Origin of the sequence: Thauera butanivorans (assembly GCF_048398245.1) — a bacterium.
Lineage (GTDB): Bacteria > Pseudomonadota > Gammaproteobacteria > Burkholderiales > Rhodocyclaceae > Thauera > Thauera butanivorans.
The window spans coordinates 112,916-167,799 of record NZ_CP183038.1; the positions used below are offsets into that span (position 1 = coordinate 112,916).

The 54,884-nt window shown below is 66.8% G+C and carries 55 protein-coding genes (2 of these 55 running past the window's edge); 35 read left to right on the forward strand and 20 right to left on the reverse strand.

All coding sequences use genetic code 11. The features are described 5' to 3' along the window. From ACNQFN_RS00495 to ACNQFN_RS00505, 3 genes are all read right to left on the reverse strand, one after another. On the reverse strand, positions 1-95 hold the 5' end (the start) of the coding sequence (locus ACNQFN_RS00495; RefSeq protein ID WP_068637205.1) for a glycine zipper 2TM domain-containing protein. 124 nt of this gene lie to the left of the window's left edge; only the first 95 of its 219 coding nucleotides appear in the window; it begins with the start codon at positions 93-95; the stop codon falls past the left edge of the window. Between the two features lie 340 nt (positions 96-435). Beyond that, positions 436-1,836 (reverse strand): sensor histidine kinase, encoded by a 1,401-nt coding sequence (locus ACNQFN_RS00500; protein WP_418647686.1) that lies wholly within the window; start codon positions 1,834-1,836, stop codon positions 436-438. After that, positions 1,829-2,500, reverse strand: coding sequence for a response regulator (locus ACNQFN_RS00505; protein ID WP_068637202.1), 672 nt, complete (start codon positions 2,498-2,500; stop codon positions 1,829-1,831). Before ACNQFN_RS00505 ends, ACNQFN_RS00500 begins: the two co-directional genes overlap by 8 nt. A gap of 197 nt (positions 2,501-2,697) precedes the next feature. Here ACNQFN_RS00505 and ACNQFN_RS00510 point away from each other — a divergent pair, with 197 nt between their 5' ends. The 12 genes from ACNQFN_RS00510 to ACNQFN_RS00565 all read left to right on the forward strand — a co-directional run bounded on the left by ACNQFN_RS00510 (position 2,698) and on the right by ACNQFN_RS00565 (position 14,104). After that, positions 2,698-2,865: a hypothetical protein gene (locus ACNQFN_RS00510; protein ID WP_418647687.1), complete on the forward strand. Its 168-nt coding sequence runs from the start codon at positions 2,698-2,700 to the stop codon at positions 2,863-2,865. A 138-nt stretch (positions 2,866-3,003) separates the two neighbouring features. Further along, positions 3,004-3,984 carry a Bug family tripartite tricarboxylate transporter substrate binding protein gene (locus tag ACNQFN_RS00515; protein ID WP_418647688.1) on the forward strand — a complete coding sequence of 327 codons (981 nt, stop codon included), beginning with the start codon at positions 3,004-3,006 and terminating at the stop codon, positions 3,982-3,984. A gap of 137 nt (positions 3,985-4,121) precedes the next feature. Then, positions 4,122-4,586, forward strand: a complete 465-nt coding sequence (locus ACNQFN_RS00520; protein ID WP_418647689.1) for a tripartite tricarboxylate transporter TctB family protein — start codon at positions 4,122-4,124, stop codon at positions 4,584-4,586. A 3-nt stretch (positions 4,587-4,589) separates the two neighbouring features. Beyond that, the gene (locus tag ACNQFN_RS00525; protein WP_068637200.1) at positions 4,590-6,110 is read left to right on the forward strand and encodes a tripartite tricarboxylate transporter permease; all 1,521 of its coding nucleotides are present in this window, start codon (positions 4,590-4,592) and stop codon (positions 6,108-6,110) included. Between the two features lie 168 nt (positions 6,111-6,278). Further along, positions 6,279-7,436, forward strand: a complete 1,158-nt coding sequence (locus ACNQFN_RS00530) for a sugar diacid recognition domain-containing protein (protein ID WP_418647690.1) — start codon at positions 6,279-6,281, stop codon at positions 7,434-7,436. A gap of 188 nt (positions 7,437-7,624) precedes the next feature. After that, positions 7,625-8,533 (forward strand): hypothetical protein, encoded by a 909-nt coding sequence (locus ACNQFN_RS00535; RefSeq protein WP_418647691.1) that lies wholly within the window; start codon positions 7,625-7,627, stop codon positions 8,531-8,533. 1 nt (position 8,534) lies between these two features. Then, positions 8,535-9,251, forward strand: coding sequence for a hypothetical protein (locus ACNQFN_RS00540; protein WP_068637198.1), 717 nt, complete (start codon positions 8,535-8,537; stop codon positions 9,249-9,251). A 9-nt stretch (positions 9,252-9,260) separates the two neighbouring features. Further along, positions 9,261-9,977 (forward strand): hypothetical protein, encoded by a 717-nt coding sequence (locus tag ACNQFN_RS00545; RefSeq protein WP_068637197.1) that lies wholly within the window; start codon positions 9,261-9,263, stop codon positions 9,975-9,977. Between the two features lie 9 nt (positions 9,978-9,986). Continuing rightward, positions 9,987-10,709 carry a hypothetical protein gene (locus tag ACNQFN_RS00550; RefSeq protein ID WP_418647692.1) on the forward strand — a complete coding sequence of 241 codons (723 nt, stop codon included), beginning with the start codon at positions 9,987-9,989 and terminating at the stop codon, positions 10,707-10,709. A 244-nt stretch (positions 10,710-10,953) separates the two neighbouring features. Then, positions 10,954-12,108: a glycerate kinase gene (locus ACNQFN_RS00555; RefSeq protein WP_068637194.1), complete on the forward strand. Its 1,155-nt coding sequence runs from the start codon at positions 10,954-10,956 to the stop codon at positions 12,106-12,108. Positions 12,109-12,140: 32 nt separating this feature from the next. After that, positions 12,141-13,076 carry an AEC family transporter gene (locus ACNQFN_RS00560; protein WP_418647693.1) on the forward strand — a complete coding sequence of 312 codons (936 nt, stop codon included), beginning with the start codon at positions 12,141-12,143 and terminating at the stop codon, positions 13,074-13,076. Positions 13,077-13,153: 77 nt separating this feature from the next. Further along, positions 13,154-14,104 carry an AEC family transporter gene (locus ACNQFN_RS00565; protein WP_068637192.1) on the forward strand — a complete coding sequence of 317 codons (951 nt, stop codon included), beginning with the start codon at positions 13,154-13,156 and terminating at the stop codon, positions 14,102-14,104. Positions 14,105-14,119: 15 nt separating this feature from the next. Here ACNQFN_RS00565 and ACNQFN_RS00570 read toward each other — a convergent pair whose 3' ends face one another. Beyond that, positions 14,120-14,641 carry a hypothetical protein gene (locus ACNQFN_RS00570; protein WP_068637191.1) on the reverse strand — a complete coding sequence of 174 codons (522 nt, stop codon included), beginning with the start codon at positions 14,639-14,641 and terminating at the stop codon, positions 14,120-14,122. A 138-nt stretch (positions 14,642-14,779) separates the two neighbouring features. On the opposite strand from ACNQFN_RS00570, the gene ACNQFN_RS00575 reads away from it, so the two are divergent. The 3 genes from ACNQFN_RS00575 to tpx all read left to right on the forward strand — a co-directional run bounded on the left by ACNQFN_RS00575 (position 14,780) and on the right by tpx (position 17,479). After that, positions 14,780-16,384, forward strand: coding sequence for a glycoside hydrolase family 19 protein (locus tag ACNQFN_RS00575; RefSeq protein ID WP_418647694.1), 1,605 nt, complete (start codon positions 14,780-14,782; stop codon positions 16,382-16,384). A gap of 150 nt (positions 16,385-16,534) precedes the next feature. Further along, on the forward strand, positions 16,535-16,873 hold the full coding sequence (locus tag ACNQFN_RS00580; RefSeq protein WP_068637189.1) for a hypothetical protein: 339 nt from the start codon (positions 16,535-16,537) through the stop codon (positions 16,871-16,873). A 105-nt stretch (positions 16,874-16,978) separates the two neighbouring features. Then, positions 16,979-17,479: a thiol peroxidase gene (gene tpx / locus ACNQFN_RS00585; protein ID WP_418647695.1), complete on the forward strand. Its 501-nt coding sequence runs from the start codon at positions 16,979-16,981 to the stop codon at positions 17,477-17,479. A 97-nt stretch (positions 17,480-17,576) separates the two neighbouring features. On the opposite strand, the gene ACNQFN_RS00590 is transcribed toward tpx, so the two are convergent. The 7 genes from ACNQFN_RS00590 to ACNQFN_RS00620 all read right to left on the reverse strand — a co-directional run bounded on the left by ACNQFN_RS00590 (position 17,577) and on the right by ACNQFN_RS00620 (position 26,004). Continuing rightward, the gene (locus tag ACNQFN_RS00590; RefSeq protein ID WP_418647696.1) at positions 17,577-18,404 is read right to left on the reverse strand and encodes a hypothetical protein; all 828 of its coding nucleotides are present in this window, start codon (positions 18,402-18,404) and stop codon (positions 17,577-17,579) included. A 76-nt stretch (positions 18,405-18,480) separates the two neighbouring features. Continuing rightward, the gene (locus tag ACNQFN_RS00595; protein ID WP_418647697.1) at positions 18,481-19,098 is read right to left on the reverse strand and encodes a sel1 repeat family protein; all 618 of its coding nucleotides are present in this window, start codon (positions 19,096-19,098) and stop codon (positions 18,481-18,483) included. Between the two features lie 206 nt (positions 19,099-19,304). Continuing rightward, positions 19,305-20,642, reverse strand: coding sequence for a hemolysin family protein (locus tag ACNQFN_RS00600; protein ID WP_418647698.1), 1,338 nt, complete (start codon positions 20,640-20,642; stop codon positions 19,305-19,307). Positions 20,643-21,131: 489 nt separating this feature from the next. Continuing rightward, positions 21,132-22,628 carry an AMP nucleosidase gene (locus ACNQFN_RS00605; protein WP_418647699.1) on the reverse strand — a complete coding sequence of 499 codons (1,497 nt, stop codon included), beginning with the start codon at positions 22,626-22,628 and terminating at the stop codon, positions 21,132-21,134. 58 nt (positions 22,629-22,686) lie between these two features. Continuing rightward, a complete protein-coding gene (locus ACNQFN_RS00610; protein ID WP_418647700.1) occupies positions 22,687-23,184 on the reverse strand; it encodes an LEA type 2 family protein in 498 nt (165 codons plus the stop codon). Between the two features lie 210 nt (positions 23,185-23,394). Next, entirely contained in the window at positions 23,395-23,901 is a 507-nt protein-coding gene (locus ACNQFN_RS00615) for a DUF302 domain-containing protein (RefSeq protein WP_418647701.1), read from the reverse strand. A gap of 6 nt (positions 23,902-23,907) precedes the next feature. Next, positions 23,908-26,004: a TonB-dependent receptor family protein gene (locus tag ACNQFN_RS00620; RefSeq protein ID WP_418647702.1), complete on the reverse strand. Its 2,097-nt coding sequence runs from the start codon at positions 26,002-26,004 to the stop codon at positions 23,908-23,910. 209 nt (positions 26,005-26,213) lie between these two features. On the opposite strand from ACNQFN_RS00620, the gene ACNQFN_RS00625 reads away from it, so the two are divergent. Continuing rightward, positions 26,214-27,029: a DUF3750 domain-containing protein gene (locus tag ACNQFN_RS00625; RefSeq protein WP_418647703.1), complete on the forward strand. Its 816-nt coding sequence runs from the start codon at positions 26,214-26,216 to the stop codon at positions 27,027-27,029. A 197-nt stretch (positions 27,030-27,226) separates the two neighbouring features. Here the strand turns inward: ACNQFN_RS00625 and ACNQFN_RS00630 are convergent, their stop codons facing one another. The 6 genes from ACNQFN_RS00630 to ACNQFN_RS00655 form a co-directional block, all read right to left on the reverse strand. Further along, on the reverse strand, positions 27,227-27,523 hold the full coding sequence (locus ACNQFN_RS00630; protein ID WP_418647704.1) for a type II toxin-antitoxin system RelE/ParE family toxin: 297 nt from the start codon (positions 27,521-27,523) through the stop codon (positions 27,227-27,229). Beyond that, positions 27,511-27,783 (reverse strand): CopG family ribbon-helix-helix protein, encoded by a 273-nt coding sequence (locus tag ACNQFN_RS00635; protein WP_418647705.1) that lies wholly within the window; start codon positions 27,781-27,783, stop codon positions 27,511-27,513. Before ACNQFN_RS00635 ends, ACNQFN_RS00630 begins: the two co-directional genes overlap by 13 nt. A 494-nt stretch (positions 27,784-28,277) precedes the next feature. Further along, entirely contained in the window at positions 28,278-28,928 is a 651-nt protein-coding gene (locus tag ACNQFN_RS00640; protein ID WP_418647706.1) for a response regulator, read from the reverse strand. Then, entirely contained in the window at positions 28,928-30,349 is a 1,422-nt protein-coding gene (locus ACNQFN_RS00645; RefSeq protein WP_418647707.1) for an ATP-binding protein, read from the reverse strand. Before ACNQFN_RS00645 ends, ACNQFN_RS00640 begins: the two co-directional genes overlap by 1 nt. A gap of 29 nt (positions 30,350-30,378) precedes the next feature. Next, positions 30,379-31,149 carry a quinoprotein relay system zinc metallohydrolase 1 gene (locus ACNQFN_RS00650; RefSeq protein ID WP_418647708.1) on the reverse strand — a complete coding sequence of 257 codons (771 nt, stop codon included), beginning with the start codon at positions 31,147-31,149 and terminating at the stop codon, positions 30,379-30,381. A 338-nt stretch (positions 31,150-31,487) separates the two neighbouring features. After that, positions 31,488-33,104, reverse strand: a complete 1,617-nt coding sequence (locus tag ACNQFN_RS00655; RefSeq protein WP_418647709.1) for a sigma-54-dependent Fis family transcriptional regulator — start codon at positions 33,102-33,104, stop codon at positions 31,488-31,490. A 280-nt stretch (positions 33,105-33,384) separates the two neighbouring features. Between ACNQFN_RS00655 and adh the strand changes: the two genes are divergently transcribed. Then, positions 33,385-34,905, forward strand: coding sequence for an aldehyde dehydrogenase (gene adh, locus ACNQFN_RS00660; RefSeq protein WP_418647710.1), 1,521 nt, complete (start codon positions 33,385-33,387; stop codon positions 34,903-34,905). A gap of 313 nt (positions 34,906-35,218) precedes the next feature. On the opposite strand, the gene ACNQFN_RS00665 is transcribed toward adh, so the two are convergent. Then, on the reverse strand, positions 35,219-35,761 hold the full coding sequence (locus ACNQFN_RS00665; RefSeq protein ID WP_068636695.1) for a cytochrome b: 543 nt from the start codon (positions 35,759-35,761) through the stop codon (positions 35,219-35,221). A gap of 100 nt (positions 35,762-35,861) precedes the next feature. Beyond that, complete coding sequence (pedF, locus tag ACNQFN_RS00670; RefSeq protein WP_068636696.1) at positions 35,862-36,308, reverse strand: cytochrome c-550 PedF; 447 nt, start codon at positions 36,306-36,308, stop codon at positions 35,862-35,864. 241 nt (positions 36,309-36,549) lie between these two features. Between pedF and ACNQFN_RS00675 the strand changes: the two genes are divergently transcribed. Beyond that, entirely contained in the window at positions 36,550-38,586 is a 2,037-nt protein-coding gene (locus tag ACNQFN_RS00675) for a sigma-54-dependent Fis family transcriptional regulator (RefSeq protein ID WP_418647711.1), read from the forward strand. A gap of 75 nt (positions 38,587-38,661) precedes the next feature. Here the strand turns inward: ACNQFN_RS00675 and leuA are convergent, their stop codons facing one another. After that, positions 38,662-40,374, reverse strand: a complete 1,713-nt coding sequence (leuA, locus tag ACNQFN_RS00680) for a 2-isopropylmalate synthase (RefSeq protein WP_068636698.1) — start codon at positions 40,372-40,374, stop codon at positions 38,662-38,664. Positions 40,375-40,544: 170 nt separating this feature from the next. On the opposite strand from leuA, the gene ACNQFN_RS00685 reads away from it, so the two are divergent. The 17 genes from ACNQFN_RS00685 to atpG all read left to right on the forward strand — a co-directional run. Continuing rightward, the gene (locus tag ACNQFN_RS00685; protein ID WP_174524532.1) at positions 40,545-41,015 is read left to right on the forward strand and encodes an Lrp/AsnC family transcriptional regulator; all 471 of its coding nucleotides are present in this window, start codon (positions 40,545-40,547) and stop codon (positions 41,013-41,015) included. 83 nt (positions 41,016-41,098) lie between these two features. Then, the gene (gene modA, locus ACNQFN_RS00690; RefSeq protein WP_068636699.1) at positions 41,099-41,860 is read left to right on the forward strand and encodes a molybdate ABC transporter substrate-binding protein; all 762 of its coding nucleotides are present in this window, start codon (positions 41,099-41,101) and stop codon (positions 41,858-41,860) included. Between the two features lie 2 nt (positions 41,861-41,862). Continuing rightward, positions 41,863-42,549 carry a molybdate ABC transporter permease subunit gene (gene modB / locus ACNQFN_RS00695; protein WP_068636700.1) on the forward strand — a complete coding sequence of 229 codons (687 nt, stop codon included), beginning with the start codon at positions 41,863-41,865 and terminating at the stop codon, positions 42,547-42,549. An 8-nt stretch (positions 42,550-42,557) separates the two neighbouring features. After that, positions 42,558-43,652 carry a molybdenum ABC transporter ATP-binding protein gene (gene modC, locus ACNQFN_RS00700; RefSeq protein ID WP_245650900.1) on the forward strand — a complete coding sequence of 365 codons (1,095 nt, stop codon included), beginning with the start codon at positions 42,558-42,560 and terminating at the stop codon, positions 43,650-43,652. A 74-nt stretch (positions 43,653-43,726) separates the two neighbouring features. Next, positions 43,727-44,836 (forward strand): substrate-binding domain-containing protein, encoded by a 1,110-nt coding sequence (locus ACNQFN_RS00705; RefSeq protein ID WP_068636701.1) that lies wholly within the window; start codon positions 43,727-43,729, stop codon positions 44,834-44,836. 75 nt (positions 44,837-44,911) lie between these two features. After that, positions 44,912-45,709, forward strand: coding sequence for an enoyl-CoA hydratase-related protein (locus tag ACNQFN_RS00710; RefSeq protein ID WP_418647712.1), 798 nt, complete (start codon positions 44,912-44,914; stop codon positions 45,707-45,709). 141 nt (positions 45,710-45,850) lie between these two features. Continuing rightward, the gene (gene mnmG, locus ACNQFN_RS00715; protein WP_418647713.1) at positions 45,851-47,776 is read left to right on the forward strand and encodes a tRNA uridine-5-carboxymethylaminomethyl(34) synthesis enzyme MnmG; all 1,926 of its coding nucleotides are present in this window, start codon (positions 45,851-45,853) and stop codon (positions 47,774-47,776) included. Further along, positions 47,773-48,441: a 16S rRNA (guanine(527)-N(7))-methyltransferase RsmG gene (rsmG, locus tag ACNQFN_RS00720; RefSeq protein ID WP_068636703.1), complete on the forward strand. Its 669-nt coding sequence runs from the start codon at positions 47,773-47,775 to the stop codon at positions 48,439-48,441. The genes mnmG and rsmG overlap by 4 nt, the downstream gene beginning before the upstream one ends. A gap of 78 nt (positions 48,442-48,519) precedes the next feature. Continuing rightward, positions 48,520-49,290 (forward strand): ParA family protein, encoded by a 771-nt coding sequence (locus ACNQFN_RS00725; RefSeq protein WP_068636704.1) that lies wholly within the window; start codon positions 48,520-48,522, stop codon positions 49,288-49,290. A gap of 14 nt (positions 49,291-49,304) precedes the next feature. Continuing rightward, on the forward strand, positions 49,305-50,156 hold the full coding sequence (locus tag ACNQFN_RS00730) for a ParB/RepB/Spo0J family partition protein (protein ID WP_068636705.1): 852 nt from the start codon (positions 49,305-49,307) through the stop codon (positions 50,154-50,156). A gap of 382 nt (positions 50,157-50,538) precedes the next feature. Continuing rightward, positions 50,539-50,880 carry an ATP synthase subunit I gene (locus tag ACNQFN_RS00735; RefSeq protein WP_068636706.1) on the forward strand — a complete coding sequence of 114 codons (342 nt, stop codon included), beginning with the start codon at positions 50,539-50,541 and terminating at the stop codon, positions 50,878-50,880. A 1-nt stretch (position 50,881) separates the two neighbouring features. Further along, positions 50,882-51,727 (forward strand): F0F1 ATP synthase subunit A, encoded by an 846-nt coding sequence (gene atpB, locus ACNQFN_RS00740; RefSeq protein ID WP_068636707.1) that lies wholly within the window; start codon positions 50,882-50,884, stop codon positions 51,725-51,727. A gap of 71 nt (positions 51,728-51,798) precedes the next feature. Next, positions 51,799-52,044, forward strand: coding sequence for a F0F1 ATP synthase subunit C (atpE, locus tag ACNQFN_RS00745; protein WP_002925444.1), 246 nt, complete (start codon positions 51,799-51,801; stop codon positions 52,042-52,044). 47 nt (positions 52,045-52,091) lie between these two features. Beyond that, entirely contained in the window at positions 52,092-52,565 is a 474-nt protein-coding gene (locus ACNQFN_RS00750; protein WP_068636708.1) for a F0F1 ATP synthase subunit B, read from the forward strand. Positions 52,566-52,568: 3 nt separating this feature from the next. After that, positions 52,569-53,102 (forward strand): F0F1 ATP synthase subunit delta, encoded by a 534-nt coding sequence (locus tag ACNQFN_RS00755; protein WP_068636709.1) that lies wholly within the window; start codon positions 52,569-52,571, stop codon positions 53,100-53,102. A gap of 13 nt (positions 53,103-53,115) precedes the next feature. Continuing rightward, positions 53,116-54,654 carry a F0F1 ATP synthase subunit alpha gene (atpA, locus tag ACNQFN_RS00760; RefSeq protein ID WP_068636710.1) on the forward strand — a complete coding sequence of 513 codons (1,539 nt, stop codon included), beginning with the start codon at positions 53,116-53,118 and terminating at the stop codon, positions 54,652-54,654. Positions 54,655-54,675: 21 nt separating this feature from the next. Beyond that, on the forward strand, positions 54,676-54,884 hold the start of the coding sequence (gene atpG / locus ACNQFN_RS00765; protein ID WP_068636711.1) for a F0F1 ATP synthase subunit gamma. Its footprint extends 661 nt past the window's final position; only the first 209 of its 870 coding nucleotides appear in the window; the start codon lies at positions 54,676-54,678; the stop codon falls past the right edge of the window.

Here is a 54,884-nt window from a genome sequence, read left to right on the forward strand (position 1 = left end):
GCGCTCTTTTCACGCGAGGACATGTTGTCCCAGGTCGCACAACCCGTTGCGGCGATGGTGATCAGAATGGCGGGAATCAGGCTGTGGATCTTCATGCTGTACTCCTGTCTCGTGTCCGTTGGTCGGCGGGAACACCGCGTTCCCCCGATTGCTGAGTCCATGGATGGGAACACGGCGCGGGCGGAAAACTCCGCGCTCAGCGTGACGACTTGTTTCAGCCTCGAGGCCGTGCGGCAGGCCGTGCCGGCGGCGTTCCCGCGGACACTGGCGGCAGGCGCGGCGGCTTTCGCGCCCGGCCCGCGTCCGGCGCCTTAACATTTGGACGCAGCTTGGCGGCTGGCTGCGGCGTGCCGAAAGCGGGAGTTGCGTGTTTTCGGGATGCCGGGCGCGCCTGCATGCCGCGTTTCGCCGCCGTCGCCGGTGTCCCGGCGACGCTCAAGGCTGCTTGGCCGCCTGCGCGGGAAACTCCACCCGTACCCGCAACCCGTTCGGCGTCCCTTGATGCAGGCTGATCGTCGCGCCGTGCGCGCGGCAGATCTCGCCGACGATGGCCAGGCCCAGACCCGCGCCGCTTCCCCGCGTGCCGCGCCGGTAGAAGCGCTCGAACACCCGCTCGCGGTCCGCTTCGGGAATGCCGGGGCCGTCGTCCTCCACCTCCAGCACTGCCGGTGCCTGCACCCGCAGCACCAGGTTGCTGCCGGCCGGCGTGTGGGCCAGGGCATTGTCGATCAGGTTGTTGAGCAACTCGTTGAGCAGGACGGGCTCGCCGTCCACCCACACCGGCTGGTCGGCTTCCAGTGCCAGCGCGACGCCGCGCTCATGGGCCAGCGGCGCGAGCGCCAACGCCAGTTCGCGGCTCAGCAGGCTCAGGTCGATGCGCTGTGCTCCGCCTTCGCTGATCGCCCGCGCCCCGCTTTCGATGCGGCCGAGCGAAAGCAGCTGGTTGGCGAGGCGGGTCAGGTCGTCGCCGTGCTGCGCAGCTTGTTCCAGGGTTTGGCGCCATGCTTCCGGCTGCTCGGCGCGCAGGCCCAGCGTGATGCGCGCCTTGAGCGCGGCCAGCGGCGTGCGCAGTTCATGGGCGGCTTCGGTGATGAACTGCGACTGGCGCTCGAACAGGCCGCGCAGGCGGGCATTGAACTGGTTCAGCGCAGCCACCAGCGGGTGCAGTTCACGCGGCAGCCCGGCATCGGGCAGCGGCCGCAGGTCGTTGTTCGTGCGTTCCGCCAGCGCGGTGCGCAGGCGCTCCAGCGGCCGCAGGGCGGCGCTTACCGCCAGCCACACCAGGATCAGCGCGGTCACCGCCAGCAGGCCCATGCGCCACAGCGTGCCGATCAGCAGTTCGCGCGCCATGCGTTCGCGTGCGCCCCGGGTCTCGGCGACGCGGATTTCCGCCATGCCCTTGAAGCCCGGTTCGCTGACCGGCTGCAGCAGGCTCACCACGCGCACGCCCTGGCCGCGATAGACACCATCGTAGAAGCGCGCCAGGGCCGGGTAGTCGTCGGTGCGCGGCGTGCCCGGCGGCGGTGCGGGCAGATCCTCGTAGCCGGACACCAGTTCGCCGTCCGTGCCCAGCACCTGGTAATAGATGCGCCCGGCGCTGTCGTAGGCGAAAGTGTCCAGGGCCACGTAGGGCACGTTGGCCTGCAGCCGGCCGTCGTTGCTGTGCAGGCCGTCGCCCACCGCGCGCGCCGAGGCCAGCAGGGTGCGGTCGTAGGCGGTGTCGGCGGCGCGGCGGGCGCTCCAGTACGCACTCAGGCTGCTTGCCAGCAGGATCAGCGCCAGCAGCAGCGACAGGCGCCGTAGCAGGCGCCCCCGCAGGCTGCCGTGCTCAGCCATCGGCTGCCTTCAGCAGGTAGCCCAGGCCGCGGAAAGTGACGATGTGTACGCCGCTGCCTTCGAGTTTCTTGCGTACCCGGTGGATGTAGATCTCGATGGCGTCGGGGCTGGCCTCCTCGTCGAGGCCGAATACCTGGGAGGCCAGTTGCTCCTTGCTCATCACCCGTCCGGGACGGGCGAGCAGCGCTTCCAGCACTGCCTGCTCGCGCGCGGTCAGCGCCAGCGTCGCTCCGTGCAGGCTGAAACGCAAGGTGTCCAGGTCGTAGACCAGGGCGCCGCAGCGCTGCTGGCGATTTCCTCCCTGGCGCGAACGGCGCAGCAGCGCCTTGACGCGTGCTTCCAGCTCGGACAGCTCGAAAGGCTTGGCCAGGTAATCGTCGGCGCCCAGATTGAGGCCGCGGACGCGGTCGCTGACTTCGCCGCGGGCGGTCAGCATCAGTACAGGCAGCGTCTCGCCGCGTTCGCGCAGATGGGCCAGCACCTGGAAGCCGTCGCGCCGCGGCAGGCCGACGTCGAGGATCGCCAGCGCATAACCCCCGTTGGCCAGGGCCAGATCGGCGGCCACGCCGTCATGCAGCACGTCTACCGTCCAGCCGGCGCCCTTCAGCGCCTGGGCGATGCTCTCCGCCAGTTGCGGGTGGTCTTCGACCAGCAGAATCCGCACGGCCACCTCCTGCCACGAAGCTCGTCAGAAGCGCGCAGTGTAGCGCCCGGTCCGGCCTGCCAAAAACTTTCGGATGTGAAAGCTTGGCGAAAGCCAAGGCCCCTAGCCTAGCAGCGTGTGAAAGGACGGCTCGAACTGCCCTGCACACGGCCCGCGCGGACGATGCGCGGGTATGACAAAAAAGAGAGGAGACCTGCATGACCGCTGCCCTGCGTCCGGTATTGCCGACCCTGTGGCTGAGCTGCCCGGCCACGGCTGGCACGGTGTTCGTGCCGCCGGGCGAAGCCGCTTTCGCGGACAGCGCGCCGGTGGCCCCGGAGGCCCGCAGCACCGGCATTCAGCACCCATTCCAAGCGACGCACTGACGAATTTCCAGTCTGCATGCCAAAGGCATTCAGACGGGGTTGTTTCATCTGCAAGAGTGACGGACAGCGCCCGACCATCAGATGGCCTGCCGAGCTGATGAAGCCTGGGCCACATATAAACACATAGGAGACAACATCATGAAAACTACCCTGATCCGTGCCACCCTGGCAGCCGCTTGCCTGACCATTGCCGGCCAGGCCCTGGCCTCCGAGCCGAAGCGGCCCGAATGCATCGCCCCGGCCGCCCCTGGCGGCGGATTCGACCTGACCTGCAAGCTGGCGCAGACCGCGCTGGTCGAGAGCAAGCTGCTGACGTCGCCGATGCGCGTCACCTACATGCCCGGCGGCGTCGGCGCGGTGGCCTACAACGCGGTGGTTGCCCAGCGTCCGGCCGAGGCCGGCACCATCACGGCCTTCTCCAGTGGCTCGCTGCTGAACCTGGCCCAGGGCAAGTTCGGCCGCTTCGACGAAAACGCGGTGAAGTGGCTGGCCGGGGTCGGCACCAGCTACGGCGCCCTTGCCGTGCGCAGCGACTCTCCCTACAAGAACCTGGATGACCTCGTCGCCGCGATCAAGGCCGATCCGGGCAAGGTGGTGATCGGCTCCGGTGGCACCGTCGGTAGCCAGGACTGGATGCAGACCGCGCTGATCGCCCGCGCTGCCGGCATCGATCCGCGCAAGATGCGCTACGTGGCGATGGAAGGCGGCGGCGAACTGGCCACTTCCCTGCTCGGCGGGCACATCCATGTTGCCAGTACCGACATCTCCGACTCGGTGCCGCACATCGCAAGCGGCGACATGCGCTTGCTCGCGGTGTTCTCCGACGAGCGCTTGCCGGGCGAGATCGCATCCCAGATCCCCACCGCCAAGGAGCAGGGCTACGACGTGTCCTGGCCGGTGATCCGTGGCTTCTATGTCGGCCCCAAGGTCAGCGACGAGGCCTACGCCTGGTGGAAAAATGCGTTCGACCAACTGCTGGCTTCGGAAGATTTCGCCAAGCTGCGCGAGCAGCGCGAGCTCTATCCGTTCTCCATGACCGGTGACGAACTGGATGCCTACGTCAAGAACCAGGTTGCCGAGTACAGGAAACTGGCGAAGGAATTCAATCTGATCCAGTAAGGCCGATCGGGGCAGCCGCCATCGCTGTCCGGCGATGGCGGCTGCCCCGGAATCCTGTAGCACATGGTTCCCGGGAGAGCGCGTCGTTCACGCCATCGCCATCCCGGCAGGAAATCCATCACGAGGAATCCCTCATCATGTACCAACGTATATTCGGCCTGGTGCTGCTGCTCATCTGTATAGGTCTGGGCATCGTTGCCTGGGACTATCACGCGCCGTTTTCCTACGAACCGGTGGGGCCCCGTTCCTACCCGTTGCTGTTGCTGCTGCTGATGGGGCTGGGGGCGATCTATCTGATCGCCGTCAAGCCGGCGGGCGCCCATGAGACGGCAGACGAGCATGACCATCCAATGGACCGCCATGTCCTGATCAAGGTGACGGGCTGCGTGGTGGTGCTGACAGTCTACGCCGCACTGTTCGAAACGCTCGGCTTCATTCCGGCGAGCATGCTGTTCGGCATCGTCATGGCCCGCCTCTACGAGGGCTCTTGGCTCGCCAGCGTGATTGCCGGCGTGGTCCTGGCCATCGGCCTCTACCTGCTGTTCGACAAGGCCCTCGACGTACCGCTACCGCTCGGCATCCTCGCCGGTCTGGAGAACTGAACCATGGATACTCTCAGCTACCTCGGCCAGGGCTTCGGTGTCGCCCTCAGCCCCTACAACCTGTTCACCGCACTGTGCGGTACGCTGATCGGCACCGTCGTCGGGCTGCTGCCGGGCCTCGGCCCGATCAACGGCGTGGCGCTGCTGATCCCCATCGCCTTCGCCCTCGGCCTGCCGCCGGAAAGCGCGCTGATCCTGCTCGCCGCCGTGTATCTGGGCTGCGAGTACGGCGGGCGGATTTCCTCGATCCTGCTGAACATCCCCGGCGAAGCCTCGGCGGTGATGACCACCCTCGACGGCTATCCGCTTGCGCGTCAGGGCAAGGCCGGCGTGGCGCTGTCGATCTCGGCCTGGAGCTCCTTCCTCGGCGGCTTCATCGCCACCTGCGGCGTGGTGATCTTCGCGCCGCTGCTGGCGAAGTGGGCGGTGGCCTTCGGTCCTGCCGAATACTTCGTGCTGATGGTGTTCGCCATCGTCTGCCTGGCCGGCATGGCCGGCAACAGGCCGATGAAGACTGCCATCGCCTGCTGCATCGGCCTGTTCCTGTCCTGCGTCGGCATCGACTCCAACAGTGGCGTGTATCGCTTCACCTTCGGCAGCCTGGGCCTGGCCGACGGCATCCAGTTCGTGGTGCTGGTGCTCGGCCTGTTCTCGGTCAGCGAGATCCTCGTGCTGCTGGAGCATACCCACCGCGGCCAGAAAGCCCTCGAAGCCAGCGGCCGCATGCTGTTCAACCTCAAGGAAGGCGCTTTCGTGCTGGCCACCAACCTGCGCAGCGGCGCCATCGGTTTCGGCCTCGGCATCCTGCCCGGTGCCGGTGCCACGCTGGCCAGCGCCGTGGCCTACATGAGCGAGAAGCGCCTGGCACACAAGGACAACCAGTTCGGCAAGGGCGACCTGCGCGGCCTGGCCGCGCCGGAAACCGCCAACAGCGCCTCGGCCTGCGGCTCCATGGTGCCGATGCTGACACTCGGCGTGCCCGGTTCGGGCACCACCGCGGTGATGCTCGGTGCGCTGACGCTGTACAACATCACGCCGGGCCCGCTGCTGTTCCAGAACCAGCCCGACATCGTCTGGGGGCTGATCGCCTCGCTGTTCGTCGCCAACGTCATGCTGATCGTCATGAACGTGCCGATGATCAAGGTCTTCACCAAGATCCTCGCCGTGCCTTACTGGGCGTTGGTGCCGGCGATCGCCATCATCACCTCGATCGGCGTCTATGCGGTGCATGCGACCACCTTCGACCTGTTCCTGATGATCATCATCGGCGTGGCCGGCTACATCCTGCGCAAGCTGGACTTCCCACTGTCGGCGATCCTGCTCGGTTTCATTCTCGGCGGGCTGATGGAGCAGAACCTGCGCCGCGCGCTGTCGATTTCCGACGGCAGCCTCGGCATCCTGTTCGCCAGCCCGATCACCTGGGGTGTGTGGACCCTGATCGCAGCGATGATTGCCCTGCCGATCTATCGCACCTGGCGGAACAATGCCAAGCGTGCCGGCAGGCCGGCTGTCGCCGACGCCTGATCGCCCGAGCAGTCGATCGACCGGCCCGGCCGGCGGCTCGTCCGCCGGCCGGGCCGTTTTCGTTCATGCAGGCAGCGGCGGCATCGCCGGGCGCGTCCCGACGCTCCGGCTTGTCCGCGCCGGCCTTACGCGGCAGCATGTGGGCATCTTCCGCGCCCCGTTCCCGCCATGCTGCTGCTCGATGCCTCCCTTGCCCAGTCCATCGTCGATCGCACGATGCAGATCCTGCATGCCAACGTGAACGTCATGGACGCGCGCGGCGTCATCATCGCCAGCGGCGACGCGGCCCGCATCGGCAGCCCGCACGAGGGCGCGATGGTGGTGCTGGCGCAGGGGCGCACGGTCGAGATCGACGATGTGCTGGCGCGCCGGCTGCACGATGCACGGCCGGGCATCAACCTGCCGCTGCGCGCCGAAGGCGGCATCGTCGGCGTGATCGGGCTCAGCGGCGAACCCGATGCCATCCGCCAGTTCGCCGAACTGCTGCGCATGGCTGCCGAAACCATGATCGAGCAGGCGCGGCTGATGCAGATCATCGCGCGCGATGCCCGCCTGCGCGAGGAACTGGTGCTGCAGCTCGTCGGCCTGGCCGCGCCGGCCCCGGCGCTGGAAGACTGGGCGCGCCAGCTCGGCGTCGATCCGGCACGCCCGCGCGCCGTGCTGCTGCTTGAAGCCGATCCTGCCGCCGCCGATACGGCAGTCGCCGATGCGGCTGCCCAGCTTGCCGAGCAGCAGCGTCTGCTGGGTGTGCTGGCGGCCGAGCCGGGCGTGCTGTGCGCGCCGGTGTCGCTGCGCGAAGTGGTGGTGCTGTTGCCGGTTTCAGCGGCGCCGGACGAGGTGCAGCGGCTGCGCAAGCGCGCCGAAGCCCTGCTTGCACGCCTTCGGCGCGACGGCCATCCACCGCCGCGCCTGGCGCTCGGCGGCGTGTTTCCGGGCCGTGCCGGGCTGGCGCGCTCCTACCAGTCGGCGTGCGCGGTGCTGCGCCTCGGTCGGCGGCGTGGCGGCGCCTTGCACTGCTATGCGGACCAGACGCTGGCAGTGCTGCTGGCTGGCCTGGACGAAGGCTGGCAGGCGGACGAACTGCGCCGCCCGCTGCAGCGGCTGGCGCAGCACGACCGCGATGGCCTGCTGCGGCGCACGCTTGCCAGCTGGTTCGCGCACGACATGAAGTCGGCCGCCGCCGCACGCGCCCTGGGCGTGCATCGCAACACCCTCGACTACCGCCTGCGCCGGCTCGGGGAGTCGAGCGGGCTGGATCTGGCGCGGCTGGACGACTGCCTGCTGCTGTATATCGCGCTGCAGCTCGATCCGTCCGATTCGGTTTGATCGTGAAACCGACTCCGGTTTGAAACTCCGCCGTTCAGTCGGCATGCTGGCTTCCGTCAAGGGTGGGACGTCATGCAAAGCGGGGCGTCATTATTGAATCAACATTCAACAGGGTGCAGAATCCACGGTTTGCCATACGACAATGTTTTTGCCCGTACCCGCAGGGCTCATTCAGAGGAGATACCGACATGCCCGGCCGTTCCGTCACGCTCAAGCTTGGACACGACAGCTATTTTCTCGGCCCGCGCCACGCCGTTTGCCGCGAACTGCATGCCTCGCTGCCCCGGCAATCGGCCAGCCTGCTCGACGCCGGCCTGTCGGATCCGGGGGCAATGCGTACCCTGCTCGACTTCGTCGCCGCCAACGACCCGGCACGCGATTTCGACGAGGCCCCGGAAGACCGTGAAGTGCTGCGCCGCGCCAAGCGCCTGCTGAACGGCGGCGTGCATGTCCTGGTGCGCCTGGACGGACCGGCATCCCACGCCTGCGCCGGCCCGGCCGTGCAGGTCGATGCCGCCAGCGGCACGCTGCGCCCCGATCTGGCGATCACCGCCGAGGAGGAGTCCCTCGTCGAACGAGGCGACATCCGCGCTTTCTGGCTCAGCCGCCTGCACAAGCTCGACCCCGTCGCCCGCATCGGCTTCGGCCTGTGGAGCCGCAGCGCCGAGGAATATCGTGCCGCCATCGAACGCGGCAACCCCGAGTACTGGGACCACAAGGGCTTCGCCTACTGGGAGGGCATCACCCGCACCACCATCGTCAATCTCAGCGTCGGCTTGAACAAGGCGGGATTCAGGGGGAACATGCGGCAGGAGCGGGAGAAGATACGGAATGTCGGGAAGGCTGTCGCCAGAATGCATATCGACTATGTAAAAGCAGATTATCGGTATTCTTATGGAAAAATTCGCGGCTTGTTAAGCAAGCAACAAGTTGCTGACTATCATCACGAGGCATTTGCAGAATTTCACATCCAGCCGGACAACTATGGCGGTACTTGGCTGCGTGCGGTGCCAGACGAGATGGAATTCCGCATCTACGGCTTTCTGTACTGCCACGACTGCGACAGCGACGAAGGCTACCCCGGTCCGGCACGCTGACATGCGCAACCTGATCCTGCTGCTGCTCGCCGGTCCGCTGCTCTACCTGCTCATCCCTTCATGGCAAGTCCAGACACGCCATCCCATCGGCGAATACACCTTCTGCATTCCACCGCAGTACGTCGTTTTTTCAGACCGTGATTTTCCCGGCAAGCCTGGCAGCGAATATGACGTCTCAGAGCCCGGCGGCTACGTCCGCATCACCTTTCCCCCTGAACAAATCCTGCTCCATGCGCCGGCGTTCCATACCAAAATCCCAACTCCTGCGGATTACACGGCTACAGCGTATTCTCACCAAAGCATCAGTGTCACTGTTACTGCGGCCCATACGCTTGACGGCCTCAAACGTACAATCCGGAAAGAACGTGATCAATTTCCCAGCCTGGAACTGGTTCCTGACCCGACGACCGGCATGGCGCGTCTTATGGGCAGCAGTCAAATCTATCCAGAGTGGCTTTTCATCCACCCGTCTGCAGACGGTACGCTGGATTTGCATGGTGAGCGGTGGCTGTGGGGTAGCTGTAGTGTGTGGGAACCCAAGCAGTCCGATGCCTACAAATGCCGACGGGAGCTACGCCATGCAGGGCTCTCAATGAAGTACCACATCGCCAGTGTCAACATGCCCCACTACCCTGCCATCGACCGCATGATTCTGCAGCAGTTGAAGCAGTGGGAATGCAGCAAGCCGGGCAAATCCGACGCGTGGGACGACATTTGACCTCTCGCCATGCGCAACCTGACACTGCTGCTGCTCGCCGGCCCGCTGCTCTACCTGCTCATCCCCTCCTGGCAGGTCCAGACACGCCATCCCATCGGCGAATACACCTTCTGCATTCCACCGCAGTACGTCGTCTTCTCCGAACGCAATTTCCCTGACCAGCCCGGCAGCGGATATGACGTCTCGGAACCTGGTGGCTGGGTGCTCATCACCTTTCCCCTCGAACAAATCCTGAACCATGCACCCGAATTCCAAAAAAAAATCCCGACTTCTGCGGATCACACAAGCACAGAGTATTTCCACCAAAAAATCAGCGTCATGGTCACTGCCGCGCATTCATTAGACGCGCTTAAACAGAATATTTTGGCAGGGCAAGGTACCTTTCCAAACCTGAACCTGGTTGCCGATCCAACAACCGGCATGTCACGCTTAATGGGCGACAGTCAGATTTATCCTGAATGGCTTTTTGTCCATCCGTTACCGAACGGAACGCTGGATTTACGTGGCGAACGGTGGCTGTGGGGGGGTTGCTATGCACGGGGAGCCAGACAGTCTGAGCGCTTTGATTGTTTCCGGTACTTGCGCCATGCCGGCTTATCAATGCAATACAGTATTGCCGAGGTCAACATGCCGCACTACCCCGCCATCGACCGCATGATTCTGCAGCAATTGAAGCAGTGGGAATGCAGCAAGCCGAGCAAATCCGACGGCTGGGACGACATTTGACGCCCCGTCATGCGCAATCTGATCCTGTTATTGCTCGCGGGGCCGCTACTTTACGTGCTTATTCCTTCATGGCAGGTCCAAACCCGCCATCCCATCGGTGAATACACCTTCTGCATCCCTCCGCAATACGTGGTTTTTGCCGAACGTGATGTTCCCGACAAGCCCGGATATGACGTCTCCGAGCCCGGCGGCTATGTCCGTATCACCTTTCCTTCTGAACAAATCCTGCACCACGCACCGGCGTTTCATACCCACGTTCCCGTCAAAGGTACGCTGGATGGTAAGAGCTATATCCGGGAAAGCCTGCAGGGCGTCAACGTCACCGTTACACCGGCCCATCCGCTGGACGGTTTCAGACGAACCATTACGGAAAGACGCGACCTGTTTCCCAGCTTGGAGCTGATTCCTGATGCTGTGACCAGCATGTCGCGCCTCATAAGCGGCACTGGGTCCTATTCCGCTCGCTGGTATTTTGTTCATCCCGCAGTGGATGGCACGCTTGACATGCAAGGCGAACAGTGGCTATGGGGAAGCTGTTTTAGCAGGGGCATCGAACGACCTGATGCATATACTTGTATACGCGACTTACGTTACCGGGGGTTGATGGCCGTGTATGACATCGCCGGCGCCAACATGCCCCACTACCCCGCCATCGACCGCATGATTCTGCAGCAGTTGAAGGAGTGGGAGTGCAGCAAACCGCCCAGGTCCGACGCCTGGGACGATCTCTGACACCTCCCATGCACAGGCGTCCTGCTGCTCTATCTGCTCATCTCCTCCTGGCAGGTCCACACAGCCACCCCACCGGCGAATACACCTTGCTGTCTGATAGGTAAAACTCACAAAATAGATGAAATTTTTCATATGAATTTGTGCATTTTTATGAAGACTTCAGCGCGCATCCGGCTCTAATCTGCATCTGCCGTGCAAGTGCCGCCGTGTCTTGCATCCAATCCCCCGTCTGGAGCCCGCTGCCATGAAAAAGATCGTCATCGCCCCCGATTCCTACAAGGAAAGCCTGTCCGCGCTGGAAGTCGCGCAAGCGGTCGAAGCCGGCTTCCGCGCCGTCTTTCCGCAGGCCGAATACGTGCTCGTGCCGGTGGCCGATGGCGGCGAAGGCACGGTCGAGGCGATGGTGGCCGCCACCGGCGGGCGCCGGCTGGAGCTTGCCGTCACCGGCCCGCTGGGCGACAGCGTGCCGGCTTTCTACGGTCTCACCGGCGATGGCGCGACCGCGGTGATCGAGATGGCGGCCGCCAGCGGCCTGATGCTGGTGCCGCCGGCGCAGCGCGATCCGCTGCGCACCACGTCGCGCGGTACCGGCGAACTGATCCGCGCCGCGCTCGACGCCGGCGCACGGCGCTTCATCCTCGGCATCGGCGGCAGCGCCACCAACGATGGCGGTGCCGGCATGGTGCAGGCGCTGGGCGCGCGGCTGCTGGACGCCGACGGCCGTGAGCTGGGGACGGGCGGCGGCGCGCTTGCCGAGCTGGCGCGCATCGACGTTTCCGCGCTCGATCCGCGCCTGGCCGAATGCCGCATCGAAGTCGCCTGCGACGTGGACAACCCGCTCACCGGCCCGCGCGGGGCGTCGGCGGTGTTCGGTCCGCAGAAAGGCGCGACGCCCGACAAGGTGCGCGTGCTGGACGACAACCTCGGCCGCTTCGCCCGCATCGTCGAGCGCGACCTCGGCGTGGCGGTGGACCAGGTGCCGGGCGCCGGCGCGGCCGGCGGCATGGGGGCGGCGATGCTCGCCTTCTTCGGCGCGGTGCTGAAGCCGGGCATCGAGATCGTCACCGCCGCGGTCGATCTCGACCGCCATGTGCGCGATGCCGATCTCGTCGTCACCGGCGAAGGCCGCATCGATTTCCAGACCATCCACGGCAAGACGCCGATCGGCGTCGCCCGCGTCGCCAAGCGCCACGGCAAGCCGGTGATCGGCATCGCCGGCTCGCTGGGGGCGAACGTCGGCGTCGTGCACGAGCATGGCATCGACGCGGTGTTCAGCGTGCTCTGCCGTCCCTGCTCGCTCGAAGAGGCGCTGGGCGAGGCGGCGGCGAACGTCGAACTCACCGCCCGCAACGTGGCTGCCACGCTGCGCATCGGTCCGGGCTCGGCTGCGTTACCATGAGCACCCCCTGAGTTTCCGCCCGCAGAGCCGTCTTGGACATCATCTTCGGCATCATCTTGCCGGTCTTCGGCACGCTCGGCCTCGGCTACGTCGCGGCGCGCTGCGGTGTGTTCGACGAGGCGGCCAATCGCGGGCTGTCGCTGTTCGTGTTCAACTTCGCGCTGCCGCTGATGCTGTTCCGCGCCATCGCCCGGGCCGAACTGCCCGAGGCGATGCCCTGGGGCTACCTGCTGTCGTACTACATCGGCGCATTCGCGGTGTTCGGGCTGGCGATGCTGGCCGGGCGGATGCTGTTCGGGCGCCGGCTGGACGAGCAGGCGGTGCTCGGCCTCGGCGCCGGCTTCTCGAATACCGGCATGCTCGGCATTCCACTGGTGATGACGGCCTACGGCCCGTCGGCGGCGCTGCCGCTGTTCGTCATGATCGCCTGCCACAGCCTGCTGATGCTGCCGCCGGCCACCGCGCTGATCGAGGCGGCGCGCGGCGGCCAGCAGTCGGCGGTGGCGACGCTGCTGAAGCTGGGCAAGAGCGTGCTGGCGACGCCGATCATCTGGGGGTTGAGCTGCGGGCTGGCGTTCGCGCTGTCGGGCATGCCGCTGCCCGGCCCGGTCGATGCCGTGGCCGGCGGCCTGGGGGCCGCAGCCACGCCCTGTGCGCTGTTCGCGCTCGGCGCCTCGCTGACGCGCTACAGCCTGGGCGGCAACCTGCGCGAGCCGCTGGTGCTGGTGGCATTGAAGACGGTGATGCTGCCGCTGCTGGTGTGGCTGCTGGCGACCCAGGTGTTCGAGGTGCCGCCGCTGTGGGTGGCGACCGGTGTGCTGCTGGCGGCACTGCCGGCCGGGATCACGCCCTATCTCTTCGCCCAGCGCTACAACGTCTGCCAGTCCGCGGTCGCCTCGGCGGTATTCCTGTCCACGCTGCTGTCGGTGCTGACGCTGACGGTGCTGCTGTTCCTGCTGCGGCCCTGAGCAGCATTGCCGTGGTGGCCGCGAGTGCGTAGCATGCCGCGGTTCCCGCCGCCGGGCGGCATGTGCCAGGCTGGCCGATGTCCGACTTTCTCGCGATCCTGAGCTTTTCCTTTTCGGTCACCGGGCCGATCTTCGTGCTGCTCGGCCTGGGTGTGCTGCTGCGCCGCACCGGCATGCTGACCGATGGTTTCATCGACGCCGGCTCGAAGCTGGTATTCACCATCGCCCTGCCCACGCTGCTGTTCACCAGCATCGCCAGGACGCGCATCGCCGAATCGGCCAATGCCGGCATGATCGCTTATGGCCTGGTGGCGACGCTGGCGCTCTACGTCGTGCTGGAATGGGCGGCGAAGTTCGCCGTGCAGCCCGAACGCGACCGTGGCGTGGTGGTGCAGGGGGCGTTCCGCTCCAACTTCGGCGTCGTCGGTCTGGCCTACTGTGTCAATGCCTACGGCGATGCCGGTCTCGCTGCGGCCTCGCTGTACCTCGGCCTGGTGACGATCCTGGTCAATGTGCTGGCGGTCATCACCCTCAGCCGTTCGTTGCACCGCAGCCAAGGCGTGGGCAGGATCGTGCGCGGCATCGCCACCAATCCCCTGATCATCGGCATCCTGCTCGCGCTGCCGGTGTCGGCGCTGGAAATCCGCCTGCCCGCGCTGGCGCTGAGTTCGGCCCAGTATATCGCCGACATGACGCTGCCGCTCGCCCTGCTGTGCACCGGCGCCTCGCTTGATTTCCGCAGCCTGCGCTCGGAAATCGCCAGCACCGCGCTGGCCGCGCTCGGCAAGCTGGTGGTGGTGCCGATGCTGCTGACGCTGGGCGCGGTGGCGCTCGGCTTCCGCGGCCTCGAGCTGGGCATCCTGATGTTGATGGCTTCGGCACCCTCGGCCGCAGCCGGCTACGTGATGGTGCGGGCGATGGGCGGCAACGCCACGCTGGCGGCGAACATCATCGCGCTGACGACGCTCGGTTCGCTGCTGACCACCAGCCTGGGCGTGATGATGCTGCGCAGTGCCGGGCTGATCTAGCCGGGACGGCCGGTCTCAGTCTTCGTCGAAGCGCTGGCAGGCGAGCGCCGCGACAGTGGGCGGGCTGCCTTCATGGGTGTAGTACAGCGAGCCGATTGCCCGACCGTTCTGCCACGTCTCGTGCAGCATCAGTGAGCCGCGCAGGCCTTCGAGGCCGAGCGCATCGGGCCTGAGTACGCCGAAATCCACGATTCGCAGCATGCCGTCCATATCCGCCGTGGCGCGGATGGCCACCGTGTCCAGCAGTGCCAGGTCGGGCGACACGTCGCTGCTGCCCGCAGGGAAGCGCGCAGTTTCCGGCTGGCCGGGGGCCGGCCACAGGAATTCGGGCGTGACGATTTCCAGACCGGTGATGCGGGGCGCGCCGGCGGCTTCGGCTGCGTCGCTCGCGATGCCAAGCACGATCCGGGTGTGGTCCGGGTCGTCCAGGTCGGCGCAGATGATCCGGGTCTCCGCTGCCACGGCGGAGCCGGCGGCAAGCACTGCGAGGCAGGCAATCACCGCTGCGGTCGATCGGCATGGCTGGTGCTTCGTCATCGTTCTGCTCCTCGGGAGATGCGGAACATTATGCATGCCGTGCATGGCTGGGATGTCGTCCGGCTTGAATTGCGCCCCGCGCTGAACTTTAGTAAAAGTGCGCGGATGCCTGTGGCAGGCGTTTTCAGGGGGTGCAGCATGTTGATCACACGCGAGGTGCTTACCCGGATGGGCGCGACCAGCGCCAATGCCGACCGCTACGTCGATGCGCTCAATGCCGCGATGGTGGCCCACGCCGTCGACACGGTGCCGCGCATCGCCCATTTTCTTGCCCAGGTCATGCACGAATCCGGCTGTCTGCGGCTGACCGTCGAGAATCTCAATTATTCGGCGGACGGATTGCTGAAAGTCTTTCCGCGGTATTTCGGCACGCGTGCCGAAGCGGAAGCCTGTGCGCGCAAGCCGGAGAAGATCGCTTGCAAGGTCTATGGCGGGCGCATGGGCAATGGCGCCGAGGCGAGCGGCGACGGCTGGCGCTACCGTGGCCGCGGCCTGATTCAGCTGACCGGCAAGGACAACTACCGCAGCTTTGCGCAATGGTGCGGCCAGGACGTGGTGGCCGATCCGGATCTCGTCGCCGGCAGCCTCGCGGTCGATGCCGCGGTGTTCTTCTGGCAGCGGGAGAATCTCAACGCGCTGGCCGACGTCGACGACCTGAAAGCGGTGACGCGCTGCATCAACGGCGGCCTGAACGGCTTTGCCGATCGCCGCGAACTGCTCGAGAAGGCCCGCCAGGCGCTGCGTGACCTGGGGCTGGCCGGAACTTTCGCGCCGGCGATGTCTCCGTTCGCGCCGACGCATCGTGTCCTGCCCTTGCAGCTCAATCTGCGTTCCACGCCGCAGGTGACGCCGGCAAGCCTGCTGGCGCCGCTGGTGCAGGGCACCGAAGTCGAAGTGCGCGGCCCGACGGCGGTGGCTGGCTGGGTACAGGTGCGGGTGCTGCTCAATGGCGTCGTACGTGAAGGCGTGGTGGCCGAGCGCTATCTGGAGCCCTACGCGCCGCGTCCACGCGCGCGTGGCGGCCTGCGTTCGCGTGCCGCACCGGTTGCCGAGACGCTGCCGTCGCTGCCTGCAGTCCATCTGGAGGCCGACCGGCCGGACATCACCCGCGTGCGGGATGGCGGGCGGGCCTACCCGCTCGGCGAGGCCGACCGCCCCGCGCGCAGTGGCCCCGAAGGCGCACGCGGTGCCGCCGGGCTGGCGCGGATCGTCGATTACCTCGACGTCGCCAAGGCCGATCACCTGCGCTACCAGCCGCGCGCCGGCATGACTTTCTGCAACATCTACGCCACCGATTACGCCCATCTGGCGGGCGCCTACTTGCCACGCGTGTGGTGGACCGACTCTGCGCTGCGCCGCCTGGCGCTGGGTGAGCCGGTGGAGGTGACCTATGGTCAGACGGTGCGCGAACTGAACGCCAATTCCCTGTACGACTGGCTCGACGAGCATGGCGCCGGATTCGGCTGGGCGCGAGAACTGGACCTGACCCTGTTGCAGGCGGCAGCGAATGCCGGCGAAGTCTGCGTCATCGTCGCCAAGCGCCGCGATCTCAACAGCTCCGGCCACATCACCGCCGTCGTGCCCGAGCAGGAAGGGACTGAAGCGCGGCATGCCGCCGACGGCGAGGTTTTGCGTCCGCTCGAATCCCAGGCCGGTACGCGCAACGTCACGCGCGGGGTGTCGGCCAGCGCGTGGTGGGCAGCGGAACGCTTCCAGTCCTTCGCCTTCTGGCGGCATCCGTGACCGGATGCAGGCCGCCCGTCGGCCTGCCGTCGCACTGTTGCATGGCGAAACATGCGGGCGGCGGAATCTTTTGTCCGGGCTGCGCCTCTGAGACGGTATCCTGCCGCTTCGGCCAGCCGTAGCGGCCCCGACACCTTGATGGGATGCCCCATGTATCGAGATCCGAAGTTCTCAGGCCTTTTCAACCAGTTCGGCGCCCGCGGCGGTACGCCGCCCAGTCTGCTGCAGAAGATCGTCGCCGCGATCGTCACCGTTGCCGTGTTTGGCGTCGCGCTGATGTTCTCGGTCGTCTTCTTCGCCGTCGTCGTCACCGTCGGCGCCGTGGCCTGGGGCTATCTGTGGTGGAAGACCCGCGCGCTGCGCAAGCAGATGCGTGATCATCCGCCGGCCGGGCGCGGCATGGTGATCGAAGGCGAGATCATCCGCGAAGTGGAGATCGAGGAAGGTACGGGGCGCGATGGTCCGGGCGAAGATCGCCCGCCGCGCTGATCTCCAGCGCCCCATACGCCATTGGCTTGGTGTAGTCTGTCCGTCCCCGCCGGTCCGCCGCAAGGCCGGGCGGCGGAATCCCATACCAGACAGAGGACAACAAGCATGAGCACTGTGACCCTTGGCGGCAATCCGATCGATGTCGCCGGCCGTTTTCCGCAGGCGGGTGATGCCGCCCCCGCCTTCAAGCTGACCGGCGCCGATCTGGCCGATGTCGGCCTCGACGCCTTCGCCGGCAAGCGCAAGGTATTGAACATCGTTCCCAGCCTCGATACGCCGGTGTGTGCGGCATCGGCGCGCAAGTTCAACACCGAGGCCAGCAGCCTGGCCGACACCGTGGTGCTGGTCGTGTCCGCCGACCTGCCCTTCGCCGCCGGCCGTTTCTGCGAGGCCGAGGGCCTGAAGAACGTGAAGACGCTGTCGACCTTCCGCAACCCCGATTTCGCCCAGGACTACGGCGTCGCCATCACCTCCGGCCCGCTGGCCGGCGTCACCGCGCGCGGTGTGGTGGTGATCGATGCGAACGACAAGGTCGTGTATTCCCAGCTCGTGCCCGAGATCAAGGAAGAGCCGGATTACGCCGCTGCGCTGGCTGCATTGAAGTAATCTCCGTGCCGGGGCCGCGTTCCTGCGGCCCGGAAGTGAAAAAGTCCCGCTGGCCTCAAGCCAGCGGGACTTTTTTCCGTCGAGCGGAAACCGGGTATCAGTTCCCCACCTTCAGCCGGCCGCCCTTGCCCAGGCCGCCCTTCACTTCCTGTGCCTTGTAGTTACGCAGCGAGATCACCATGTTGTTGTAGGCGTCCATGAACGCGGCGACGGTGGCCTTGCCTTCGGGCGTGCGCGAGAAGCCGCCCAGTCCGCCGGCAGCGCTGCCGCCGATGGCGCCGATGGCTGCGCCGAAGTTGGTGGCCGTGGCGTTGCCTTCGGAGATGGAAATCTGCACGCCCGAACGGATGTCGAACATGCTCAGCGTCACCACCGACACCTTGCTCTGCATGGCGCCGCCGATGATGGCTCCGGCTCTGCCGAGCAGGCCGCCGACGCCGGCAGCCATCTGGCCGGTGGCGTCGTTGTCGATGATGATGGCCGGCTCCATGAAATAGTCGGCGGCCACGCGCTGGCCCTTCTGCTGCTTGGAGCCGGCGCGGAATTCACCCGAATTGCGCTGCTTGTCCGTGATGGCGCTGAGCCTGCTTTCGGTACGATTGTTGCCGATCGAGGTGATGACGAAGCAGTTCGATTGTTGCACGGCCAGGCGGATCAGCGGCTCGATGGTGGTGATGTTGGTGGCGGCGCCGAAGCTCGCATACCACTCCTTGCCGCGGCCATCGTCCACTGCCAGCGTGCCCAGCGGCTCGTCGCAGCGTTCGAGGTTGGCGTTGGCATTGACGCTGGTGCCCCCTGCGGCTGCACCCGTGGCGGCGGTGGGGCTGTTACCCGTGGACACGAGGCCGCCGGCGCCGGGGGTCACGCAGCCAGCCAGGGCCAGCGAAGCCGCCAGCGCGGCCAGGGAGAGGGAAGTCTTGGACATGGAGAAGCCTTCTTTCGTAGCTTGTTGGAAGAAAAAACGGATGGATGTCGGCGTCAGCACGCGTGTTCCAAGGCGTTCAGCGCAGATGCCAGCCGGTCGGCGCCCAGATCCAGTAGTACGGATATCCGCTGTACCAGGCGCCCCAGGACTTGCGTTGTTCTTCACGGATGCGGTAGAGCTCGTGCTCCTCCTGCTTGGCCGCCTGGGCTTCGGCCATCAGCTGGCGGGCGTCCTTGTAGTTCACCGCGGCGGCACGGCTCAGCCAGGCTTCGGCCTCGGCGGGGTCGGAGCCCATTTCCTCGAAACCCAGCAGGTACAGGCGGCCCAGCGCGTATTGCGCCTCGGTGTGGCCGCGGTCGCCGGCCTTGCGCAGCCATTCGATGGCCTGGTAGCTGTCGCGCGTCACGCCGTCGCCGCGCAGCAGGCGCAGGCCCAGGTCGTAGGCGGCGCGAGGGTCGCGCTCGGCGATCTCCGCCAGGGCCTGCAGGCGGCGTTCGGCCTCCGGATCACCGGGATCGCCCTGGAAGGTGGCGGTATTGCGCGGCACATCGGCGCACTCACTGCCGCTGCACAGGCGGACGGTATCCGAGCGGGGTGCGATCTGCTCTTCGGGCGTCTGCGCGCAGCCGGCCGCTACCAGCGTGGCCAGCAGCATGGCCAGGGGAGTCACGATGGATGAAGCAGCGGTGCGCATGGCAGGCCTTTCTCAAGGGCAGGGGACACTGAGTATATAGAAAATTTACAATTTGGCTGCCAGCTTTTTTATGGGCACAAGGTCCTGATTCGATACGGCATTCCGTCTGGAGCCGGCATGCCCCGGCCATCGTTCCAGGCTTGGCGCAGGGATGCCGTCGCCGCGATTCGGCGTGGAGCACGATCGGCCGGGCACCCGCCCAAGGATCACTCGGCGCGCCGCACCGCGCCGTCCTTGTCGTCGTCGGCCTGGGTTTCGGCTTCTTCCGGCACCGGTGTGGCCAGGACCTTGTCGATGCGCTTGCCGTCGATGTCGACGACCTCGAAGCGCCAGCCTTCCCACACGGCGATGTCGCCGGTGCTGGGCAGGCGGCCGAGCAGCCACATCATCATGCCGGACAGGGTGTGGTAGCGGCCCTTGTCCTCTTCCGGCACATTCTTCATCGCCAGGCGGTCCTTCAATTCGAGGATCGGGATCAGGCCGTCGAGCAGCCATGAGCCGTCCTCGCGCTGCACGGCCCAGGCTTCCTCGGCGTTGTCGGTCTGGAATTCGCCGGTGACGGATTCGAGCAGGTCGTGCAGCGTGACCATGCCCAGCACCTCGCCGTATTCGTCGATGACGAACACCATATGGGTGCTGGAGGCGCGGAACTGGTCGAGCAGTTCCATGCCGGTCAGCGATTCGGGCACGTAGATCGGCGCCTGCAGCGCTTCGGTCAGGTCGACTTCGGCGCCGCGCAGGGTCTGGTTGAAGAGCTGCTTGGCGCTGATGATGCCGAGGATTTCGTCGAGGCCGCCGCGGCACACCGGGAAGCGCGAATGGGTCGATTCGGCCATCAGCGTCAGGTTGTCGTCGAGCGGGCGGTTGACGTCCAGCCACACGATGTCCGAGCGCGGCACCATCAGCGAGCCGAGCTGGCGTTCGTCGAGGCGGAACACGTTGCGCACCATCTCGTGCTCGCTCTTCTCGATGATGCCGGCTTCCGAGCCCTCGTCGAGCATCGCGCGGATTTCCTCCTCGGTCACGCTCGGGCCGTTGATCTCGCGCTGGCCCATCATGCGCAGCAGCAGCGCGGTCGAGTTCGACAGCAGATGCACGAAGGGGCGCGAGATGATCGCCAGCATGTTCATCGGCCGCGCGACCAGGCGGGCGATGCCTTCCGGGTTGATCTGGCCGATGCGCTTGGGCACCAGTTCGCCGATCACGATCGACACGTAGGTGATGACCACCACCACCAGCACCGTCGAGCCGATCTCGCTGGTGCGCTGTTCCACGCCGAGCGTCTGCAGCCAACTGGCCAGCGGGCCGGCCAGCGCGGCTTCGCCGACGATGCCGTTGAGGATGCCGATCGAGGTGATGCCGATCTGGATCGTCGACAGGAAGCGGGTTGGCTCCTCGCCGAGCTTGACGGCGACGGCGGCGGCGTTGTCACCCTCTTCGGCGAGCTTGGCCAGCCGCGCGCGGCGAGCGGTGACGAGCGCGATCTCCGACATGGCGAAGATGCCGTTGAGCAGGATGAGGGCGATGAGGACGAATATTTCCATTGAAGTGTTCGGTACGGCGTTCAGGCGTGCAGGCGCATCCGCGTCGGGGCGGATGCAGTGAGCGACGGCATTGGGGGAGCGATCCCGGCGCCGGAATCGGCGCGGAATTCGGCGCACGGCGCGGCACGCAGCGCAGGACATGCGAGCGGGGCCTGCATCAGGGAGAGGGCGTGCGTCCGACGGGCCGGATACGGCGGGACGCGCAACGGCGACCGGTGGGTGGCCGTGGCTGGCGATGCTGGATCGGGGCAAGATCGCCCGGTCGAGTCGCCGTCGGCCGAGGATTCATCCTCGGCGCGAGGCGGCTCGGAAGGGGGCGGAACGGAGTTCGACAGGGAGTGCTGACTCATAGCGCGGAGCCGTTTTTATCGGCCCCGCCTGGCCCTTGATTTGTTTGAAGAAAAATAATCATGCCGCAAGCGCCGGGAATTGTCACCTTTCGTGACGGGCGGCTTGCGGGCCTTGCCGGGAGGTGCCCGCTGGAAAACGTCATTGGAAGGCCACCTCGGCGAAGCTGCGCAGCTTGCGGCTGTGCAGGCGGTCGATGCCCTGCTCGCGCAGGCGTTCCAGCGCGCGGATGCCGATGCGCAGGTGCTGGTCGACGCGTTCGCGGTAGAACTGGTTGGCCATGCCCGGCAGCTTGATCTCGCCGTGCAGGGGCTTGTCGCTGATGCACAGCAGGGTGCCGTAGGGTACGCGGAAGCGGAAGCCGTTGGCGGCGATGGTGGCGGACTCCATGTCCAGCGCCACCGCGCGGCTCTGGCTGAAGCGCCGTTCCGGGCTGCTGTCCATACCGCGCGAGGGCAGCAGCTCCCAGTTGCGGTTGTCGGTGCTGGCGACGGTGCCGGTGCGCAGCACGCGCTTCAGTTCGTAGCCGGACAAGCGGGTGATCTCCTCCACCGCCGCTTCCAGCGCGAGCTGCACTTCGGCCAGCGCCGGGATCGGCACCCACAGCGGCAGCTCCTCGTCGAGTACGTGGTCTTCGCGCATGTAGCCGTGGGCCAGCACGTAGTCGCCCAACTGCTGGCTGTTGCGCAGGCCGGCGCAGTGGCCGAGCATCAGCCAGGCGTGGGGCCGCAGTACGGCGATGTGGTCGGTGATGGTCTTGGCGTTGGCCGGGCCGACGCCGATGTTCACCATCGTGATGCCGCTGCGGTCGCCGCGCACCAGATGGTAGGCCGGCATCTGCGGCAGGCGCGGCGGCGCGGCACCGAGCGCGTCGCGCTCGCCGGGCGGCAGGCCGCGGCGGCGGGTGACCACCTCGCCTGGCTCGACGAAGGCTTCGTAGCCGTGGCCGGAGGCGGCATCGGCCATCAGCTCGCGGCCGAGCTCGATGAATTCGTCGATGTAGAACTGGTAGTTGGTGAACAGGATGAAGTTCTGGAAGTGCTCGGGCCGCGTGCCGGTGTAGTGGCGCAGGCGGTGCAGCGAGTAATCCACCCGCGCTGCGGTGAACAGCGCCAGCGGATGCGGTTCGCCGGGGCCGGGCTCGAAGGTGCCGTTGGCGATGCCGTCGTCCATCGCGCCCAGGTCCGGCAGGTCGAAACGGTCGCGCAGCAGCAGGCGGCGGTCGGGGCCGAGCTGGCCTTCGAGATGGTCATCTTCGGCGAGGGCGAAATGCACCGGGATCGGCTGCGTGCTGGTGCCAACTTCCAGCGGCATCTGGTGGTTGCGCAGCAGCAGGCTGAACTGCTCGAAGTAATAGTCGGCGAACAGGTCGGGCCGCGTCAGCGTCGTTTCATACACGCCGGGGCCGGCGACGAAGCCGTAGGACAGGCGCGAATCCGCCCGCGCCACGGTGTTGCTGCGGATCCGTACCAGCGGATAGCAGGCGCGCACATGCTGGCCGATGTCCTCGCCGGCGACATAGCGCTGCAGCGCATCGCGCAGGTGGCGGCTGCTGGCAGCGTGGATCTCGCGCACGCGGTCGAGGGCGGCGGCGGCATCGTCGAACAGGGCGGGGGCGAAGAAGGGGGCGGTATTCATGCTCGGAGGGCCGGAAGCAGTGCAGGCGGGTGGACAGGGGCCTGGCGGCGCGTGGCGTTCAGCGCGGCGCCCTGAGTCTGTCGGGCAGGTTCAGCCGGCCTTCGTCCGAGAAGCGCACGCTGCCCAGCACGCCGCCGGCCAGCCGGCCGCGCAGGGTGTAGGGCACGCCATCGGTCATCGAGCGGCCCTCGATCATGCCGAGGGCCTGGCGCAGCACCGCGGAAGTCGACACGCTCACCGGCACGCTGACCACCGTTTCGCCGAAGCGCGGCACGGTGCCGCGCTGGTCGCTGACGCCGGTGGCGAAGGCCTTGCCGTCGAGATCGAGCTCCAGCGCCAGACCGTCGAAGTCGATCGCGGCGTCGTTCGGGTTCTGCACCCGCAGCTTCAGCGTGAAACGCATCTCCATGCCCTGTCCCGCCAGCGGCTCGAGGCCGACGACGTTGATGCGCACCGGCTCGCGGTGGGTCAGGCTGGCGCAACCGGCCAGCGTCAGTACGCACAGCAGCAGGCAGGACAGCCAGTGGAGAGGATTGCGGCGGGCGGCGTTCGGCATCGGTGGGCTCCGGCGGGTCACAGGGCGGCTTCCATTCTAACCGCCGCAATGTTGAGGTTTTCGCGTCGGGCCTGGAGACGTCTTGCGCGTCAAATGCCGGATGGGTCTTGCTCCGCTCATCCCGCCCGGACGAGGCTGTCGTTGATCCTGCCGGATGGGCCGGGCCGCGCAGGTCGCGCCGCAGGCGAAACCCATCGACGCTGCGTGGCGTCAGCGCAGCGACTCGGCGGTGCGATCCACGATGCGCTCGAGCAGGGCATCGACCGCCACACCACCCGCCGTCGACGCGCTGCGGCGGTAGCCGAGATGGATCTCCGGCGAGTCGGCCGCGATCCGATAGACCGCGATCGACAGCGGGCACAGGGCGATGTGGTGGGGCGATTCGGCGCTCAGGCGCGCGGCGGCGCTGGCGCTGCAGAAAGTGTAGATGCGGGCCTGGTCGAAGAGCGCGGGCGAATGGCCGAGATCCGGCGCGGTGCGCTGCAGCATGTCGCCGAATTGGCTGACCGTCGGCGGCGTGATGCCTTCGGCGGCGATCGCATCGACGAGCGCGAAGGCGACGTCCTCGAATTCGGCGCCGGCGATTTCCCGCGTGACGATGCCAGCCTCTGCCGCGGCCGTGCCGGCCTGCAGGGCAAGGAAAAGGGCGAAAAAGAACCCGGTACCGCGGCGGAGCAGATCCCGGTACCGGGGGTGCAGTAATCGTGTCGTGTTCACTCGGGTTCAGAAGCGGTAGCTGGCCTGTACGCCACCATACACATTTCTGCCCGGGCCGGGTTCGTAGAAGCGGCCGTTGCCATCGCCGACGATGACCGAGGCGATGTGCTTGCGGTCGAAGACGTTGTCCAGCCTCAGCAACTGGCTGAAGGTCCAGGGGCCGGATTGCTGTTCCGCGACCAGGCGCAGGTTGAGCAGCGTGTAGGACGGCGCAGCCTTGCCGGTGTTGCTGTCGTTGACCTCGACCGCGCTGCGATGCACCGCTTCCAGCGCGGTGCTGAGTCCGGCCATCGGCTTCCACGCCAGTTCGCCCCAGGCCGAAATCCTGGGTACGCCCGGAATCCGGTTGCCGCTGTCGACGGTGTCGAAGGATTCGTCGTAGATCGCGCGCATCACCGTCAGCGCGCCGCGGGCGCTGAGTTTGTCGGTGAATTCGGTCTCGACCGCGAGTTCCAGGCCCTCGCGCAGGGTCTTGCTGGCGTTCCTGTACGAGGTGCGGCCGCCGATGGCGCCCGCGCTGACGATTTCGTCCCTGGTCTTGATCTGGAAGGCGGCGAGATTGAGCCGTGTGCGCTCGCCGACATAGGCCTTCAGGCCGAGTTCGAACTGGCGGCTGGTCGAGGGTTTCAGGCCGAGGTTGAAGCCGCCGGAGCTCGAGTAGGCGATCTCGCCCAGCGTCGGCGTCTCGAAGCCGGTGCCGAAGCTGGCGTACAGGTTCAGCAGCGGCGTGGCGCGCCACAGCACGCCGACGGCCGGCGTGGTCTTGCGGTAGCGCACCGAGCCGCTGTCGTCGCCGTTCGGCCCGACGATGTAATGGTCGTCCACCTCGAAGCGCACGTTGCTGTGGCGCACGCCGAGCGACCAGTCCCAGTCGCCCTGCTGCCAGGTGGCCTGCACGTAGGGGTCGGTACTGGTGACGGTGTTGGTCTCGTCGCGCCGCAGTCGGCCCTTGACGCCGAAAGTGCTGCCGACGAAGTTCTCGTAGCCCTGGCGGTCGTCCTCGGCGCGGTCGTGGTCCACGCCGGTGGTCAGGGTCAGTTTGCCGGCGCCGATCTCGCGCTGCATGATCCAGCGCGCGCCGATGCCGTGGAACTCGCGGTCGAAATCGACCACGCCGCCGGCGTGGCGGGGATTGGCCTGCGCGGCGACGGGAATCGACTGGTACTGGGTGACGCTGCGCTGTCCTGCGTAAGCCTGGACCTGCAGCCGGTCCTCGCCGAAGCGGCGTTCGTACACCGCGCCGCCCTGCAGGTGGTCGATCGACTTGCGGGTCTTGTACTGCAGCGCGATCGGCTCGACGCCCCGCGCGTCGCGCTTGTAGGTGTTCCAGGTGACGCCGAGCGGGTCCTCGGTGTCGGGCTGGTGCAGGCTGCTGAACAGCAGCGTCAGCTTGCTGTCCTCGTCCGGCGCCAGCGTGATCTTGGCGAAGCTCTGGTCGCGGCGCGCGGCGCTGTAGCGGCGTTCGCCGTCGGTCTCGAAGCGCGAGGCGTCGAGCACGAAACCGACACCGTTCTTTTCGCCTTCCGCGCCGATGCCGATCTTGTAGGTGCCGTGCTCGCCGGCGTACACGCTGCCGCGGATGCGCGGCGCGCCCTTGCCGTCGCGCGAGAACAGCTGGATGACGCCGCCGGCATGGTTGCCATACACCGTGGCGAAGGGGCCGCGCAGCACTTCGATGCGCTCGGCGGTGTCGAGGTTGAAGGTGGCGGCCTGGCCCTGGCCATCCGGATTGCTGGCGGGAATGCCGTCGGCGATCAGCTTCACCCCGCGCACGCCGAAGGCCGCGCGGGCGCCGAAGCCGCGCACCGAGATCTGCAGGTCCTGGGCGTAGTTCTGGCGGTTCTGCACCACCACGCCGGGCACGCTGCCGAGCACTTCGGAGACGTTCACCCGCAGGCCTTCGGCGGTGTCGCCGAGCTGCACGGCGTCGATCGAATACGGCATGTCGAAGGACGAAGCCTCGACGCGGCTGCCGGTGATGACCATCGTTCCGAGCGTCTGCTCAGCGTCGGCCGCAGCGGCGGACGTTGCCGCCAGTGCGCACAGCAAGGCACAGTGCAGGTGCTTGGGCCGTGGCAGGCTGAGTGAAAAGGGGTGGGCCATGATCGAAGTCTCCTCGGGCGGCTCTTGCGGCAGCGATGGCCGCAGTCTAGAACCTGTGCCGGCTCCTGTCGCCGTGGAAAACGTGAGCGCGGCCTCATGATTTTCATTAGGCCGGCCGGCGTGAAGCCGCACCGCGTCCGGCGGTGGCGAACTCGCCGCCGGCGCGCCGGTCTGTCGACCCGTGCGCCCCGTTTCCATCGAGCCCCGCTGTGCCTCTGTTCAAGCGTATCGCCCTCGCCCTGTCCCTCATTCTGGTCCTGCCGCTGGGCATCAGCCTGGCGAACCCGCCCCGCGCCGAAGGCATGGACGGGCGCGGCTGGCGCGCGCTGCCGCGCCATTCCGCCGGCCTGGCGCCCGATCCGGCGGCCTTCGCCGGCACCGCCATCGTGCAGGTGTATGCGGCCGCAACCTACGGTTGGCGCGGCTATTTCGCCGTCCACCCGTGGATCATCTTCAAGCGCAGCGGCGAGACCGCCTACACCCGCTACGAAGTGACCGGCTGGGGCCGCGGCCCGACCGTCAGACGCAACGGCGCAGTGGCCGACGGGCTGTGGTTCGGCGCGATGCCGACGGTGCTCGCCGAACATCGCGGCGCAGGCGTCGATGACATGATCGACCGCATCGAAGCAGCGATCGCCGGCTATCCCCATGCCGATGAGTACCGCAGCTATCCCGGCCCCAACAGCAACACCTTCATCGCCCACATCGGCCGCGAGGTGCCGGCGCTGCAACTCGACATGCCGGCCAATGCGATCGGCAAGGACTGGCGGCCGCTGGGCGATCCGGTCGGGCGCGCGGTTTCCGGCACCGGCTGGCAGGCGTCGCTGTACGGCCTGCTCGGGGTCACGGTCGGCATCGAGGAGGGTCTGGAGTTCAACCTGCTCGGGCTCAACTTCGGCATCGACCTGAACCGCCCCGCGCTGCGCCTGCCCCTGATCGGCCGTCTGGGCTTCGGCAACGCCGTGCCGACGGCTGAAGCGGCACCGAATTCCGCCGGGCCGATCCCGGCAGAATCACGGCCTTGAAAGAAGTGTTTCAGGCGTGATCGGGTATCCGGCCGGGGGCGCCCTTTGGCCGGACGCCCCCGGCCGGATACCTATGAGCAGGGTGCCGGTGCCCTGCTCTTCGGCACGAGGATGGCGGCGGCCTTCGGCCACAGGTACTCGGGCGATTGCTGGGCGACGAGGCGGGAGAAGAACTCCGGGACAAGTGGGGTGAGGCGTCAATAATCGGCTTCTTTCTGATGCCTGAAGGCCAGAACGTACACTGCCTCATCGGCTGGCTCATGACGATACAAAGCCATATAGCCGGAATCCCCGAATTCGATCACCAGTTCGCGCAGCTCTTCGGGCATCTCGGGAAAGGGCCGGCCAATCTCGGGGCTTGTCTCCAGCAGACGGAGTTGCCGCTCGATGGCCTGCGCGGCGCGCCTCGCGGCTTCCGGTGCCTTTCTGGATAGAAACCGCCGGCATCGCTCCAAACCTTCGGCTGCGGCTTCAGTAACGATTACCTGTGGCATTCAGGCACTGCCTTTTCATCATCGGTGCCCCAGGTGTTCAGCCAGTCGCGCACTTCCTGCCCGGTCAGGTGACGGCCAGTTTCCTTGTAGGCAGTCCAGGAGGCCAAGGCTTCCTGCTTGAAGCTCTCGCGGGATTCTTCGCGCTCGACATACTGCTGGATGGCTTCGAGCATGATCCAGTGCGCCGAGCGGCGGCGCTGGTTGGCGAGCTGCTGGACGCGAGCTTTCAGCGCGTCGTCGATCTTGAGAGACGTTGCCATGGCGGCTCCTTATCACATAGTAATACCTCGTGATATTAGCTCCTCCATACCCTGGAGTCCATCCAAGCTGGTGCGCTGCAATCGTCGGGCTTCAGGAGTAGGGCCGCCGCACTCGGAAGTCATCATGCAAACGTTCGACAAGTTGATGATATTAAATATATTTCTTGCTAAGTCCGATTCTCAAAAAGCAACGAGAGAGGCAAAATTTGCTGGCTTCGACCAAGAGAGGCTTTCAGGCATTGGGCCTTAACATTCCCCAAGGGACTTCCCGTCAACTCCTTTCTGCAGACAGCAGCCGTTGATCATGCACGCATCTTCGTTTCCTGTTGATCACGCTTGGACGTGACCTGTTCTGGACTGCCGGCACCGCGATGGACAAGGACAGAACAGACTGCCTTTCCCCAATCGGCCTTGTTCGGCGCGTGCGCGCCGGGGCCATGCGACTCACCGCTCCGGCTGACCTCAATCAATCCCCGGCGTGAACGGGCCTGCCCTCAGGTTTCCACCAGCCCGGCCCGCACCGCGATCAGCGCGAGTTCGGCGGCGTTGCTGGCATTGAGCTTCTGCTTGATGTGGTACAGGTGGGTGCCGACGGTGCTGCTGCTCAGGCTCAGGGTGGCGGCGACTTCGTTGACGGACTGTCCGCGCGCCAACTGCAGGAAGACACTGAATTCCTTGCCGGTCAGCGTTTCGGCCGGGTGGCTGCCGCCGCCCAGCCGCGCCAGCGCGAGCTTGGGCGCGAGCTCGGGGTCGAGATGGCGGCGGCCTTCAGCGACTTCGGCGATGGCGCGCAGCAGCGCGTCGGGATGGGCGCGCTTGGACAGGTAGCCGGTGGCGCCGGCCTGCAGTGCGCGGGCCGGAATCAGGGTGTCGTCGTGGGCGGACAGCATCAGCACGCGCGCATCCGGATGGCGGGCGAGCAGGCGCTCGAGTGCACCCAGGCCGCCGATGCCGGGCATCGACACGTCCATCACCAGCACGTCGGGCTGGTGTTCGTTCCAGGTTTTGAGTGCCGCTTCGCCGCTGTCGGCTTCGGCGACGACGGTGGCGCCCGCGCCTTCGATCAGCAGGCGAAAGCCCATGCGGACGACCGCATGGTCGTCGGCCAGCACGATGCGCAGAGGGGGAAGCCGGATCGTCGTCATCAGCGCATGGCCCCGACCGGGAAGGAGGAGAAGGAAGGGCTTGCGGGGACGGCGGGCAGCGCGAGCGGCAGGCTGGCCTCCACCCGGCAGCCGCCGGCGGCGGGCCGTTCGAGCCGCAGGGTGCCGCCGAGGGCGCGTACCCGCTCCTGCATGCCGACCAGGCCGTAGCGCGGCCGTGCGTCGGCCGGGATGGCGCACAGGCCGCGGCCGTTGTCGGTGATGCTGAGCGTGACCGCCTGCGCATTCCAGTCCAGTACCACCGATACTGCATTGGCTTGGGCATGGCGGGCGACGTTGGTGAGGCTTTCCTGCAGCAGGCGCTGCAGTGCATGCGTCTGTTCGTTCGCCAGCACGGGCTCATCTGCAGCGATCCGGCAGTCGAGGGCGATGTGCGGATAGAGCCGCGACCATTGCTTGCAGGCCTCGTCGAGGATGGCCCCCACGGTCTTCGGCGCTTCCGGCGAGGGCTGGCGCAGGCGTTCGAGGATGGTGCGCACGCCGTCCTGCATCTGGCCGGTCATCGCCAGAATGACCTGGGCATTGCCGTGGATGCCGGGCTGGTCGGCGCTGCGCTGCTGGATCGCGCCGGCGATGGCGCGCACCGCGGTGATGCCCTGGGACAGCTCGTCGTGCAGCTCGCGGGCGATCAGGCAGCGTTCCGCTTCCAGGCGATCCTGCACTGCGCGGGCGAAATGGCGATCGGCGGCGAGTGCGGCGTTGTCGGCGAGCGTGTGGTCGAGCCGGTCGGCCAGGCGGTTGTAGCTGCGTGCGAGGCGGTCGAGCTCGGGGGCGCCGACTTCGGGCAGGCGGCGGTCGAAATGCCCGCGCGCGCCGCGGTCGAAAGCGGCGTCGACCGCGCGCAGCGGCGCCAGCGCCCGGCGCAGTCCCAGGTGGCAGCCGATGCCCGCCAGCAGCAGGCCGGCGAGCGCCCAGCCGGCGAAGCTGGCGAGCCTGTCCCAGGCATCGAGCACCGAGCGCGAGGCGTCGGGCAGCAGGCTGATCTGCACCGGGCCGGCGTCGAAATGGCGGATGCGCAGATGCGGCGCCAGGTGTTCGGCGAACCATTCGGGCGCATGGCGGCCGGCCTTGTAGGTGGAGGCGGGCGATGCGTACAGGCGTTCGCCGCCGGTGGCGGTGATTTCGAGCGCGTGCGCACGGATGCGGCCGATCGCGGCGAGCGCGGACATCAGCCGCGCCTGGCCCTCGGCGCCGTCGCGCCGGGTTTCGTCGATCAGCACGCTCAACCATTGCTCGGCGACGCGGCCGGCGGATTCGACTTCCTCCTGGATCGCGCTGCGCGTCTCGCGCAGCCACAGCGCGGCACCGGTGAGCAGCGCGAGCGCGAGCACGAGCGTCAGCATCAGGCTCAGCCGGGTGTGCAGGCTGGCGGAGTGCAGCGGGGGGCGGGCGCGCTTGTCCATTTGCGGTGGCCTGTCTGCGCGGCGCCGGATCAGCGGCTCCGCAGCGCGGCCTGTTCGGCCGCCGGGTAGAGGTGGATGACCGAGCGCCGGTATTCGGCGGCGGCGCCGTCCAGATCGCCGAATCGTGCGGGCACTTCCTGTTCCAGCATCTCCGTCATGTCCTGCCCCTGTTCTGCGCCTTCGCGCAAGGTCCGTTCCAGCCACGCCAGGTAGCTGCGCGTCTGGGCGATCGGTGTGGCATCGGTGGCGACCGGGCCGTGGCCGGGCACGAGCTGCTTGAACGGGATGCGTTCGAGGAGCTCGAGCGCCTGCAGCCACGACGCGATGTCGGCGTGCGGCGTGGTGGGCGCGCGATTCCGGAACACGATGTCGCCGGCGAACAGGGTGCCGCTGGCGAGATCCAGCAGCGCGAGGTCGGCCTCGGTGTGGCCTGCCAGCATGAACAGTTCCAGCCGGCGGCCGCCGACGTCGAGCGGCCCGGCTTGCAGCGCGCGCTCGGGCAGCACCGTCTCGGTGCCGCGCATCCACTCGCCGGTCAGGCGGTACATGTTGTCGAGCAGGGCCTCGCCTTCGGCTTCGAGCGCGCCGCGTGTCCCGGGCAGCGCGGCCAGCGTCGCCGGCGGGAAAGCCTGGTTGCCGAGGACGTGGTCTGGATGATGGTGGGTGTTGATCACCAGCACCACCGGTAGCGGCGTGACGGCGGCGATTGCCCGGCGCAGCTGCTCGCCGTAGCGCAGCGAGGGGCCGCTGTCGACGACGATGGCGCGCAGCGCGAAGGGCTTTGCATGCGACTTTTTCATTTTTGCTCCTTGCCTCCTGATCCTGTCTTGTAGGTATGTCGTGTGGCTTTCCGCCGCTCGGGGGGCCGACGGGCCGGATGTCCGGTGAGCTACGTTTGGCAAAGAGCGTGCCAGTCGCCGCCGAGGGGGTGAATCCCGCCATTGATGCCCTGTGGCAGCTTGGCAGACAGTGTGGCCATCAGGGAGGTGTAACGATTTGGAACAGTCGTTCCCTTCCTGAACAGCCCGGACGGACAGTTCAGCGGGCAATCGCGGATGGGCAGGTCGCACGGCAGCAGCGGATGCGGCCGGTGGCCGGCTGGCGCCCGCGCCGTGCCGCGGCCGGTGGCCGGATGCGTTCAGACGGCGGTTTCCAGCAGTTCGTCGGGAATGTCGTCCGGACGCAGCTCGGTGCTGTCGTCTCCCACCAGCGCGAGCATCAGGCGCAGGCGGCTGGCGAGTTCGCTGATGTTGCCGGGCCACGGATAGCGCCGCAGGCGGTCGATCGCCTCGGGCAGTACGCGGATCGGGCGTCCGGGACAGGCTTCGCGGACGAAGCGATGCACCAGGTGGGCGAAGTCGGTGCGCTCGCGCAGCGGCGGCAGCGTCACGATGTGCGCCCCGTGTCTTGCCAGCGTCGCCTGATCGAGGCCGTTCCCTTCCGCTTCACGGGCAAGCGGATGCCGGCTGGCGGCGACGATGCGATGGCTGGAGCCTGCAGCCTCGAACAGCCGGGAACGAGCCTCGGCCGGGAGGAGATCGACGTCGGTCAGGTAGAGCAGGCCGTTCTCCGTCTGCCTCAGGGCATCTTCGAGCTCATCGCGGCCCGCTTGCGCACGGGCGGCAAGGCTGCGGCCGTCGAGTTCGAGCAGCGGCATGCCGATGCCGTGGTCGCGGCAGTGCTGGTACAGCAGGTGGCGTTTGCCGGTGCCGGTCTCGCCGCACAGCAGCAGCGGGCCGGCGCAGCGATTGCGGTGCCATTCGGCGACCAGCGTGCCGGCATGGCCGAGGCGCGGGTCGGTGTCGGGTGCGGGCGGCGCCTCGGCACGGCCGGGAGCCTCGTCGCTTTTCGCCTGCCGGCGGCCGTGCGGCGCCCGGGGCAGCAAGAGCTCGGCCCGGGCGATGCAGGTTTGCCCGTGCAGCGTCCGCAGCGGAAAAGGCGTCAGCGGCCCGAACGCCGCCCAGGCCACCAGGTGCCGCCACTGCGTGGTGAAGCATTCGGGGTAGCTGCCCTGCGGGAATTCGCCGTGCAGTTGCAGCAGTGCGCGGGCGGCGCGATTGCTGGCCAGCAGGCGGCCTGCCTCGTCGAACAGCACCAGCCCTTCCAGCGGGCTGCCGAGCAGGTCGGGCCGGGTATGGAAGTGCAGCGACAGAAAGCCTTCGCCAAGGTTTTCGATCAGGCGGTGCTCGATGCATTCGGCGGTGGTGCGCAGCAGCGCGTCGGCGTGCGACAGGTTGGCACGGGCGTCGGTGGAAATGTCGAGAATGCCGGCGATGCCGCCGGTGGGCGAGAAGATCGGCGTGGCGACACAGGTCAGGAAGCGGTTGCGCGTCAGATAGTGCTGGCTGCCTTCGACGGCGACGGCCTTGCGCGTGGTGAGCGCGGTGCCGATCGCGTTCGTGCCCATCGCCGCTTCGCTCCATTCGGCGCCGGGGCAGAGTGCGACCCGGGTGGCGCGGTCGAGGAAGCCGGTGTCGCCGATGGCGCTCAGGATCAGCCCGTCGCAGTCGGTCAGCAGCAGCGTCGAGCTCGGGCAGCCGATCTGGCGGAACAGGTTCTCGATGACCGGGCGGGAGAAAGTCAGCAGGCGGGCATTGGCCTCCAGGCGGTCGCGCAGGTCGGCAGGGGAGACGAGCGCGTCCGACAGGGCGTCGTCCGGGCGCAGGCCGAATTCCCTGCTGCGTGCCCATGAGGCGTGCAGGTCGAGCGGCGCGAGCGTGGCCGGGTTCGGCGAGGAAGAGCGTGCGGGGTCCATGTCCTTTCCCATGCAGGAAGTATGCCTTCCGCGTGCATGGATGGGAACGTGGCGCGGGCGGAGGTGCATCGCATTGGAACAGGTGTGCGGCAATGGAACACCCGGCGAGGCCGGCTCTGAGCGGCTCCGGATGGGCTGCTCAGCCTGGGCTGTTGCCAGTTGCCTGAATGATAAGAAGAAATTGAGAATCTCTGCGCAGGCCTGCGGTTCTGGCACGCTGCCTGCAAAGGAGACGTGTGACGCACACGGCGTTCGTAACCACAAGAGAGGAGACAGCGAGATGATCTACGCAATGCCCGGCCAGTCCGGTGCCCCGGTGCAGCACAAGGCGCGCTACGACAACTTCATCGGCGGCCGTTGGGTTTCGCCGGTCAAGGGCCAGTACTTCGACGTGGTGACGCCGATCAGCGGCCAGGTCTATACGCAGGCGGCACGCTCCACCGCCGAGGACATCGAGCTGGCGCTGGACGCGGCGCACGCGGCGTTTCCGGCCTGGAGCAAGACGCCGGCGGCCGAGCGGGCCAACATTCTGCTCAGGATCGCCGAGCGCATCGAACAGAACCTGGAACGGCTGGCCTACGCCGAGACGGTCGACAACGGCAAGGCGATCCGCGAGACGCTCAATGCCGACATTCCGCTCACCGTCGATCACTTCCGCTACTTCGCCGGCTGCCTGCGCGCGCAGGAAGGCAGCATCAGCGAGATCGACGAGAACACCGTCGCCTACCACCTGCACGAACCGCTGGGCGTGGTCGGGCAGATCATCCCGTGGAACTTCCCGATCCTGATGGCGGCCTGGAAGCTCGCGCCGGCGCTGGGCGCGGGCAACTGCGTGGTGTTGAAGCCCGCCGAATCGACGCCGGTCTCGATCATGGTGCTGGTCGAACTGATCGCCGACCTGCTGCCGCCGGGCGTGCTCAACATCGTCAACGGCTTCGGCCGCGAAGCCGGCATGCCGCTGGCCACCAGCAAGCGCATCGCCAAGATCGCCTTCACCGGCTCGACCTCGACCGGGCGGGTGATCGCCCAGGCCGCGGCCAACAACCTGATCCCGGCCACGCTGGAGCTGGGCGGCAAGTCGCCCAACATCTTCTTCGCCGACGTCATGGACCGCGACGACGCCTTCCTCGACAAGGCCATCGAAGGCATGGTGCTGTTCGCCTTCAACCAGGGCGAAGTGTGCACCTGCCCGAGCCGGGCGCTGATCCAGGAAAGCATCTACGAGCGCTTCATCGAGCGCGTGCTCGAGCGCGTGGCGGCGATCAAGCACGGCCACCCGCTCGACACCGAGTCGATGATGGGCGCGCAGGCCTCGCGCGAGCAAATGAGCAAGATCCAGTCCTACCTGGCGCTGGGCAAGGAAGAAGGGGCCGAAGTGCTGATCGGCGGCGACAAGGCGAATCTGGGCGGCGAACTGAGCGAGGGCTACTACATCCAGCCCACGCTGTTCAAGGGCCACAACAAGATGCGCATCTTCCAGGAAGAGATCTTCGGCCCGGTGCTGGCGGTGACCACCTTCAAGGACGAAGCCGAGGCGCTGGCGATCGCCAACGACACGCTGTACGGGCTGGGTGCGGGGGTGTGGAGCCGCAACGGCAACGTGGCCTACCGCATGGGCCGGGCGATCCAGGCCGGGCGGGTGTGGACCAACTGCTACCACGCCTATCCGGCGCATGCGGCCTTCGGCGGCTACAAGGAGTCGGGCATCGGGCGCGAGACCCACAAGATGATGCTCGACCACTACCAGCAGACCAAGAACCTGCTCGTCAGCTACAGCGAGAACAAGCTCGGGTTCTTCTGATGGATCAGGCCCCAAACGCCGCTTGCAGGGCGGCGCGGGGGCCAGGCGTTCTCCCCCATCTCACGGAAGTGAGTTCCGGGCGGCCTTCGGGCCGCCCCTTTTTTGCCTTGAAGCAAGTCCAGGTGATGTCGAACGGCACTGGCGGGACCGGCGGCGGGAACCCGAAAATGGCCAGCGAGTGGATTCCGGCCGGCGTGACGAACCGGGTGCGGCAGCGTGCGTGACGGAAAGTACCTGCTCCGCTTTGGAACAGGTGCTTCATCATGGGACAGTGGCAGGCTCATGCGCCATGCTGGCGGGCTGAAGCCCGGGTTCAGCGGCGGCCGCTGCCGTGGCGGCCCGGCAGCATTCTCGGCAACACCGGCACGCCTTGCAGCCAGTGCAGGATCACGGCGCCGACGTGCATCACGATCAGCACCAGCAGCGTCCACGCGAACAGGCTGTGGGCGGCGCCGAACAACGCGTTCAGGGCTTCGTCCGGCCAGCCTGCCTTTGGAATGACGTAGCCGAAGAAGCGCATCGGGTACTTGGTGAAGCTGCTCGACAGATAGCCGCTCAAGGGCGTCAGCACGAGCAGCAGGTAGACGGCACGATGGCCGTAGCGCGCGAGGCGCTGCTGCAGCGTGCTCAGGCGCTCGTCCGCCGGTGGCGGATGCCGCCTGCGCCAGGCCAGGCGCAGCAGGAGCAACAGGAAGGCGGTGATGCCGAGCGACTTGTGCAGGGCGATCGTGGAACTGCGCTCGGGCCCGCTGGGCAGACCATCGATGGACAGGCCGATGAAGATCAGGACGGCGATCAGAATCGCGTGGACCCAGTGCAGCGCGATTGCGCCCGGGTCATAGCGTGCGGGGATCATGGGGGGCGTCTCCTTGTGACGACGCCCCCTGCCGCGGATCGGGCGGCAGGGGGCGGCTGGGGCGCACGGCGAATGTCCGGGCGGCGAGGCCCGGTCACGATCACTCTTCGGCGACGGTCTCCAGCCAGGCGCGAATCGCCCACATGGCCTCCTGGGACAGGATACCCTCGAACGGCGGCATATAGACCCGGCCGTCGCGGGTGGCGCCGTGGCGGATGCGCTGCATGAAGATTTCGTCGCCCTCGGCGTCGTTCGGCAGGGAGCGCAAGTCGGGCGCGATGCCGCCCGAGACGGCGCCGAGGCCGTGACAGCGGGCGCAGTTCTGGTTGAATGCCGAGTCGCCGATGCGGATGGCGTCCTTGTCTTCGCTGTAGGGGTTGCGCTCCAGCCAGGCGTCGCCGAGCGGCTTCAGGGCGGAGACGTCGACGGCCTGGGGAACGACGTCGCCGTGCGCGCAGGCCAGCGACGCGCTGCCGGCGAGCAGCAGTGCGAGCGCTGCCTTGCGCAGGGGCTGGAATCTCGTCTCCTCGTTGTATTTGCTTTTCACTTTGCAGTTCCTCATGACTGGTGTCGGGATGTATCGATTTCGATGCACCGGCGGATCCGGTTGATGGGAACTCTGCAAGCGGTGTGCCATGGCGGCTTGCGCCGTTGTGTGGCAAGGAACTTGCTCTCACACAGGGCATGGCCCCGGCGGCGGTTGCTGCAATTCGAGGCAGGTGCTAAGTTTTGGGACAGCCCGCATCAAAAAAATATGACCGAGCGGGAAAACGAGGAGGAGACAGGCAATGGGCCAGCTTTTGCCCGCCGACGGACGCGAGTTGCGCGTGACCGAGGCGCGACGGCGGTTTTTCGAGGAAGGGGCTTGCCCGGACGGCGAACTGCCGAACGAGGTTCTGCGCTCGTGGCTGCGTTGCCGCGATGCAGGCGTCGACTATCTGGCCAATGGCCGCGGCGACCCCGAAGGCCGCAGCGAACTTGCCGAAGCCCGCGAGCGCAGCGAACTGCTGCTGAACAACGCCAGCGGTGTCATGGAGCATGTGTACGAGCAGATCCGCGCCTCGGGCAGCATGGTCATCCTGGCCGACGACCGTGGCGTGATCCTGCACAGCCTCGGCGATCCGGAATTCGTCGGCCGCGCGCAGCGCATCGCGCTGCAGCCCGGTGCCTCGTGGAGCGAAGGTGCGCGCGGCACCAACGCGGTCGGCACCACGTTGATCGAAGCGGCGCCGGTCGAAATCATCGGCGCGGAGCATTTCCTCGACCGCAACGGTTTCCTGACCTGCAGCGCTGCCCCGGTGTTCAGTCCGGAAGGCACGATCGCAGGTGTGCTGGACATCTCCGGCGACAGCCGCAACCCCCAGCGCCACACGCTCGGCCTCGTCAGGCTCGCTGCGCAGATGCTGGAAAAGCGCCTGTTCGAGATTCAGTACGCGCGCGAGATACTGGTGGCGATCCACAGCCGGCCGGAATGCATCGGCGGCCTGCAGGAGGGCCTGCTGGCAGTGACCCAGGACGGGCGCGTGGTCGGCGCCAACGGCATTGCCCGTGCGCTGCTGCGGCAATTGCCCGTCTGTCCCGAAGGCATCGGCTTTTCCAATGTGTTCCGGGTCTCGTTCGGTGTCTTCATGGACCGTTGCGCGCGCGATCCGCATGCGCTCCAGGCGCTGGAGCCACGCGCGGGCGAGCGTCTCTTTTCGCGTCTGCGCGCGGCGGGGCCGCTGCTCGGCATGTCCCGTGCCGGCACGCGCGACGACGAGGCGGGTGCTGCTGCGCGCGTCCAGTCCGCGCGCGGCGCCAGGCCCTGTGACCGGCGCACGGGCGAAATCACGCTGGACTGCCTGGCAACCGGCGACCCGCGGCTGCAGCTCGCGCTCGATCGCGCCGCACGGATCAGCGGCAAGGACATCCCGTTGCTGGTCCAGGGTGAGTCGGGCGTGGGCAAGGAGCTTTTCGCCCGCGCCTTCCACTTCTCCGGCCCGCGTGCCGAGGGGCCCTTCGTCGCGCTCAACTGCGCCGCGATTCCCGAGAGCCTGATCGAATCCGAACTGTTCGGCTACGTCGGCGGCGCCTTCACCGGTGCCCGGCGCGAAGGCGCGATCGGCAGGATCCAGCAGGCCCATGGCGGCACGCTGTTCCTCGACGAGATCGGCGACATGCCGCTGGGCATGCAGGCGCGGCTGCTGCGCGTGCTGCAGGAGCGCTGCGTGACGCCGATCGGCGGCCAGCGCCAGATTCCGGTCGATATCTCGCTGGTCTGCGCCACCCACCGCATGCTGCGCGATGCGGTCAAGGCGGGCACTTTCCGCGAGGATCTGTACTACCGGGTCAACGGCCTGACCATCACCGTACCGCCGCTGCGCGAGCGCTCCGACATCCGCTCCATCGTTGCCAAGATCCTCGAAACCGAACTGGCCGAGTCACCGCGGGCCGGCCAGGTGCGCATCAGCGAGCAGGTGCTGGAGTTCATCGAACGCTATCCCTGGCCGGGCAACGTCCGCCAGCTGCAGAACGTGATCCGGGTGGCGGCCGCGCTGCTCGACGACGACGAAGCCGAGATCCTGCCGGTCCACCTGCCCGAGGAACTGTTCGGCGCCGATCCGATGGACGACGCCGAAAGCGGCCGCCCGCAAGCGGCCGCCGCACCGCAGCCCGCGGCCGAAGCGCCTGCCGAGCCGTCCGCGCAGGCGCGCAGTCTGGGCGAGATCGAGCTGGAGGTGATCGCTGCGGTGATGCGCGAAGTCAGCGGCAACGTCTCGGCCGCCGCGCGCCGGCTCGGCATCAGCCGCAACACGCTCTACCGCAAGATCGGCCGCATGCATTGAACCCGGACCGTTGACGAAGCGAAGCCGGCCTCGTGGGCCGGCTTCGCGGTTGATGGAGACGAGGCGGGCTGGCCGTCAGGCGGCGCGTGCTGCCGGTTCGGTGTCGAATGCCGGCTGCAGGCGATTGACGCCGCTGACGATGGCGCGGATCGAGGCGGTGATGATGTTGCCGTCGATGCCGACGCCGTAGCGGTCGCCGCCGTTGTCGCCGGCCTGCATCAGTTCGACGAAGGCGCAGGCCTGGGCATTGCCGCCGTCCTCGCTCGCGGTGATCGAGCGTTCCTCGTAGCTGCGCACCTGCACGTCGATGCCGGCGCCGCGCAGTGCGTGCACCGCGGCGTCGATCGGGCCGTTGCCTTCGCCGACGAGCAGGTGGCGGGTGCCGCCGGTCTCGACCACGAGGCGGATGCCCTGGGCTGCGCCGTGCTCGAACAGGTGGTGCTCGACGTAGCGCACCGGCGAAGCGGAATCGACGTAGGTGCTGCGGAAGAGCTCCCACAAGGCCTCGGCCGACATCTCGCCGCCGGTGGCGTCCGTCACCTGCTGCACTTCGCGCGAGAATTCCACCTGGAGCCGGCGCGGCATGACGATGCCGTACTCGGTCTCGAGCAGGTAGGCGATGCCGCCCTTGCCCGACTGGCTGTTGACGCGGATCACCGAGTCGTAATTGCGGCCGACGTCGGCGGGGTCGATCGGGAGGTAGGGCACGTTCCACTGGGCGCCGGCCTTTTGGGCGGCGAATCCCTTCTTGATGGCGTCCTGGTGGGAGCCGGAGAAGGCAGTGAACACGAGATCCCCCACATAGGGGTGGCGTGGGTGGATGGGCAACTGGTTGCAGTATTCGACGGTGCGGGCGATGGCGTTGATGTCGGAGAAGTCGAGCTCCGGATGCACGCCCTGGGTATAGAGGTTGAGCGCGAGGGTGACGAGGTCGACGTTGCCGGTGCGCTCGCCGTTGCCGAACAGGCAGCCTTCGACGCGGTCGGCGCCGGCCATGATGCCGAGTTCGGCCGCGGCGACGCCGGTGCCGCGGTCGTTGTGCGGGTGGAGGCTGAGCACGACGCTGTCGCGGCGGGCGAGCTTGCGGTGCATCCACTCGATCTGGTCGGCGTAGATGTTGGGCGTCGATACTTCGACCGTGGCCGGGAGGTTGAGGATGACCTTGTCGTCCGGCGTCGCGCCCCATTCGGCGGTGACGGCATCGCAGATTTCCCTGGCGAAGTCGAGTTCGGTGGCGGTGAAGGTCTCCGGGCTGTATTCGAGCGAGATGCGGGTGCCGCATTCGGCTTCGATCTCGGCAGCGATCTGCTTGATGAGGCGTACCGCCGATACGGCGAGCTCGACGACCTGCGGCCTGTCCATGCCGAACACCACTTCGCGGAAGGTCGGCGAGGTGGCGTTGTAGACGTGGACGATGGCGCGCCTGGCGCCGCGCACCGAATCCATGGTGCGGCGGATGAGGTCTTCGCGCGCCTGGGTGAGCACCTGAATGGTGACGTCCTCGGGCACGTGGCCGCCTTCGATGAGATGGCGGACGAAGTCGAAGTCGGTCTGCGACGCGGCCGGGAAGCCGACTTCGATTTCCTTGAAGCCGATGTCGCAGACGGTGCGGAACATGCGCATCTTGCGCTCGACGCTCATCGGCTCGAACAGCGCCTGGTTGCCGTCGCGCAGGTCGGTGCTCATCCAGATCGGCGCCTTGTCGATGGTCTTGCCCGGCCATTGGCGGTCGGCAAGCTGGACGGCGGGAAAGGGACGGTACTTGGCGGCGGGGTTCTGAAGCATCATGGCGCGGTCCTCGTGGGCGTGGCGTGATTCGATGGACGAAAGTTTACGCGCCATGCAGCGGCAGACGATTGCGTTGTTGCGGTGCGGAAGCGGCTTTTCCGGAGAAATGATTCACAAATTGATGATTAAGTGAAATGATCTGCCGAACCGGGCAGATTCAGGAGCCGATCATGCAACTCGACCGCTACGACCGCCAGATTCTGGAAGTGCTGCAACAGGACGGCCGCATCAGCAACCAGGACCTCGCCGACCGCATCAGCCTGTCGCCTTCGTCCTGCCTGCGGCGGCTGCGGGCGCTGGAGGAGTCCGGCCTGATCCTCGGCTACCGAGCGCTGCTCGACGCGAAAAAGCTCGGCCTGTCGCTGATGGCCTTGATCCACATCTCGATGGACCGCCACACCCCCGAGCGTTTCACGCACTTCGAAAGCGAGGTGGCGAAGATTCCGCAGGTGCTGGAATGCCTGCTGATCACCGGCCAGGATGCCGACTACCAGTTGAAGGTGATCGTCTCCGACATGGACGGCTACCAGGAACTGCTGCTCAACCGCATCACCCGCATCCCCGGCGTCACCGGCGTGCATTCGAGCTTCGTGCTGCGGCGGGTGATCGACAACACCGCGATCCCGGTGCACGCAGGTTGAGTGCAGCTCCCGGAGCACGATTTCCCATGTCCTGGGAGGATTGCTAGAATCGCTATTCAAATTTGGAATAGCGAGTTCCACCCATGAAACCCCACGCCTCCGCCCCCGCTGTCTCCATCCTTTTTGCCGGCCTCTTCCTCTGCGCGCCGCTGCACGCTGCCGACCTCAGCGTGGCGGTGGCGGCGAACTTCACTGCGCCGATGCAGAAGATCGCCGAAGTCTTCGAGAAGGACACCGGCCACAAGCTCGTGCTGTCCTTCGGTTCGACCGGCAAGTTCTACGCGCAGATCAAGAACGGGGCGCCTTTCGAGGTACTGTTCGCCGCCGACGACGAAACGCCCGCCCGTCTGGAGCGTGAAGGCGATGGCGTGGCGGGCACCCGCTTCACCTACGCCATCGGCAAGCTGGTGCTGTGGAGCAAGCAGGCCGGCCTGGTCGACGATCAGGGCGAGGTCCTGCGCAAGGGTAGGTTCGAGCGCATCGCGCTGGCCGATCCCAGGCTCGCACCCTACGGCGCCGCCGCGATGCAGACGCTGAACAAGCTCGGCCTGGCCGACAGCCTGGCCAGCAAGTTCGTGCAGGGCGAGAACATCGGCCAGACCTACCAGTTCGTTGCCACGCAGAACGCGCCGCTGGGCTTCGTCGCGCTTTCGCAGGTGTATGCCGACGGCCGCGTCACCGAAGGTTCGGCCTGGATCGTGCCGGGCGAACTGTACGAGCCGATCCGCCAGGACGTGCTGGTACTGGCCAAGGGCAAGGACAATGCCGCCGCGGCCGCGCTGATGGACTACATGAAGGGTGATACTGCCAGGGACATCATCCGGTCCTACGGCTACGCGCTCTGAGCATGGCGGTGCTCGACGACGGTGCCTGGCAGGCGATCCGGCTCACGCTCGAACTGGCGAGCCTGACGACGGTACTGCTGTTGATCATTGCGACGCCGCTGGCATGGTGGCTGTCGCAGACGCGCTCGAAGTGGCGGGCGCCGATCGGTGCCCTCGTCACGCTGCCGCTGGTGCTGCCGCCGACCGTGCTGGGCTTCTACCTGCTGGTGCTGATGGGGCCGCAGGGTCCGCTCGGGCAACTGACCCTGGCGCTGGGCTGGGGCACGCTGTCCTTCACTTTCACCGGGCTGCTGATCGGTTCGATCGTGTTCTCGCTGCCTTTCGCGGTGCAGCCGATCCAGCACGCCTTCGAGGCCATCGGCCCGCGGCCGCTCGAAGCGGCCGCCACGCTGCGCGCCAGCCCGCTCGACGCCTTCTTCACCGTCGCGCTGCCGCTGGCGCGGCCCGGCCTGCTGACCGCCTCCATCCTCAGCTTTGCCCACACGGTCGGCGAGTTCGGCGTGGTGCTGATGATCGGCGGCAACATTCCGGGCCAGACCCGCGTGGTGTCCACCCAGATCTACGGCCACGTCGAGGCGATGGAATACGCCCAGGCGCACTGGCTGGCGGGCGGCATGGTGGCGTTCTCGTTCGTGATCCTGCTGAGCCTGTCCCTGCTCAGGCGCAGTGGCGGGGGTTTCATGCGATGAGCGCGGAGATGGAAGCCGGTGCGGACATGAACCGGGTGCGGCTTGCCCTGGCGCGGTCGGAATTTGCCGTCGACGTCGATCTGGATCTGCCGGCGCGCGGCATCACGGTGCTGTTCGGCGCTTCGGGTTCGGGCAAGACCACCGTGCTGCGCTGCGTCGCGGGGCTGGAGCGTGCGAGCGAGGGCTTCGTCCGCATCGGCGGCGAAGTCTGGCAGGACGATGCGAACGGCGTGTTCCTGCCGACCTGGCGCAGGTCGCTCGGCTACGTGTTCCAGGAATCCAGCCTGTTCGAGCACCTGGATGCGCGGCGCAACCTCGAATACGGCCTGCGCCGCGCCAGGATGCCGGGCGGCAGGGAGGCGCTGGAGGAGGCGATCGAACTGCTCGGCATCCGCGCGCTGCTGGCGCGCCGGCCCGCCCAGCTGTCCGGCGGCGAGCGCCAGCGCGTGGCCATCGCCCGCGCCTTGGCGACGCGTCCGCGCCTGCTGCTGCTGGACGAGCCGCTGGCCTCGCTCGACCTGCCGCGCCGGCGCGAGATCATGCCCTGGCTCGAGCGCCTGCGCGACCAGCTTGCCGTGCCGATGCTGTACGTCACCCATTCGGTGGACGAACTGAGCCGGCTGGCCGACCAGGTCGTGGTGCTGGAGCAGGGACGGACGTTGGCGGTGGGACCGGTCGGCGAGGTGCTGGCGCAGGGTGACCTGCCGGTGCTGGCCGGCGAAGACGCGGCGGCGGTGATCGAAGGCGTCGTCGGCGAGCGCGATGCGCACTGGCACCTCGCCCGCGTGCGGCTCGACGGCGAGGACGGCATCTTCGTGCGCGACGGCGGGCAGGCGGTGGGCGCGCGGGTCCGCATGCGCGTGCTGGCGCGCGACGTCAGCCTGGCGCTGGAGGAGCCGCAGCGCAGCAGCATCCAGAACCGCCTGCACGGCATCGTCGAAGCGGTGATGGAGGACGTTCATCCGTCGCAGGCACTGGTGCGGATCCGTTGCGGCGGCCAGGCGCTGATTTCGCGCCTGACCTGCAAGTCGGTGGAGGAATTGCGGATACGGCCGGGGCTGCCGGTGTGGGCGCTGGTCAAGTCGGCGGCGGTCATAGCCTGACCATGTTCGACAGGGCAGCAGCCACGGTCGGGAGAGCGGAAGGCGGCGCGCCGCCCGTCCGCGGTACGGGAAACATGCACAGAGTCAGCCTCAACTACACGCTTGGCGCCGATGCGGCACCCGCGCTGGTACGCAACCCGCTGCTCGATCTGCTGCAGGCGGTCAGTGAGCGGGGGTCGATCTCGGCTGCCGCGCGCCAGCTCGACCTGTCCTACCGTCACGTCTGGGGCGAGCTGAAACGCTGGGATGCGGAGTTCGGCCAGCCGCTGATCCACTGGGAGAAAGGCCATGCGGCCCGCCTCACCGACTTCGGTGCCAAGCTGCTGTGGGCGGAGCGCCGGGCGCAGGCGAGGCTGCTGCCGCAGATCGAGGCACTGCGCGCCGACATCGAGCGCGCCTTCGCCATCGCCTTCGACGATTCCGCCCATGTGCTGACCTTCTTCGCCAGCCACGACGAAGCCCTGATCGCGCTCGGCGAGCAGGCGCGCGCCCGGCGGCTGCATCTGGACATCCGCTTCACCGGCAGCGTCGATGCCATCCGCGCGCTGAACGAAGGCCGCTGCGAGATGGCGGGCTTCCATACCCGGATCAAGCCGGCGCGTGGTTCGCTGTCGCAGCGCACCTACAAACCGCTGCTGCAGCCGGGGCGCAACAAGCTGATCGGCTTCGCCCGCCGCACGCAGGGCCTGATCGTGGCGCCGGGCAATCCGCTCGGCCTGCGGACGGTGGACGACCTCACCCGGCGCGGCGTGCGTTTCGTCAATCGTGCGCTTGGCACCGGCACGCGCGTGCTGTTCGACGAATTGCTGGCCGACGCTGGCATCGCGCCCGCATCGGTACGCGGCCACGAGCGCGTCGAACCCTCGCATGCAGCGGTCGCGCATGCGATCGTGACCGGCATGGCCGACGCCGGCTTCGGCATCGAGGCCAATGCCCGGGTGCGTGGCCTGGATTTCGTGCCGCTGGTCGAGGAGCACTATTTCCTCGCCTGTCTCAAGAGCAGCCTCGAGCAGCCCGCCGCCCAGGCGCTGCTGGCCCTGCTGCGCATGGAGGAATGGCAGCGCCATCTGTCCGCCCTGCCCGGCTATGCGCCGATGAGCAGCGGCGACGTGCTGCCGATGACCCGCGTGCTGCCGTGGTGGCGCTTCCGCACGCCGCGCGCGGCGAAGCCATCGGCCGCCTGACACGGGTGGACCCGATGCGGCCGATCCGCGCATCATCACGGCTTCGAGCCACGATGAAGCCAAGGAGACTGCCTGATGGACCTGCCGATCCTGACCGACGCCCTACTGACTGTCGATGACCGCGTCGCCACGCTGACTTTCGACCGCGACGACTTGCGCAATGCCCTGACCGGCTCGGCGCTGATCGACGACATCTGCGCCGTCGCCGACTGGGTGAACCGCTGCGACGAGGTGTCGGTGCTGGTGATGACCGGTGCCGGCGCGGCTTTCTCGTCCGGCGGCAACGTCAAGGACATGGCCGAGCGCGGCGGCGATTTCGCCGGCGAGGTTGCCGAAGTCGCCTCCCGCTACCGCCGCGGCATCCAGCGCATTCCGCTGGCGATGCAGGCGCTGGAAGTGCCGGTCATCGCCGCGGTGAACGGCCCGGCGATCGGCGCCGGCTTCGATCTCGCCAACATGGCGGACATCCGCATCGCATCGACGAAAGCCAAATTCGGCGAGACTTTCCTCAACCTCGGCATCATCCCCGGCGACGGCGGCGCCTGGTTCATGCAGCGCCTGATCGGCTACCAGCAGGCTTTCGAGCTGACGTTGTCGGGCCGCATCATCGATGCTGAAGAGGCGAAACGGCTGGGCATCGTGCTGGACGTGGTCGAGCCGGACGAACTGCTGCCGCGCGCGCAAGCGCTAGCCGCCCGCTTCGCCGCCCAGCCGCCGAAAGCCCTGCGCCTGACCAAGCGCCTGATGAAGATGGCGCAGCGCATGGAGTTGAAGGACTTCCTCGACCTGTGCGCGGTTTTCCAGGGCATGTGCCACAACGAGCCTGAGCATCTGGAGGCGGTCGGTCGCATGCTGGCCGCGCAGCGGCGCTGAGTGGCGAACAAGGTCGGGGATCGAATAACCCGCTGTTTGGAATGCGGAATTCCGTGAAACATGGGGGCGAAACCTAGCCCTTCCGGCGTAGACGGCGTAGAATCTCGCCCCTTGTTCACGCCTTGCAGCATGGAGCGCATCATGCTCTACCCCACTCGTTTCGATGTCATCGTCGTCGGCGGCGGCCACGCCGGGACTGAGGCCGCGCTGGCCGCGGCGCGCATGGGCGCGAAGACCTTGCTGCTCACCCACAACATCGAGACGCTGGGGGCGATGAGCTGCAACCCGTCGATCGGCGGCATCGGCAAGGGTCATCTGGTCAAGGAAGTCGATGCGCTCGGCGGCGCGATGGCGGCGGCCACCGACGAGGGCGGCATCCAGTTCCGCATCCTGAACGCATCCAAGGGGCCGGCGGTGCGCGCCACCCGTGCCCAGGCCGACCGCGTGCTGTACAAGGCGGCGATCCGTAAGCGGCTGGAGAACCAGCCCAATCTGTGGCTGTTCCAGCAGGCGGTGGATGACCTGACCGTGGTTGGCGACCGCGTCACCGGCGTGGTGACGCAGATCGGCCTGCGCTTCGAGGCGCCGGCCGTGGTGCTGACCGCCGGCACCTTCCTCAACGGCCTGGTGCATGTGGGCTTGCAGAACTACGCCGCCGGCCGTGCCGGCGACCCGCCGGCAGTGTCGCTCGGCGCGCGGCTGAAGGAACTCGCCCTGCCGCAAGGCCGGCTGAAGACCGGCACGCCGCCGCGGCTGGATGCGCGCACGATCGATTTTTCGGTGATGACCGAGCAGCCGGGCGACGATCCGGTGCCGGTGTTCTCCTTCCTCGGCCGCGCCGAGCAGCATCCGCGCCAGCTGCCGTGCTGGATGACGCAAACCAACGTCAGCACGCACGACGTCATTCGCGCCAATCTCGACCGCTCGCCGATGTATTCGGGCGTCATCGAGGGCGTGGGGCCGCGCTACTGTCCGTCGATCGAGGACAAGATCCATCGCTTCGCCGACAAGGACAGCCACAACATCTTCCTCGAGCCGGAAGGCCTGGAAACGCACGAGATCTACCCCAACGGCATCTCGACCTCGCTGCCCTTCGACGTGCAGCTGCAGATCGTGCGTTCGATCCGCGGTCTGGAAAACGCCCACATCCTGCGCCCGGGCTATGCGATCGAGTATGACTATTTCGATCCGCGCAATCTCAAGGCCAGCCTCGAGACCAAGTCGATCGGCGGCCTTTTCTTCGCCGGCCAGATCAACGGCACCACCGGCTACGAGGAAGCCGCCGCGCAAGGCCTGCTGGCCGGTGCCAATGCCGCCTTGCAGGTGCAGGGGCGCGAAGCCTGGTGTCCGCGCCGCGACGAAGCCTACCTGGGCGTGCTGGTGGACGACCTGATCACGCGCGGCGTGTCCGAGCCCTACCGCATGTTCACCTCGCGCGCCGAATATCGCCTGAGCCTGCGTGAGGACAACGCCGACCTGCGCCTGACCGAGAAGGGGCGCGAACTCGGCCTGGTCGACGATGTGCGCTGGGAGGCCTTCTGCCGCAAGCGTGAGGCGATCGAGCGTGGCAGTGCGCAGCTGAAAGCGGCCTGGGCGCGGCCCGAGGCGATTCCGGCCGAAGACCAGCAGCGCGTGCTGGGCAAGCCGCTGGAGCGCGAGCAGCGCTATTTCGAGCTGCTGCGCCGGCCGGAGACCAGCTATGCCTCGCTGATAAGCCTGCCCGGTGCGCCGGAGACGGCCGAGACCGACCCGCAGGTGATCGAGCAGATCGAGATCGCCGCCAAGTACCAGGGCTACATCGACCGCCAGCAGGAAGAAGTGGCGAAGCAGGCGCAGGCCGAAGCCACCCGCCTGCCGGCGGACCTCGACTACGCCGACGTGCGCGGGCTGTCGAAGGAAGTGCAGCAGAAGCTGAACCTGCACCGGCCCGAGACCATCGGCCAGGCTGGCCGCATCCAGGGCGTGACGCCGGCGGCGATCTCGCTGCTGCTGGTGTGGCTGAAGCGCCGCGACCTGGCGGCACGGACGAGCAGTGCCGATGTCGCGGCGCGGAGGCCGGCAGCATGAGCGGACGGCTGCAGGCTCATGCCGCTCAGCTGGCTGAAGGTATTGCCGAGCTCGGCCTGGTGCTGGCCGATGAGACGGTCGAGCGCCTGCTCGCTTTCGGCGAGCTGCTGCTGAAGTGGAACAAGGTCTACAACCTGACCGCGATCCGCAACCCGCAGGAAGTCATCACCCACCATTTGCTCGATTCGCTGGCGGTGCTGCCGCAGCTGCCGACCGCCGGCTGCCTGGCCGACATCGGTTCGGGCGGCGGGTTGCCGGGCGTGGTGCTGGCAATCGTGAATCCCGGGCTGATCGTCAGTTCGATCGAGACCGTCGGCAAGAAGGCGAGCTTCCAGCAGCAGGCGAAGATCGAGCTCGGCCTCGGCAACTTCAGCGTGTTCAACAAGCGCGTGGAGCAGCTGCGGGCCGAAGACCTGCCGGGCGGCGCGGCCGACGGCGTGATTTCGCGGGCCTTCTCCAGCCTGGCCGACTTCGTGAGCCTGTCCGGCCATCTCGTCGCCGGCGGTGGGGCACTGTACGCGATGAAAGGTGTTCATCCGGCCGGCGAGATCGCGGCCCTGCCTGCGGGCTGGCTTGCAAGCGAGGTGCGCGCACTGACGGTGCCGGGGCTGGATGCCGAGCGCCATCTGGTCGTCATCCGCCGTGCCGTGGATGGCGTGGGCTGATGCGTCGCAACATTGAAGTACACTCGGGGCTCCGCGCCATGCGCACAGCCCCTGCAAACGGAACAGCCTGATTCGACCATGGCCAAGATATTCTGCGTCGCCAACCAGAAAGGCGGGGTGGGCAAGACCACCACCTGCGTCAACCTCGCCGCCGCGCTGCAACTGGCCGGCCAGCGCACGCTGCTGATCGACCTCGATCCGCAGGGCAACGCGACGATGGGCAGCGGCATCGACAAGCGCGGCCTGAAGGCGTCGATCTACCAGTTGCTGGTGGGCCTGGAAGACCTCGCCGGCGTGCGCGTCACCTCGCCGACCGGCGGCTACGACGTGCTGCCCGCCAACCGCGACCTTGCCGGCGCCGAAGTCGAGCTGGTCGATCTCGAGCAGCGCGAGAAGCGGCTGCGCAATGCGCTGGCGCCCTTCGACGCCGACTACGACTTCGTCCTCATCGACTGTCCGCCCTCGCTGTCGATGCTGACGCTGAATGGCCTGTGCTGCGCCAACGGCGTGATCATCCCGATGCAGTGCGAGTACTACGCGCTCGAGGGGCTGTCCGACCTGGTCAATACGATCAAGAAGGTACATGCCAACCTCAACCGCGATCTCAAGATCATCGGCCTGCTGCGGGTGATGTTCGACCCGCGCATGACGCTGCAGCAGCAGGTTTCCGCCCAGCTCGAAGGGCATTTCGGCGACAAGGTGTTCCGCGCCATCGTGCCGCGCAACGTGCGCCTGGCCGAAGCGCCCAGCCACGGCATGCCGGGCGTGGTGTTCGACCGGGCGGCCAAGGGCGCGCAGGCCTACATGGCTTTCGCGCGCGAGATGATCGAACGCGCCAGGACCTTCTGAATCCGGACACGACCATGAACAAACCCAGACTCAAGGGCCTCGGCCGCGGACTCGATGCGCTGCTGGCGGCCAACCAGGACGACGAACCCGAGAAGGGCGAGCTGCAGACCCTGCCCACGATCGCGCTGCAGCCGGGCAAGTACCAGCCGCGCACGCGCATGGATCCGGGTTCGCTCGAGGAGCTGGCGGCTTCGATCAAGGCGCAGGGCGTCATGCAGCCGATCATGGTGCGTCCGGTGGGCGAGGACAGCTACGAGATCATCGCCGGCGAGCGCCGCTGGCGCGCCTCGCAGATCGCCGGCCTGGCCGAGGTGCCCTGCCTGGTGCGCGAGATCCCGGACGAAGCGGCGCTGGCGATGTCGCTGATCGAGAACATCCAGCGCGAGGATCTGAATCCGCTCGAGGAAGCCGGCGGCATCCAGCGCCTGATCGACGAGTTCGACATGACCCACCAGCAGGCCGCCGATGCGGTCGGCCGTTCGCGGCCGGCGGCGTCGAACCTGCTGCGCCTGCTCAATCTCGCCAGGCCGGTGCAGGAGCTGCTGATGGCCGGCGACATCGACATGGGCCATGCGCGTGCGCTGCTGCCGCTCGACGGCGCCAGCCAGATCCAGCTCGCCAACCAGGTTGCCGCCCGCCAGCTGTCGGTGCGCGACACCGAGCGCCTGGTGCAGCAGATCCTGAACCCCCGCCAGAAGAAGCCCGCGCATCAGCCGGACCGCGACCTGCTGCGGCTGGAAGAAGAGATCGCCGACAGCATCGGCGCTTCGGTGAAGATCCGGGCCAACAAGAAAGGCGCTGGCGAAGTCACGATCCGCTTCGGCAGCCTGGACCAGCTCGACGGCCTGCTCGGACGCTTGCGCTGACCGGGGTACGCAAGCAAGGCCCCCACGCTCCGCGGGCCGCAAGAGGGGCGGTTTTGCACAGCCGGCCCGTTCCGCAGGCGCGGAGCAGTGCTCCGCGAAACCCCTGATCCACCCTCCGAGGGAGCGCTTTTGCCTTGGGACGGTCCGGCGGCAAAAAGCCGCGTGGGGCCGGGCTGTGCGGTGGCGCGATGGCGGATGGGAGGGGGCCTTCGACGTCTTCGCAGACACACACGACAGTCGAATGAAGCGGATAATTTCTATAAGATATACGACAGTTGACGGGGGCGTTTGCTGCAATGCAACTAAAGTTTGACTTTGCTGTGGATAACCCCTAGTATTCGCGGGATTTTTCGGCGGTCTCCGGCTGCCGGCATGACAATCGATGCTAAAAGCCGTTCTACTGCAGTTGTGCGCAACGATCCTCGCGGTGGCTGTTTCCGCTGCGCTGTTCGGGGTGCGGGGTGCGATCTCTGCGGCGGGTGGCGGGTTGGCGTGCGTGTTGCCGAGCTGGATGTTCGCTGTGCGTCTTGCTGCGATTTCACGCAAGGCAGGCACGGCGAGCGTGGCCGCTTTCGTCGCGGGCGAACTGATCAAGGTCGCCTCGATCGTGGGATTACTGGTGCTGGTGTGGGCCCTGTATCCGCAGCTCCACTGGGGAGCGATGCTGATCGGCCTGATCCTGGCGCTCAAGGCGAACTTATTTGCATTTTTGGTGAAGACCTGACATGGCTGGCAACGCTCCCACCGCATCCGAATACGTAATCCACCACCTCGGACACTTCAACAACACCGGACATCCGCAAGAGAGCATCGTCAATTGGGGGGTCATCAACCTCGATTCGATGTTCTTTTCGATCGCGCTGGGTCTGCTCACCGTCTTCATCCTGTGGCTGGCCGCCCGCAAGGCGACTTCCGGCGTGCCCGGGCGTTTCCAGGGCATCGTCGAGCTGCTGGTCGAGATGGTGGCCGACCAGGCCAAGGGCATCGTGCATAGCGCCGAGTCACGCAAGTTCGTCGCCCCGCTGGCGCTGACCGTGTTCGTCTGGATCTTCCTGATGAATGCGATGGACCTGCTGCCGGTCGATCTGATCCCGATGCTCTGGACCGGCGCCTATTCCGCTGCCGGCGGCGATCCGGCCCACGCCTATATGCGCATCGTCGCGACCGCCGACCTGTCGGCCGCGCTGGGCCTGTCGATCGGCGTGCTGCTGCTCTGCCTGTACTACAACGTCAAGATCAAGGGCGTCTCGGGCTGGGTGCACGAACTCTTCACCGCGCCCTTCGGCAGCCACCCGCTGCTGTATCCGGTGAACTTCGCCATGCAGATCATCGAGTTCCTGGCCAAGACCGTGTCCCACGGCATGCGGTTGTTCGGCAACATGTATGCCGGCGAACTGGTGTTCATCCTGATTGCGCTGCTGGGCGGCACGGCCACCGTGTTCGGTTTTGCCGGCCACGTGATCGCCGGCACCATCTGGGCGATCTTCCACATCCTGATCATCACGCTCCAGGCCTTCATCTTCATGATGCTGACCCTGGTGTATGTCGGTCAGGCGCACGAAAGCCACTAAGAACAAGTTTCGGCTTCATCTTCAACGTAGTACCTGGTTTTTAAACTCACCTTCCCCACTAAGGAGTTGTCATGGAAAACGTTCTGGGTTTTGTTGCTCTGGCTGCTGGTCTGATCATCGGTCTGGGTGCCATCGGTGCTTGTATCGGTATCGGCATCATGGGTTCCAAGTACCTCGAAGCTTCCGCTCGCCAGCCCGAACTGATGAACGCCCTGCAGACCAAGATGTTCCTGCTGGCCGGTCTGATCGACGCCGCGTTCCTGATCGGTGTCGGTATCGCCATGATGTTCGCCTTCGCCAACCCGTTCCAGCTCTGATCGGTTCGAGTTCATCCTTTTTTGAACCAACCTGAGGGCCAAGAACCGTGAATTTGAACGCAACCCTGATAGCCCAGCTCGTTGTGTTCTTCATTCTGGCGTGGTTCACGATGAAATTCGTGTGGCCGCCCATCGTGAAGGCACTGGACGAGCGTGCGAAGAAAATCGCCGACGGGCTGGCAGCTGCGGACAAGGCCAAGGCCGATCTGGCGCTCGCCGAGAAGAAGGTCGTCGAGGAACTGCGCAAGGCTCGCGAATCCGCGGGCGATGTGCGTGCCTCCGCTGAAAAGCAGGCGAGCCAGCTTGTCGATGAAGCCCGTGCCGAAGCCGCCCGCATCATTGCGGCCGCCCGCGAAGCTGCCGAGACCGAAGCCGGTGCTGCAGCCCAGCGCGCCAAGGAAGCGCTGCGCGACCAGGTCGCCAGCCTGGCCGTTGCCGGTGCCGAGAAGATTCTGCGCCGCGAAATCAACGCCCAGGTGCACAGCGAACTGCTTGCCAACCTGAAACAGGAACTGCAATAAGTCATGGCCGAGAACGTCACCATCGCGCGCCCCTATGCGGATGCCGCCTTCGAGCTGGCTCGCGGGGCAGGTGCGCTGGGGCCTTGGTCGGAAGCACTGGATCGGCTCGCCGCCCTGGCGGCCGATCCGGACATGCGGGCCTGCATCTCCGATCCCAATCTCAGCGCCGATCAGCTCGTGAAGCTGGTGCTGGATGTGGCCGGAACCCTGTCCGCTGAACAGCAGAACTTCGTCCGCATCCTCGTGGATAACGAACGTCTGCAGGTGCTTCCCGAGATCCGTGACCTGTTCGTTGCACTGAAGAACGAACACGAAGGTGTCCTCGAGGCTGAAATCGCCTCTGCCTTCCCCCTCGACGATGCGACCTTGGTATCGCTCAAGTCCGACCTCGAAGCCCGCTTCAAGGCGAAACTGAACATCCAGGTCCATATCGATCCCGCCCTCATCGGTGGGGTCCGCATCGCCGTCGGCGACGAAGTCATCGACGCCTCGGTACGCGGCAAGCTCGCGAACATGGCCGCTGCGCTAAAGAACTAGGAGCATAAAAGCTATGCAACTCAACCCCTCTGAAATCAGTGATCTGATTAAGAGCCGGATCCAGAACCTGCAGCTCGCCGCCACGTCGCGCAACGAGGGCACGGTGGTCTCCGTCACCGACGGCATCTGCCGCGTCCACGGCCTGACCGACGTGATGCAGGGCGAAATGCTGGAATTCCCCGGCAACACCTTCGGCATGGCGCTCAACCTCGAGCGCGATTCCGTCGGCGCCGTGGTGCTCGGCGAATACGAGCACATCACCGAAGGCGACACCGTCAAGGCCACCGGCCGCATTCTCGAGGTGCCCGTCGGCCCCGAGCTGGTCGGCCGCGTCGTCAATGCGCTGGGCCAGCCGATCGACGGCAAGGGTCCGATCAACGCCAAGCTGACCGACAAGATCGAAAAGGTCGCGCCGGGCGTCATCGCGCGTAAGTCGGTGTCGCAGCCGGTGCAGACCGGCCTGAAGTCGGTCGACTCCATGGTGCCGATCGGCCGCGGCCAGCGCGAGCTGATCATCGGCGACCGCCAGACCGGCAAGACCGCCGTGGCCGTCGACGCCATCATCAACCAGAAAGGCCAGGACATGTTCTGCGTCTACGTGGCGATCGGCCAGAAGGCTTCGACCGTTGCCAACGTAGTGCGCAAGCTGGAAGAGAACGGCGCGATGGAATACACCATCGTCGTCGCCGCGACCGCTTCCGAGTCCGCCGCCATGCAGTACCTGTCGGCCTACGCCGGCTGCACCATGGGCGAGTACTTCCGCGACCGTGGCCAGGACGCGCTGATCGTCTATGACGATCTGACCAAGCAGGCCTGGGCCTATCGCCAGGTTTCGCTGCTGCTGCGCCGCCCGCCGGGCCGCGAAGCCTACCCGGGTGACGTGTTCTACCTGCACTCCCGCCTGCTCGAGCGCGCCGCGCGCGTGAACGAAGACTACGTCGAGAAATTCACCAATGGCGAAGTCAAGGGCCGGACCGGTTCGCTGACCGCACTGCCGGTCATCGAGACCCAGGCCGGCGACGTGTCCGCCTTCGTGCCGACCAACGTCATCTCGATCACCGACGGCCAGATCTTCCTCGAGACCGACCTCTTCAACGCCGGTATCCGTCCCGCGATCAACGCCGGTATCTCGGTGTCCCGCGTCGGTGGTGCCGCGCAGACCAAGGTCGTCAAGAAGCTGTCCGGCGGTATTCGTACCGACCTGGCGCAGTATCGCGAACTCGCTGCGTTCGCCCAATTCGCTTCCGACCTGGACGATGCCACCCGCAAGCAGCTCGAACGCGGCCGCCGCGTCACCGAACTGATGAAGCAGGCCCAGTATTCGCCGATGTCGATCGCCGACATGGCCGTCGTGCTGTACGCGGTGAACAACGGCTATTTCGACGACGTCGATGTCAGCCGTGTGCTGCCGTTCGAAGCCGCGCTGCTGCAGTTCGTCAAGACCAAGCAGGCCGATCTGGTCTCCTCGATCCTGAGCAAGAAGGAACTCGACGCCGAAGGCGAAAAGACCCTGGCTGCCGCGATCGCCGAGTTCAAGAAGAGCTGGGCCTGAGGCCGGCGAGGGAGACGGAATATGGCAAGCGGTAAGGAAATCCGTACCAAGATCAAGAGCGTGCAAAACACGCGCAAGATCACCAAGGCCATGGAGATGGTGGCTGCATCCAAGATGCGCAAGGCGCAGGACCGGATGCGGGCCGCCCGTCCCTTTGCCGAGAAGATCCGCCGACTCGCCGCGAACCTGTCCCAGGCCAATGTGACCGACTACAAGCACCCCTTCCTGGT

What these genes read in the sequence shown, in the direction of transcription:
- ACNQFN_RS00500 (WP_418647686.1), bottom strand. Translation starts at nt 1,836, where the DNA reads ATGGCTGAGCACGGCAGCCTGCGGGGGCGCCTGCTACGGCGCCTGTCG.
- ACNQFN_RS00510 (WP_418647687.1), top strand. Translation starts at nt 2,698, where the DNA reads ATGACCGCTGCCCTGCGTCCGGTATTGCCGACCCTGTGGCTGAGCTGC.
- ACNQFN_RS00515 (WP_418647688.1), top strand. Translation starts at nt 3,004, where the DNA reads ATGAAAACTACCCTGATCCGTGCCACCCTGGCAGCCGCTTGCCTGACC.
- ACNQFN_RS00520 (WP_418647689.1), top strand. Translation starts at nt 4,122, where the DNA reads ATGTACCAACGTATATTCGGCCTGGTGCTGCTGCTCATCTGTATAGGT.
- ACNQFN_RS00525 (WP_068637200.1), top strand. Translation starts at nt 4,590, where the DNA reads ATGGATACTCTCAGCTACCTCGGCCAGGGCTTCGGTGTCGCCCTCAGC.
- ACNQFN_RS00530 (WP_418647690.1), top strand. Translation starts at nt 6,279, where the DNA reads ATGCTGCTGCTCGATGCCTCCCTTGCCCAGTCCATCGTCGATCGCACG.
- ACNQFN_RS00535 (WP_418647691.1), top strand. Translation starts at nt 7,625, where the DNA reads ATGCCCGGCCGTTCCGTCACGCTCAAGCTTGGACACGACAGCTATTTT.
- ACNQFN_RS00540 (WP_068637198.1), top strand. Translation starts at nt 8,535, where the DNA reads ATGCGCAACCTGATCCTGCTGCTGCTCGCCGGTCCGCTGCTCTACCTG.
- ACNQFN_RS00545 (WP_068637197.1), top strand. Translation starts at nt 9,261, where the DNA reads ATGCGCAACCTGACACTGCTGCTGCTCGCCGGCCCGCTGCTCTACCTG.
- ACNQFN_RS00550 (WP_418647692.1), top strand. Translation starts at nt 9,987, where the DNA reads ATGCGCAATCTGATCCTGTTATTGCTCGCGGGGCCGCTACTTTACGTG.
- ACNQFN_RS00555 (WP_068637194.1), top strand. Translation starts at nt 10,954, where the DNA reads ATGAAAAAGATCGTCATCGCCCCCGATTCCTACAAGGAAAGCCTGTCC.
- ACNQFN_RS00565 (WP_068637192.1), top strand. Translation starts at nt 13,154, where the DNA reads ATGTCCGACTTTCTCGCGATCCTGAGCTTTTCCTTTTCGGTCACCGGG.
- ACNQFN_RS00570 (WP_068637191.1), bottom strand. Translation starts at nt 14,641, where the DNA reads ATGACGAAGCACCAGCCATGCCGATCGACCGCAGCGGTGATTGCCTGC.
- ACNQFN_RS00575 (WP_418647694.1), top strand. Translation starts at nt 14,780, where the DNA reads ATGTTGATCACACGCGAGGTGCTTACCCGGATGGGCGCGACCAGCGCC.
- ACNQFN_RS00580 (WP_068637189.1), top strand. Translation starts at nt 16,535, where the DNA reads ATGTATCGAGATCCGAAGTTCTCAGGCCTTTTCAACCAGTTCGGCGCC.
- tpx (WP_418647695.1), top strand. Translation starts at nt 16,979, where the DNA reads ATGAGCACTGTGACCCTTGGCGGCAATCCGATCGATGTCGCCGGCCGT.
- ACNQFN_RS00590 (WP_418647696.1), bottom strand. Translation starts at nt 18,404, where the DNA reads ATGTCCAAGACTTCCCTCTCCCTGGCCGCGCTGGCGGCTTCGCTGGCC.
- ACNQFN_RS00595 (WP_418647697.1), bottom strand. Translation starts at nt 19,098, where the DNA reads ATGCGCACCGCTGCTTCATCCATCGTGACTCCCCTGGCCATGCTGCTG.
- ACNQFN_RS00600 (WP_418647698.1), bottom strand. Translation starts at nt 20,642, where the DNA reads ATGGAAATATTCGTCCTCATCGCCCTCATCCTGCTCAACGGCATCTTC.
- ACNQFN_RS00605 (WP_418647699.1), bottom strand. Translation starts at nt 22,628, where the DNA reads ATGAATACCGCCCCCTTCTTCGCCCCCGCCCTGTTCGACGATGCCGCC.
- ACNQFN_RS00610 (WP_418647700.1), bottom strand. Translation starts at nt 23,184, where the DNA reads ATGCCGAACGCCGCCCGCCGCAATCCTCTCCACTGGCTGTCCTGCCTG.
- ACNQFN_RS00620 (WP_418647702.1), bottom strand. Translation starts at nt 26,004, where the DNA reads ATGGCCCACCCCTTTTCACTCAGCCTGCCACGGCCCAAGCACCTGCAC.
- ACNQFN_RS00630 (WP_418647704.1), bottom strand. Translation starts at nt 27,523, where the DNA reads ATGCCACAGGTAATCGTTACTGAAGCCGCAGCCGAAGGTTTGGAGCGA.
- ACNQFN_RS00635 (WP_418647705.1), bottom strand. Translation starts at nt 27,783, where the DNA reads ATGGCAACGTCTCTCAAGATCGACGACGCGCTGAAAGCTCGCGTCCAG.
- ACNQFN_RS00640 (WP_418647706.1), bottom strand. Translation starts at nt 28,928, where the DNA reads ATGACGACGATCCGGCTTCCCCCTCTGCGCATCGTGCTGGCCGACGAC.
- ACNQFN_RS00645 (WP_418647707.1), bottom strand. Translation starts at nt 30,349, where the DNA reads ATGGACAAGCGCGCCCGCCCCCCGCTGCACTCCGCCAGCCTGCACACC.
- ACNQFN_RS00650 (WP_418647708.1), bottom strand. Translation starts at nt 31,149, where the DNA reads ATGAAAAAGTCGCATGCAAAGCCCTTCGCGCTGCGCGCCATCGTCGTC.
- ACNQFN_RS00655 (WP_418647709.1), bottom strand. Translation starts at nt 33,104, where the DNA reads ATGGACCCCGCACGCTCTTCCTCGCCGAACCCGGCCACGCTCGCGCCG.
- adh (WP_418647710.1), top strand. Translation starts at nt 33,385, where the DNA reads ATGATCTACGCAATGCCCGGCCAGTCCGGTGCCCCGGTGCAGCACAAG.
- ACNQFN_RS00665 (WP_068636695.1), bottom strand. Translation starts at nt 35,761, where the DNA reads ATGATCCCCGCACGCTATGACCCGGGCGCAATCGCGCTGCACTGGGTC.
- ACNQFN_RS00675 (WP_418647711.1), top strand. Translation starts at nt 36,550, where the DNA reads ATGGGCCAGCTTTTGCCCGCCGACGGACGCGAGTTGCGCGTGACCGAG.
- leuA (WP_068636698.1), bottom strand. Translation starts at nt 40,374, where the DNA reads ATGATGCTTCAGAACCCCGCCGCCAAGTACCGTCCCTTTCCCGCCGTC.
- ACNQFN_RS00685 (WP_174524532.1), top strand. Translation starts at nt 40,545, where the DNA reads ATGCAACTCGACCGCTACGACCGCCAGATTCTGGAAGTGCTGCAACAG.
- modA (WP_068636699.1), top strand. Translation starts at nt 41,099, where the DNA reads ATGAAACCCCACGCCTCCGCCCCCGCTGTCTCCATCCTTTTTGCCGGC.
- modB (WP_068636700.1), top strand. Translation starts at nt 41,863, where the DNA reads ATGGCGGTGCTCGACGACGGTGCCTGGCAGGCGATCCGGCTCACGCTC.
- modC (WP_245650900.1), top strand. Translation starts at nt 42,558, where the DNA reads ATGGAAGCCGGTGCGGACATGAACCGGGTGCGGCTTGCCCTGGCGCGG.
- ACNQFN_RS00705 (WP_068636701.1), top strand. Translation starts at nt 43,727, where the DNA reads ATGCACAGAGTCAGCCTCAACTACACGCTTGGCGCCGATGCGGCACCC.
- ACNQFN_RS00710 (WP_418647712.1), top strand. Translation starts at nt 44,912, where the DNA reads ATGGACCTGCCGATCCTGACCGACGCCCTACTGACTGTCGATGACCGC.
- mnmG (WP_418647713.1), top strand. Translation starts at nt 45,851, where the DNA reads ATGCTCTACCCCACTCGTTTCGATGTCATCGTCGTCGGCGGCGGCCAC.
- rsmG (WP_068636703.1), top strand. Translation starts at nt 47,773, where the DNA reads ATGAGCGGACGGCTGCAGGCTCATGCCGCTCAGCTGGCTGAAGGTATT.
- ACNQFN_RS00725 (WP_068636704.1), top strand. Translation starts at nt 48,520, where the DNA reads ATGGCCAAGATATTCTGCGTCGCCAACCAGAAAGGCGGGGTGGGCAAG.
- ACNQFN_RS00730 (WP_068636705.1), top strand. Translation starts at nt 49,305, where the DNA reads ATGAACAAACCCAGACTCAAGGGCCTCGGCCGCGGACTCGATGCGCTG.
- ACNQFN_RS00735 (WP_068636706.1), top strand. Translation starts at nt 50,539, where the DNA reads ATGCTAAAAGCCGTTCTACTGCAGTTGTGCGCAACGATCCTCGCGGTG.
- atpB (WP_068636707.1), top strand. Translation starts at nt 50,882, where the DNA reads ATGGCTGGCAACGCTCCCACCGCATCCGAATACGTAATCCACCACCTC.
- atpE (WP_002925444.1), top strand. Translation starts at nt 51,799, where the DNA reads ATGGAAAACGTTCTGGGTTTTGTTGCTCTGGCTGCTGGTCTGATCATC.
- ACNQFN_RS00755 (WP_068636709.1), top strand. Translation starts at nt 52,569, where the DNA reads ATGGCCGAGAACGTCACCATCGCGCGCCCCTATGCGGATGCCGCCTTC.
- atpA (WP_068636710.1), top strand. Translation starts at nt 53,116, where the DNA reads ATGCAACTCAACCCCTCTGAAATCAGTGATCTGATTAAGAGCCGGATC.